The organism is Paenibacillus sp. MAHUQ-63 (genome assembly GCF_028765165.1).
GTDB lineage: Bacteria > Bacillota > Bacilli > Paenibacillales > NBRC-103111 > Paenibacillus_E.
The window spans coordinates 1-54,774 of sequence record NZ_JARADB010000015.1 but is presented as its reverse complement, the minus strand read 5'-3'; the positions used below and the strand labels follow the sequence as shown (position 1 = coordinate 54,774).

The 54,774-nt window shown below is 47.3% G+C and carries 72 protein-coding genes, 1 rRNA gene and 1 other annotated feature (1 of these 74 only partly in view); of the genes, 70 read left to right on the top strand and 3 right to left on the bottom strand.

Going from position 1 to position 54,774, the window contains the following annotated elements:
• The 3 genes from radA to pssA form a co-directional block, all read left to right on the top strand.
• Positions 1–1,169, top strand: the 3' portion of a protein-coding gene (gene radA, locus PUT07_RS34200) for a DNA repair protein RadA (RefSeq protein WP_274473309.1). 199 nt of this gene lie to the left of the window's left edge; 1,169 of the gene's 1,368 nt are visible here — the last part of the coding sequence; its start codon lies off the left edge, out of view; the stop codon is at positions 1,167–1,169.
• A 40-nt stretch (positions 1,170–1,209) separates the two neighbouring features.
• Positions 1,210–2,289: a DNA integrity scanning diadenylate cyclase DisA gene (gene disA / locus PUT07_RS34195; RefSeq protein ID WP_274473308.1), complete on the top strand. Its 1,080-nt coding sequence runs from the start codon at positions 1,210–1,212 to the stop codon at positions 2,287–2,289.
• Positions 2,290–2,374: 85 nt separating this feature from the next.
• Positions 2,375–3,124 carry a CDP-diacylglycerol--serine O-phosphatidyltransferase gene (pssA, locus tag PUT07_RS34190; RefSeq protein WP_274473307.1) on the top strand — a complete coding sequence of 250 codons (750 nt, stop codon included), beginning with the start codon at positions 2,375–2,377 and terminating at the stop codon, positions 3,122–3,124.
• 93 nt (positions 3,125–3,217) lie between these two features.
• On the opposite strand, the gene PUT07_RS34185 is transcribed toward pssA, so the two are convergent.
• Entirely contained in the window at positions 3,218–3,613 is a 396-nt protein-coding gene (locus tag PUT07_RS34185; protein ID WP_274473319.1) for a DUF1573 domain-containing protein, read from the bottom strand.
• A 157-nt stretch (positions 3,614–3,770) separates the two neighbouring features.
• Here PUT07_RS34185 and PUT07_RS34180 point away from each other — a divergent pair, with 157 nt between their 5' ends.
• The 63 genes from PUT07_RS34180 to PUT07_RS33870 all read left to right on the top strand — a co-directional run bounded on the left by PUT07_RS34180 (position 3,771) and on the right by PUT07_RS33870 (position 50,912).
• Positions 3,771–4,838 carry a PIN/TRAM domain-containing protein gene (locus PUT07_RS34180; protein ID WP_274473306.1) on the top strand — a complete coding sequence of 356 codons (1,068 nt, stop codon included), beginning with the start codon at positions 3,771–3,773 and terminating at the stop codon, positions 4,836–4,838.
• A gap of 182 nt (positions 4,839–5,020) precedes the next feature.
• Positions 5,021–5,725: a 2-C-methyl-D-erythritol 4-phosphate cytidylyltransferase gene (ispD, locus tag PUT07_RS34175; protein WP_274473305.1), complete on the top strand. Its 705-nt coding sequence runs from the start codon at positions 5,021–5,023 to the stop codon at positions 5,723–5,725.
• Positions 5,722–6,207 carry a 2-C-methyl-D-erythritol 2,4-cyclodiphosphate synthase gene (gene ispF, locus PUT07_RS34170; protein WP_274473304.1) on the top strand — a complete coding sequence of 162 codons (486 nt, stop codon included), beginning with the start codon at positions 5,722–5,724 and terminating at the stop codon, positions 6,205–6,207. The genes ispD and ispF overlap by 4 nt, the downstream gene beginning before the upstream one ends.
• A gap of 29 nt (positions 6,208–6,236) precedes the next feature.
• On the top strand, positions 6,237–7,691 hold the full coding sequence (gene gltX / locus PUT07_RS34165; RefSeq protein WP_274473303.1) for a glutamate--tRNA ligase: 1,455 nt from the start codon (positions 6,237–6,239) through the stop codon (positions 7,689–7,691).
• Positions 7,692–8,033: 342 nt separating this feature from the next.
• Positions 8,034–8,705 (top strand): serine O-acetyltransferase, encoded by a 672-nt coding sequence (cysE, locus tag PUT07_RS34160; RefSeq protein ID WP_274473301.1) that lies wholly within the window; start codon positions 8,034–8,036, stop codon positions 8,703–8,705.
• Positions 8,686–10,086: a cysteine--tRNA ligase gene (gene cysS, locus PUT07_RS34155; RefSeq protein ID WP_274473300.1), complete on the top strand. Its 1,401-nt coding sequence runs from the start codon at positions 8,686–8,688 to the stop codon at positions 10,084–10,086. The genes cysE and cysS overlap by 20 nt, the downstream gene beginning before the upstream one ends.
• Complete coding sequence (locus tag PUT07_RS34150; RefSeq protein WP_274473299.1) at positions 10,083–10,526, top strand: Mini-ribonuclease 3; 444 nt, start codon at positions 10,083–10,085, stop codon at positions 10,524–10,526. Before cysS ends, PUT07_RS34150 begins: the two co-directional genes overlap by 4 nt.
• A gap of 42 nt (positions 10,527–10,568) precedes the next feature.
• Entirely contained in the window at positions 10,569–11,309 is a 741-nt protein-coding gene (rlmB, locus tag PUT07_RS34145; RefSeq protein ID WP_274473298.1) for a 23S rRNA (guanosine(2251)-2'-O)-methyltransferase RlmB, read from the top strand.
• 5 nt (positions 11,310–11,314) lie between these two features.
• A complete protein-coding gene (locus PUT07_RS34140; protein WP_274473297.1) occupies positions 11,315–11,827 on the top strand; it encodes an NYN domain-containing protein in 513 nt (170 codons plus the stop codon).
• 120 nt (positions 11,828–11,947) lie between these two features.
• Entirely contained in the window at positions 11,948–12,592 is a 645-nt protein-coding gene (gene sigH, locus PUT07_RS34135; protein ID WP_028557511.1) for an RNA polymerase sporulation sigma factor SigH, read from the top strand.
• 231 nt (positions 12,593–12,823) lie between these two features.
• On the top strand, positions 12,824–12,973 hold the full coding sequence (gene rpmG, locus PUT07_RS34130) for a 50S ribosomal protein L33 (RefSeq protein ID WP_079418041.1): 150 nt from the start codon (positions 12,824–12,826) through the stop codon (positions 12,971–12,973).
• A gap of 19 nt (positions 12,974–12,992) precedes the next feature.
• Positions 12,993–13,205 carry a preprotein translocase subunit SecE gene (gene secE / locus PUT07_RS34125; RefSeq protein WP_274473295.1) on the top strand — a complete coding sequence of 71 codons (213 nt, stop codon included), beginning with the start codon at positions 12,993–12,995 and terminating at the stop codon, positions 13,203–13,205.
• Positions 13,206–13,231: 26 nt separating this feature from the next.
• Complete coding sequence (gene nusG, locus PUT07_RS34120; RefSeq protein WP_126144113.1) at positions 13,232–13,765, top strand: transcription termination/antitermination protein NusG; 534 nt, start codon at positions 13,232–13,234, stop codon at positions 13,763–13,765.
• A 90-nt stretch (positions 13,766–13,855) separates the two neighbouring features.
• A complete protein-coding gene (gene rplK, locus PUT07_RS34115) occupies positions 13,856–14,281 on the top strand; it encodes a 50S ribosomal protein L11 (RefSeq protein ID WP_167067725.1) in 426 nt (141 codons plus the stop codon).
• A 117-nt stretch (positions 14,282–14,398) separates the two neighbouring features.
• On the top strand, positions 14,399–15,091 hold the full coding sequence (gene rplA / locus PUT07_RS34110; RefSeq protein ID WP_274473294.1) for a 50S ribosomal protein L1: 693 nt from the start codon (positions 14,399–14,401) through the stop codon (positions 15,089–15,091).
• A gap of 54 nt (positions 15,092–15,145) precedes the next feature.
• Positions 15,146–15,300, top strand: a sequence feature (ribosomal protein L10 leader region).
• Between the two features lie 66 nt (positions 15,301–15,366).
• Positions 15,367–15,876: a 50S ribosomal protein L10 gene (rplJ, locus tag PUT07_RS34105; RefSeq protein ID WP_274473293.1), complete on the top strand. Its 510-nt coding sequence runs from the start codon at positions 15,367–15,369 to the stop codon at positions 15,874–15,876.
• A 51-nt stretch (positions 15,877–15,927) separates the two neighbouring features.
• Positions 15,928–16,293, top strand: a complete 366-nt coding sequence (gene rplL, locus PUT07_RS34100; RefSeq protein ID WP_274473292.1) for a 50S ribosomal protein L7/L12 — start codon at positions 15,928–15,930, stop codon at positions 16,291–16,293.
• Positions 16,294–16,430: 137 nt separating this feature from the next.
• Positions 16,431–17,027 (top strand): class I SAM-dependent methyltransferase, encoded by a 597-nt coding sequence (locus PUT07_RS34095; protein WP_274473291.1) that lies wholly within the window; start codon positions 16,431–16,433, stop codon positions 17,025–17,027.
• A 376-nt stretch (positions 17,028–17,403) separates the two neighbouring features.
• Positions 17,404–20,943: a DNA-directed RNA polymerase subunit beta gene (gene rpoB, locus PUT07_RS34090; RefSeq protein WP_274473289.1), complete on the top strand. Its 3,540-nt coding sequence runs from the start codon at positions 17,404–17,406 to the stop codon at positions 20,941–20,943.
• Between the two features lie 68 nt (positions 20,944–21,011).
• Entirely contained in the window at positions 21,012–24,632 is a 3,621-nt protein-coding gene (gene rpoC, locus PUT07_RS34085; protein WP_274473318.1) for a DNA-directed RNA polymerase subunit beta', read from the top strand.
• A 177-nt stretch (positions 24,633–24,809) separates the two neighbouring features.
• On the top strand, positions 24,810–25,061 hold the full coding sequence (locus PUT07_RS34080) for a ribosomal L7Ae/L30e/S12e/Gadd45 family protein (protein WP_274473288.1): 252 nt from the start codon (positions 24,810–24,812) through the stop codon (positions 25,059–25,061).
• A 161-nt stretch (positions 25,062–25,222) separates the two neighbouring features.
• Positions 25,223–25,642, top strand: coding sequence for a 30S ribosomal protein S12 (gene rpsL / locus PUT07_RS34075; RefSeq protein WP_126144104.1), 420 nt, complete (start codon positions 25,223–25,225; stop codon positions 25,640–25,642).
• A gap of 44 nt (positions 25,643–25,686) precedes the next feature.
• Complete coding sequence (rpsG, locus tag PUT07_RS34070; RefSeq protein ID WP_274473286.1) at positions 25,687–26,157, top strand: 30S ribosomal protein S7; 471 nt, start codon at positions 25,687–25,689, stop codon at positions 26,155–26,157.
• 38 nt (positions 26,158–26,195) lie between these two features.
• On the top strand, positions 26,196–28,271 hold the full coding sequence (gene fusA, locus PUT07_RS34065; protein WP_274473285.1) for an elongation factor G: 2,076 nt from the start codon (positions 26,196–26,198) through the stop codon (positions 28,269–28,271).
• Positions 28,272–28,310: 39 nt separating this feature from the next.
• A complete protein-coding gene (tuf, locus tag PUT07_RS34060) occupies positions 28,311–29,501 on the top strand; it encodes an elongation factor Tu (RefSeq protein ID WP_274473284.1) in 1,191 nt (396 codons plus the stop codon).
• Between the two features lie 239 nt (positions 29,502–29,740).
• The gene (gene rpsJ, locus PUT07_RS34055) at positions 29,741–30,049 is read left to right on the top strand and encodes a 30S ribosomal protein S10 (protein ID WP_028557496.1); all 309 of its coding nucleotides are present in this window, start codon (positions 29,741–29,743) and stop codon (positions 30,047–30,049) included.
• 46 nt (positions 30,050–30,095) lie between these two features.
• On the top strand, positions 30,096–30,719 hold the full coding sequence (rplC, locus tag PUT07_RS34050; RefSeq protein ID WP_274473283.1) for a 50S ribosomal protein L3: 624 nt from the start codon (positions 30,096–30,098) through the stop codon (positions 30,717–30,719).
• A 17-nt stretch (positions 30,720–30,736) separates the two neighbouring features.
• Entirely contained in the window at positions 30,737–31,363 is a 627-nt protein-coding gene (rplD, locus tag PUT07_RS34045) for a 50S ribosomal protein L4 (RefSeq protein ID WP_274473282.1), read from the top strand.
• Complete coding sequence (gene rplW / locus PUT07_RS34040) at positions 31,360–31,650, top strand: 50S ribosomal protein L23 (protein ID WP_274473281.1); 291 nt, start codon at positions 31,360–31,362, stop codon at positions 31,648–31,650. Before rplD ends, rplW begins: the two co-directional genes overlap by 4 nt.
• Before the next feature lie 29 nt (positions 31,651–31,679).
• Complete coding sequence (gene rplB, locus PUT07_RS34035; RefSeq protein WP_274473279.1) at positions 31,680–32,510, top strand: 50S ribosomal protein L2; 831 nt, start codon at positions 31,680–31,682, stop codon at positions 32,508–32,510.
• Between the two features lie 48 nt (positions 32,511–32,558).
• Positions 32,559–32,837: a 30S ribosomal protein S19 gene (gene rpsS, locus PUT07_RS34030; RefSeq protein ID WP_274473278.1), complete on the top strand. Its 279-nt coding sequence runs from the start codon at positions 32,559–32,561 to the stop codon at positions 32,835–32,837.
• Positions 32,838–32,868: 31 nt separating this feature from the next.
• Positions 32,869–33,201, top strand: a complete 333-nt coding sequence (rplV, locus tag PUT07_RS34025; protein WP_028557490.1) for a 50S ribosomal protein L22 — start codon at positions 32,869–32,871, stop codon at positions 33,199–33,201.
• Between the two features lie 13 nt (positions 33,202–33,214).
• Positions 33,215–33,877, top strand: a complete 663-nt coding sequence (rpsC, locus tag PUT07_RS34020) for a 30S ribosomal protein S3 (RefSeq protein WP_274473277.1) — start codon at positions 33,215–33,217, stop codon at positions 33,875–33,877.
• Between the two features lie 3 nt (positions 33,878–33,880).
• The gene (gene rplP / locus PUT07_RS34015) at positions 33,881–34,315 is read left to right on the top strand and encodes a 50S ribosomal protein L16 (protein WP_127457537.1); all 435 of its coding nucleotides are present in this window, start codon (positions 33,881–33,883) and stop codon (positions 34,313–34,315) included.
• Positions 34,305–34,502 carry a 50S ribosomal protein L29 gene (gene rpmC, locus PUT07_RS34010; protein WP_028557487.1) on the top strand — a complete coding sequence of 66 codons (198 nt, stop codon included), beginning with the start codon at positions 34,305–34,307 and terminating at the stop codon, positions 34,500–34,502. Before rplP ends, rpmC begins: the two co-directional genes overlap by 11 nt.
• Before the next feature lie 27 nt (positions 34,503–34,529).
• Positions 34,530–34,793: a 30S ribosomal protein S17 gene (gene rpsQ, locus PUT07_RS34005; RefSeq protein ID WP_274473275.1), complete on the top strand. Its 264-nt coding sequence runs from the start codon at positions 34,530–34,532 to the stop codon at positions 34,791–34,793.
• A 35-nt stretch (positions 34,794–34,828) separates the two neighbouring features.
• Positions 34,829–35,197: a 50S ribosomal protein L14 gene (gene rplN / locus PUT07_RS34000; RefSeq protein WP_028557485.1), complete on the top strand. Its 369-nt coding sequence runs from the start codon at positions 34,829–34,831 to the stop codon at positions 35,195–35,197.
• A 51-nt stretch (positions 35,198–35,248) separates the two neighbouring features.
• Entirely contained in the window at positions 35,249–35,602 is a 354-nt protein-coding gene (gene rplX / locus PUT07_RS33995; protein WP_274473273.1) for a 50S ribosomal protein L24, read from the top strand.
• Between the two features lie 32 nt (positions 35,603–35,634).
• Positions 35,635–36,177, top strand: a complete 543-nt coding sequence (rplE, locus tag PUT07_RS33990; protein WP_274473272.1) for a 50S ribosomal protein L5 — start codon at positions 35,635–35,637, stop codon at positions 36,175–36,177.
• Between the two features lie 36 nt (positions 36,178–36,213).
• A complete protein-coding gene (locus tag PUT07_RS33985) occupies positions 36,214–36,399 on the top strand; it encodes a type Z 30S ribosomal protein S14 (protein WP_029196455.1) in 186 nt (61 codons plus the stop codon).
• A 33-nt stretch (positions 36,400–36,432) separates the two neighbouring features.
• On the top strand, positions 36,433–36,831 hold the full coding sequence (rpsH, locus tag PUT07_RS33980) for a 30S ribosomal protein S8 (protein ID WP_029196454.1): 399 nt from the start codon (positions 36,433–36,435) through the stop codon (positions 36,829–36,831).
• A 29-nt stretch (positions 36,832–36,860) separates the two neighbouring features.
• Complete coding sequence (rplF, locus tag PUT07_RS33975; protein ID WP_274473269.1) at positions 36,861–37,403, top strand: 50S ribosomal protein L6; 543 nt, start codon at positions 36,861–36,863, stop codon at positions 37,401–37,403.
• Between the two features lie 74 nt (positions 37,404–37,477).
• A complete protein-coding gene (gene rplR / locus PUT07_RS33970; RefSeq protein ID WP_274473268.1) occupies positions 37,478–37,846 on the top strand; it encodes a 50S ribosomal protein L18 in 369 nt (122 codons plus the stop codon).
• A gap of 28 nt (positions 37,847–37,874) precedes the next feature.
• Positions 37,875–38,372, top strand: coding sequence for a 30S ribosomal protein S5 (rpsE, locus tag PUT07_RS33965; protein ID WP_029196451.1), 498 nt, complete (start codon positions 37,875–37,877; stop codon positions 38,370–38,372).
• A gap of 11 nt (positions 38,373–38,383) precedes the next feature.
• Complete coding sequence (gene rpmD / locus PUT07_RS33960; RefSeq protein ID WP_274473266.1) at positions 38,384–38,572, top strand: 50S ribosomal protein L30; 189 nt, start codon at positions 38,384–38,386, stop codon at positions 38,570–38,572.
• Between the two features lie 36 nt (positions 38,573–38,608).
• Positions 38,609–39,049: a 50S ribosomal protein L15 gene (rplO, locus tag PUT07_RS33955; RefSeq protein WP_274473264.1), complete on the top strand. Its 441-nt coding sequence runs from the start codon at positions 38,609–38,611 to the stop codon at positions 39,047–39,049.
• Entirely contained in the window at positions 39,049–40,353 is a 1,305-nt protein-coding gene (gene secY / locus PUT07_RS33950) for a preprotein translocase subunit SecY (RefSeq protein WP_274473263.1), read from the top strand. Before rplO ends, secY begins: the two co-directional genes overlap by 1 nt.
• 85 nt (positions 40,354–40,438) lie before the next feature.
• Positions 40,439–41,089, top strand: coding sequence for an adenylate kinase (locus tag PUT07_RS33945; RefSeq protein WP_274473262.1), 651 nt, complete (start codon positions 40,439–40,441; stop codon positions 41,087–41,089).
• Positions 41,089–41,841: a type I methionyl aminopeptidase gene (gene map / locus PUT07_RS33940; protein ID WP_274473260.1), complete on the top strand. Its 753-nt coding sequence runs from the start codon at positions 41,089–41,091 to the stop codon at positions 41,839–41,841. The genes PUT07_RS33945 and map overlap by 1 nt, the downstream gene beginning before the upstream one ends.
• Before the next feature lie 10 nt (positions 41,842–41,851).
• A complete protein-coding gene (locus PUT07_RS33935) occupies positions 41,852–42,157 on the top strand; it encodes a KOW domain-containing RNA-binding protein (RefSeq protein ID WP_274473258.1) in 306 nt (101 codons plus the stop codon).
• 2 nt (positions 42,158–42,159) lie between these two features.
• The gene (gene infA, locus PUT07_RS33930) at positions 42,160–42,378 is read left to right on the top strand and encodes a translation initiation factor IF-1 (RefSeq protein WP_009676800.1); all 219 of its coding nucleotides are present in this window, start codon (positions 42,160–42,162) and stop codon (positions 42,376–42,378) included.
• 107 nt (positions 42,379–42,485) lie between these two features.
• Entirely contained in the window at positions 42,486–42,599 is a 114-nt protein-coding gene (rpmJ, locus tag PUT07_RS33925) for a 50S ribosomal protein L36 (protein WP_029196444.1), read from the top strand.
• An 18-nt stretch (positions 42,600–42,617) separates the two neighbouring features.
• Positions 42,618–42,986, top strand: a complete 369-nt coding sequence (rpsM, locus tag PUT07_RS33920) for a 30S ribosomal protein S13 (protein ID WP_274473257.1) — start codon at positions 42,618–42,620, stop codon at positions 42,984–42,986.
• Positions 42,987–43,004: 18 nt separating this feature from the next.
• Positions 43,005–43,400 carry a 30S ribosomal protein S11 gene (gene rpsK / locus PUT07_RS33915; RefSeq protein WP_028557470.1) on the top strand — a complete coding sequence of 132 codons (396 nt, stop codon included), beginning with the start codon at positions 43,005–43,007 and terminating at the stop codon, positions 43,398–43,400.
• Between the two features lie 126 nt (positions 43,401–43,526).
• Positions 43,527–44,471 (top strand): DNA-directed RNA polymerase subunit alpha, encoded by a 945-nt coding sequence (locus PUT07_RS33910; protein WP_274473256.1) that lies wholly within the window; start codon positions 43,527–43,529, stop codon positions 44,469–44,471.
• A 23-nt stretch (positions 44,472–44,494) separates the two neighbouring features.
• Positions 44,495–44,860, top strand: a complete 366-nt coding sequence (gene rplQ / locus PUT07_RS33905) for a 50S ribosomal protein L17 (RefSeq protein ID WP_163953683.1) — start codon at positions 44,495–44,497, stop codon at positions 44,858–44,860.
• A gap of 89 nt (positions 44,861–44,949) precedes the next feature.
• Positions 44,950–45,732: a tRNA pseudouridine(38-40) synthase TruA gene (gene truA / locus PUT07_RS33900; protein WP_274473255.1), complete on the top strand. Its 783-nt coding sequence runs from the start codon at positions 44,950–44,952 to the stop codon at positions 45,730–45,732.
• A gap of 170 nt (positions 45,733–45,902) precedes the next feature.
• A complete protein-coding gene (gene rplM, locus PUT07_RS33895) occupies positions 45,903–46,340 on the top strand; it encodes a 50S ribosomal protein L13 (protein ID WP_274473253.1) in 438 nt (145 codons plus the stop codon).
• Between the two features lie 18 nt (positions 46,341–46,358).
• A complete protein-coding gene (gene rpsI / locus PUT07_RS33890) occupies positions 46,359–46,751 on the top strand; it encodes a 30S ribosomal protein S9 (RefSeq protein WP_090826682.1) in 393 nt (130 codons plus the stop codon).
• A gap of 273 nt (positions 46,752–47,024) precedes the next feature.
• Positions 47,025–47,717 carry a phosphoadenylyl-sulfate reductase gene (locus PUT07_RS33885; RefSeq protein WP_274473251.1) on the top strand — a complete coding sequence of 231 codons (693 nt, stop codon included), beginning with the start codon at positions 47,025–47,027 and terminating at the stop codon, positions 47,715–47,717.
• A gap of 24 nt (positions 47,718–47,741) precedes the next feature.
• A complete protein-coding gene (gene sat / locus PUT07_RS33880; protein ID WP_274473250.1) occupies positions 47,742–48,914 on the top strand; it encodes a sulfate adenylyltransferase in 1,173 nt (390 codons plus the stop codon).
• A gap of 81 nt (positions 48,915–48,995) precedes the next feature.
• Positions 48,996–49,757, top strand: coding sequence for an N-acetylmuramoyl-L-alanine amidase CwlD (gene cwlD / locus PUT07_RS33875; RefSeq protein WP_274473249.1), 762 nt, complete (start codon positions 48,996–48,998; stop codon positions 49,755–49,757).
• Positions 49,758–49,814: 57 nt separating this feature from the next.
• Positions 49,815–50,912 (top strand): Mrp/NBP35 family ATP-binding protein, encoded by a 1,098-nt coding sequence (locus PUT07_RS33870; protein WP_274473248.1) that lies wholly within the window; start codon positions 49,815–49,817, stop codon positions 50,910–50,912.
• 41 nt (positions 50,913–50,953) lie between these two features.
• On the opposite strand, the gene gerD is transcribed toward PUT07_RS33870, so the two are convergent.
• Complete coding sequence (gerD, locus tag PUT07_RS33865) at positions 50,954–51,721, bottom strand: spore germination lipoprotein GerD (RefSeq protein ID WP_274473247.1); 768 nt, start codon at positions 51,719–51,721, stop codon at positions 50,954–50,956.
• A 134-nt stretch (positions 51,722–51,855) separates the two neighbouring features.
• On the opposite strand from gerD, the gene PUT07_RS33860 reads away from it, so the two are divergent.
• Positions 51,856–52,452 (top strand): KinB-signaling pathway activation protein, encoded by a 597-nt coding sequence (locus PUT07_RS33860; RefSeq protein ID WP_274473245.1) that lies wholly within the window; start codon positions 51,856–51,858, stop codon positions 52,450–52,452.
• Between the two features lie 33 nt (positions 52,453–52,485).
• On the opposite strand, the gene pdaB is transcribed toward PUT07_RS33860, so the two are convergent.
• Positions 52,486–53,268: a polysaccharide deacetylase family sporulation protein PdaB gene (gene pdaB / locus PUT07_RS33855; protein WP_274473244.1), complete on the bottom strand. Its 783-nt coding sequence runs from the start codon at positions 53,266–53,268 to the stop codon at positions 52,486–52,488.
• 113 nt (positions 53,269–53,381) lie between these two features.
• Between pdaB and PUT07_RS33850 the strand changes: the two genes are divergently transcribed.
• The 3 genes from PUT07_RS33850 to PUT07_RS33840 form a co-directional block, all read left to right on the top strand.
• Positions 53,382–53,993 carry a stage II sporulation protein M gene (locus PUT07_RS33850; RefSeq protein WP_274473243.1) on the top strand — a complete coding sequence of 204 codons (612 nt, stop codon included), beginning with the start codon at positions 53,382–53,384 and terminating at the stop codon, positions 53,991–53,993.
• 154 nt (positions 53,994–54,147) lie between these two features.
• Positions 54,148–54,378, top strand: coding sequence for a hypothetical protein (locus PUT07_RS33845; protein WP_274473241.1), 231 nt, complete (start codon positions 54,148–54,150; stop codon positions 54,376–54,378).
• 268 nt (positions 54,379–54,646) lie between these two features.
• Positions 54,647–54,774: ribosomal RNA gene (locus PUT07_RS33840) — 16S ribosomal RNA — on the top strand; the annotation flags it as partial.

Below are 54,774 nucleotides of genomic sequence, written 5' to 3'. Positions count from 1 at the left end.
CGGAGCCCAGGGTTGTAACCCGCAATAAGGAATTAAACCGCGTCTTGGGCGGAGGCATCGTGCCCGGATCTTTGATCCTCGTGGGCGGAGATCCGGGAATCGGGAAGTCGACCTTGCTGCTTCAAACCTCACATGAACTTACGCAAGCAGAGCAGAAAGTGCTTTATATATCGGGGGAAGAATCTGTCAAACAGACGAAGCTGCGTGCGGATCGTTTGAACGCCGCTTCGCCGCTGCTGTACGTGCTCTGCGAAACGAATCTGGAGCTGATCGAAGAAGCCATTCAAGAGATTGAACCGGATTTTCTGGTGATCGACTCGATCCAGACGGTCTATCACCCTGCGATCACTTCAGCGCCGGGGACCGTTTCGCAAGTTCGGGAATGCACGGGTCATTTTATGAGAATAGCTAAGGGGAAAGGTATTGCAACGGTCCTTGTCGGCCATGTGACCAAGGAAGGTGCCATTGCGGGACCGCGAATGTTGGAGCACATGGTGGATTGCGTGCTTTATTTCGAGGGGGAGCGCCACCATTCGTACCGGGTGCTACGCGCCGTCAAGAATCGATTCGGTTCGACGAACGAAATCGGGATTTTCGAAATGCAGGAATCGGGCCTCGTGGAAGTTAGCAATCCCTCTGAATTATTCCTATCTGAGAGACCTCTCGGCGTTGCCGGTTCAACCGTCGTAGCTAGTATGGAGGGCACGCGTCCGGTTCTGGTAGAAATCCAGGCCCTCGTCTCTTCGACGAACTTTCCTTCGCCCAGAAGGATGGCGACCGGTGTCGATCATAACCGCCTTTCCCTGATTATTGCCGTTCTTGAGAAGCGTATGGGCATGTTTTTGCAAAATCAAGATGCCTATCTGAACGTGGCCGGCGGTGTCAAGCTTGACGAACCGGCTGTCGATTTGGCCATCGCGATCAGTATCGCTTCCAGCTTCCGGGATCAAGCGACCCAGCCGTTCGATGTGGTGTTCGGTGAAATCGGCTTGACCGGCGAAGTCCGCGGCGTGTCCCGGATCGACCAACGTGTGAAAGAAGCGGAGAAGCTGGGGTTCCGCAGAGTCATTATGCCGGAGAAAAGTTTGAAGGGGTGGACCCATCCGCCCGGTATGGAGATTATCGGAGTGAATACAGTGTCCGAAGCATTGAAAGCGGCATTGGGCTAGCTCGTGAATCATTCAACCTGCAAGCCTTCAGGAGGAAACTATGAGTAAAGATGAGATCAAGCGTGACGTGATGAGCCAATTGCTCCAGATGGTGGCACCTGGTACATCGTTCCGTGACGGATTGGAGAATGTCCTGCGCGCCAAAACGGGCGGACTGATCGTCGTAGGTTACAGTGCGGAAGTGAGGGAGATCGTCGATGGCGGGTTTTCGATCGATTGCGAATTTTCCCCCAACTATTTATATGAGCTTGCCAAAATGGACGGAGCGATTATTCTCAGCGAGGATATCAAGCGAATTCTATATGCGAACACGCAATTAATCCCGGACTCCTCCATCTCCTCCTCAGAGACCGGTATCCGTCATCGGACCGCTGAGCGGGTGGCGAAGCAGACGAATAAGCTCGTTGTATCCATTTCGCAGAGGCGCAACGTAATTACTCTGTACCAAGGCAATTTGCGCTATGCGCTCAAAGATATCGGCGTCATCTTGACCAAAGCGAATCAAGCCATCCAAACGCTGGAGCGTTACAAGGTGGTGTTGGATCAGTCGCTGACGAATTTGAGCGCATCGGAGTTCGAAGAGTTAGTCACGCTGCACGATGTGACCAACGTAATTGCCCGTTTCGAGATGGTGCTACGCATTAAGGCCGAAATCAACCGATATATTAATGAGCTTGGGAATGAAGGCCGGTTGATCAGCATGCAATTAGAAGAACTTGTCGGGAATGCGGAACTTGAAGCGCGTTTGCTCGTAAAAGATTATGTAAGAGAATTATCCGAGGATCGCGTCAAAGACATGCAAGCAGGCTTGAAGCGTCTTTCTTCGGATGAGCTGCTTGAACCGCACCAAATTATTCGATTGCTCGGCTACCCGCATTCCAATTCGATCGTGGAAGAGCCGGTTTCCCCTCGCGGGTTCCGGATTCTTGGGAAGATACCGCGGCTTCCCTCGATCATTATTGCGAATCTGGTGGAGAAATTCGGCTACCTGCCTCACATGATGATGGCGACGATTGAGGAATTGGATGAAGTTGACGGCATCGGAGAGGTAAGGGCCCGCGCCATTAAGGAAGGCCTCAAAAGAATTCAAGAACAAGTGTTCATTGACAGACATATTTAAAGTAGATACAATCATAAAGTATCATTGTTGAGGTTTTATAAAGTCAAGTTTAGGGCATAGTAAATCCAGAGGTGGACAAAAAAATATGTTAACGAAATCAATTCCCAGTCTTTTTACAGTAGGGAACTTATTCCTCGGTGTTCTGTCGATTATTCTCGCTTTCAGCGGTGAGCACGGCGTTGCAGCAGTGCTGGTCATTGTCGCTATGTTGCTCGATGGACTTGACGGTCGTGTAGCCCGCGCGTTGAATGCACAGAGTGAATTTGGTAAAGAGCTAGACTCGCTGTCCGATGTTATTTCTTTCGGTGTGGCGCCTGCCTTTATCATGTATGTTGTAGCGTTCAACGATCCGCATGTGATCAGTCCGGCATTCGCTTGGATCGTCACCGCAATCTTCCCAATCTGTGGAGCGCTTCGGTTGGCTCGCTTTAATGTCGTTGCCGGTACGCCTGGCTATTTCATCGGATTGCCGATTCCGGCTGCAGGCGGTGTGCTGTGTACATTGGCATTGTTTGTGAATGAAATTAACGTGTATGTTCTGTTGGTAAGTACAATTCTATTGTCTTATTTGATGGTAAGTACAGTGAAATATCCGAACTTCAAGAAAGCCGGCATTCCGAAAGCAGCGATCTGGATCACGCCTGTGATTGTGGCCGTTGCCGTACTCATCGCGATCAAGTGGCCGGAGTCGATCTCCAAAATGATCTTCGTACCGCTTCTGCTGTACGCGCTGTACGGCCTAAAAAAAAACGTTGATGGCTTCTTCATCCGAATCCGCAGAAAGAACAAAAGACGCGGCGTAGAGGATCCGAACTCCGTTAAATCCGACGTTTAATCTCCATACCGCAAAAATAAAAAGCATTTATTTTCTCTCTGGATGAGCAGAAGAAAATAAATGCTTTTTTGCTGTTCATGTGCATTGTCTTGATCATGACATGTTGAAAAGGCCCAAGGTTGAGCATTTCTTGGATTCGTTCTCTACGACTTGCTCCAAATTGACGCCGAGAATGTTGCTCAGTGCAGACATATAGAACAGATTCCTGCCCAATTCACTGCTCACGACCTCGATGCATTGCTCACATAAGTGACCGGTTACATGAGTGCCGAGTACGTTCTTCGCTTCGTTCAGAGTCATCTCTGGATGATACTCTTGCTTAGCTGCGTTAACCTGAATACATCCGCATTCTGTAATGGACTTCACCACGGAACGGTTGGCAGCTGCGCCTGACTGTTGGAACTTGGATAAGACGTCAAGCAGACTTCGGTGACGGAGCAACAATTCGGAAACCTGATCTTGAAACTGCTTTAAAGTCAAGGAGCTCATTCCATCCACCTCGGGTGTGTTGGTAACTTCCAATTTCATTATAATGGAAGGCCCTTAATATTTCAATTTTCCGAGAGCAGAAGTGATTAATAAGGGATAAATTGGAACATAATTGTAAGGAGGCTGTTATTAATAAGTTGATGTAGGAGGTGAATCTATGATGAGAAAATGGGTGCAATTCATTTTAGCCGTCATGGGTGGTAGTTTAGGATATGGATGGAGCGAGTCAATCGTACGAACGACAGGTTTCATGAGCGATTCAGGCAAGATCATAGTTTTGAATAGTATGTGCGCTGGGGTCATGTTCTTTCTTTCATTGTGGGTTGCCGGTAAGGGAATGAAGCTCCTGATCCAAGGAGAAAAGAATGTGGCGGACATTCCTGCGTCCGATTTGCTCTCAGGCACGTTAGGGCTCGTCATCGGACTTCTCGTATCCGTTATGGTGTTCCCTGTGCTGCAGCAGGCGACGTGGGCGGGTCCCTTTTTACCTTTCGTCGTATCGGCGGTTCTAGCCGTCATGGGATTCCGTATCGGTTACAGCAAGAGGGAGGAGCTAGTCCAGATTATGGCCAAGAGCCGGTCGGCTGCTCCGGAGAAAGGGACGCACAGGCCTTACGAGGAACATAAGATTCTCGATACCAGCGTCATTATTGACGGTCGTATTGCGGATATTTGCAAAACGGGATTTATCGAAGGAACGCTCGTGATACCGGAGTTCGTGTTGGAAGAGCTGCAGCATATTGCGGATTCGTCGGACTTGCTGAAGCGCAACCGGGGCCGGCGAGGGCTCGATATTTTGAATAAAATCCAGAAGGAACTTGAAGTGAAAGTGCTGATCTACGAAGGCGATTTCGAAGAAATATCGGAAGTCGACAGCAAGCTGGTACGATTGGCTAAGGTGCTTCAGGGCAAAGTCATCACGAATGATTTCAACTTGAATAAAGTATGCGAGCTGCAGGGTGTTTCGGTGCTCAACATTAATGACCTTGCGAATGCTGTGAAGCCTGTGGTCCTGCCTGGTGAAGAAATTATCGTTCAAGTCATTAAAGACGGCAAGGAGCATGGACAAGGCGTAGCCTACCTGGATGACGGGACGATGATCGTCGTGGAAGGCGGCCGTGAATTCATCGGGATGACGCTTGAAGTGATGGTGACCAGCGTTCTACAGACATCGGCGGGGCGGATGATTTTCGCGAAACCGAAACTATTGGAAAAAGCGCAGTAAAACCAGTATGATGGGAGATGTAACATAGCTCTTACCAGTTGCTTGGAAAGTATAAGTTTTATACTTTTGCTTTGCATCAACCATGACAAACCTTTCGTCCTATATGGACGACGGAGTCGTTCATCCATGGGTCTATGCTTACGTAGAAAGCTTTCGAACGAAAGCGCTTAGTCGGAGGGCTTATGGGGAAGCTGGGAGTCATCATCGTAGCTGCGGGCAAAGGCTCGCGCATGGGAACGGCGGAAAGCAAACAATATTTACAGCTGGGACAGAAGCCGATTCTGGTACATACGTTGCAATTATTTCAAAACATACATGAAGTGAATGAAATCATTTTGGTTGTGGGTGGAAATGACGTAGAGCGCTGTGCAGGTTATGTACAAGCCTACGGTCTTTCCAAGGTCACTCATGTGCTGGCAGGCGGCGCGGAGCGTCAAGACTCTGTTCGGCAAGGCCTAGCGGCTTTGGCCAAGGACACGGATTGGGTGCTCGTGCATGACGGAGTGCGGCCTTTCGTTAAGAGGGAACATGTGTTCGAATGTCTGGCGAAGGCGCAGGAACAGGATGCAGCTGTGCTGGCTGTCCCTGTGAAGGATACGATCAAAGTCGTAGATACCGACAAAAGAATTCAATCAACACCGGATAGACGAAGCTTGTGGGCCATCCAAACCCCGCAGGCTTTTCGGCTTTCCCTTCTGCGGGAGGCGCACGAACGGGCGCTTCAGGAGGGCTTCATGGGTACCGATGATGCGATGCTGGTGGAGCGGATAGGAACAACGGTGTATGTCGTCGAAGGAGACTATTACAATATCAAGATCACAACACCGGAAGATTTGCCATGGGCGGAATGGATTTTACAACACGTTAGGGGAGAGAGACAATCATGATTCGCGTAGGTCAAGGATTTGATGTGCATCAATTGGTGGAAGGACGCAAGTGTATTATCGGAGGCGTAACGATTCCTTATGAGAAAGGGCTGCTCGGGCATTCCGATGCCGATGTGCTCCTGCATGCGATCAGCGACGCGATCCTGGGCGCACTGGGCTTGGGAGATATCGGCAAGCATTTCCCGGACACGGCCGCCGAGTTCAAGGATGCGGACAGCCTGGTACTGCTCAAGCATGTATGGCAGCTGGCGAAGGACCGAGGCTACCGTCTGGGTAATGCGGATTCCACGATCATTGCCCAGAAGCCTAAGATGGCGCCGTATATTCCGCAAATGGCCGAGATTATCGCGGAGGCGCTCGATGCGCAGGTGGATCAAATCAATGTGAAAGCGACAACGACGGAGCAATTGGGCTTCACAGGCCGCGGCGAAGGTATTGCTGCTCAATCGGTTGTTTGTTTAATTCGAGATGTGCTAGAATAGCAGGTATTATTGGGAGAAGGGGTACAGTCATGAACCAACCATTACGTGTGCGTTATGCACCTAGTCCTACGGGACATTTGCATATTGGCGGTGCTCGTACGGCACTGTTCGATTACTTGCTGGCCCGCCGCCATGGCGGAGCTTTCGTTGTGCGTTTCGAGGATACCGATCAGACTCGTCATAAGGAATCGGGGATCGAGGACCAGTTGAATGGTCTGAGATGGCTTGGCTTGGAGTGGGATGAGAGTGTAGACATCGGGGGCCCATACGCACCATACCGTCAGATGGAGAGATTGGATATTTACAAGACCTATCTGGATCAATTGCTGCAGAGCGGGCATGCTTACCCGTGCTATTGTTCGGAAGCCGACCTGGAGCAGGAGCGGGCCGAACAGGAGGCGCGCGGCGAGATGGGCGGATATTCCGGGAAATGCCGCCATTTGACAGCGGAGCAGCGTGCTGCTTTTGAATCGGAAGGCCGCAAGCCTTCGACGCGCTTCCTTGTACCGGCAGACCGTGTAATTGCTTTTGAAGACAAGGTGCGCGAGCATGTGGAATTCGATTCCAATGGCATAGGCGATTTCATTATCGCTCGTCCGGACGGGATTCCGACGTATAACTTCGCTGTCATCGTGGACGATCATACCATGAAGATCAACCTGGTGATCCGCGGGGAGGAGCATCTGTCCAACACGCCTAGACAAATCCTTATGTATGAGGCTCTGGGCATGCCGGTTCCGGAATTTGCTCACTTGGCGTTGATTCTGAATCAAGACCGGAAGAAAATGAGCAAACGGGATGAGTCCATCATCCAGTTCATCGAACAGTACCGGGAGTTAGGTTACCTGCCGGAGGCCGTCGTCAATTTTATTGCGCTGCTCGGTTGGTCGCCGGGCGGTGAAGAAGAGATGTTCACCAAGGAAGAGTTAATCGCTCAGTTTGACCTCGATCGCGTGTCGAAGAGTCCGGCTGTGTTCGATATGGATAAATTGAATTGGATGAACAATGCCTATTTGAAAAAGGCTCCGCTCTCCCGCGTAGTCGACCTGTGTGTGCCGCATTTGCAGAAAGCCGGCTATATTCCGAACCAGCTGGATGAAGCGGGCCAAGAGTGGGTAACGGCGCTGGTCGGCCTGAATCAGGAAAGAATGCGTTTCGCCGCAGAAATTGTCGAATTGTCGAGCATCTTCTTCAAAGAAGAGCTGGTGATCGACGAGGAGGCTGCCGCCGTTCTGAAGGAAGAGCATGTGCCGGTAGTGTTGTCCAGCTTCTTGACGCAAGTGGAGGGGGCCGAGGCTTTCACGGTGGAAGCGATCCCTGCCTTGCTGAAGCAAGTGCAGAAGGATACGGGCTTCAAAGGGAAGCAGCTGTTCATGTCCATTCGTTCTGCGCTCACAGGACAGGTGCACGGACCGGATTTGAATGTATCTTTGTACCTGCTGGGCAAAGAAAAAGTCGCTTCGCGTCTAAGGAACTTATTGTAATAGACGGTGCTTTTCGTTATACTTAATCCAATAACGATTGCAATGATCAGGAGAGTACGCTTATTTAGGGTTTTTCAGAGAGGATAATCGGAGCCGCGAGGCTTCGGCTGTGAGTTATCCATTCCCTATAAACGGAAATGCACCTGGGAGCTGCTACGCCGAATACTCGGAAGACGAGTAAAGTAGGCGCAGCCGGATGACCCACGTTACGGGGACTTGAGTTGGGAGACTTCCGAGTCACCAAGCAGAGTGGAACCGCGATGAATAACGCCTCTGCAGCCATTGGGCTGCGGGGGCTTTTTTTATACACAGAATCTGATTTAAGGCGAAGAAGGTGAGAGCATGTGGCAAACGATCAAATCTGATATTTCTGCCGTATTCGATAACGACCCGGCTGCACGCAGCTGGTTTGAGGTTGTGTTTACGTACTCCGGTCTTCACGCCATCTGGGCGCATCGGATCGGGCATTGGTTCTACAAGCGGAAGATGTTTACCCTCGCCCGTATCGTCTCCCAATGGAGCCGTTTCATGACGGGCATTGAGATTCATCCCGGAGCCACAATCGGCAAGCGGTTGTTTATTGACCATGGGATGGGCGTAGTGATCGGGGAAACGTGCGAAATCGGCGATGACGTCATTTTGTATCAAGGGGTTACTCTCGGGGGAACAGGCAAGGAGAAAGGTAAGAGACATCCGACTATTGGCAATAATGTTGTTATCGGTTCAGGCGCCAAGATCTTAGGCTCCTTCCTTGTCGGCGAGAATTCGCGTATCGGTTCCAATGCCGTGGTCATTCACGAGGTTCCGTCCAACAGTACGGTCGTAACGATGCCTGCCAAGCTTGTGAAGCGGGACGGGGTGCGCGTCAATCGTTTGGATCACGGCAACTTGCCGGATCCCATTATTGATATATTCCAAGAAATGCAGCAGCAAATTAACGAGCTCAAAAAGCAGCTTGAACAAGAACGGGTCAGAAATGGAGGAGCGAGAGAACATGACGCTCAGAGTGTATAACACACTAACACGCAAGAAGGAAGAATTCGTCCCGATTGAAGCGGGCAAAGTGAAAATGTATGTATGCGGCCCGACTGTATATAACTATATTCATATCGGAAACGGGAGGCCTGTGATCTTCTTCGATGTCGTGCGGCGCTTCCTGGAATCGCAGAAGTATGAGGTTACTTATATTACGAACTTCACGGACGTTGACGATAAAATGATCCGCAAAGCCGAGGAGCTGGGCGTTACGGTGCCGGAGCTGGCGGAAACGTTCATCGCCGCTTTCTTGGAGGATATTAAGGCGCTGGGTGTGCATGAGGCTACTTTGAATCCGCGTGTTACGGAAAATATGCCGGAAATTATCGAGTTCATCGCCGCTCTTGTGGAGAAAGGCTACGCTTATGAGGCGCGCGGCGACGTGTATTACCGCACGACCAAGTTCGCCGAATACGGCAAGCTGTCGCATCAGAATCTGGAGGAGCTTCAATACGGCATTCGGATTGAGGTGGACGACCGGAAGGAGAACCCGCAGGACTTCGTACTGTGGAAAGCGGCGAAGCCCGGGGAAATTTATTGGGATAGCCCCTGGGGCCAGGGCCGTCCGGGCTGGCATATCGAGTGCTCCGCGATGGTGCGCAAATATTTGGGCGAAACGATCGATATTCATGGCGGCGGCCAAGATTTGACATTCCCGCACCATGAGTGCGAGATCGCTCAGACGGAAGCGGTAACGGGTCATCCGATGGCCAATTATTGGCTGCACAATGCGTTCTTGAACATTGACAATGAGAAGATGTCCAAGTCGCTGGGCAACGGCATATTAATTCGCGACCTCGTGCAGCAGTTGAAGCCGGAGGTATTCCGCTTCTTCATGCTGTCCGCTCATTACCGCAACCCGCTTAACTTCAGCGATGAAAGCTTGAAGCAAGCGGCGAACGCGCTGGAGCGCATCCAGAACGCGAATGACAACTTGAAGCATCGGCTGGCTACAGCATCCGCATCCGGCGATGCGGATGCAGCGCTGGTTGCGCGCGTTGCGGCCATTGCGAATCAATTCGTCGAGAAGATGAACGACGACTTCAACACGCCGGATGCGATTACGGCCGTATTTGATTTGGTGTCGGAAGCGAATCTATATCTCCAACAGGAGCGGGTTCATACCGCGGCGCTTCAGCTGCTGCTGGATCAGCTGCAGGCGTTCGACCAAACGTTGGGGATTTTGTCGAAACAAGCCGACGAATTGCTGGATGAAGAGATCGAGCAATTGATCGTGGAGCGCACGGAAGCGAGGAAGTCGAAGAACTGGGCGCGCGCGGACGAAATTCGTGATCTGCTCACGGAGAAAGGGATATTCCTTGAGGACACGCCGCAAGGAATTCGTTGGCGCCGCAAATGAGCGAAACCTTGAACGATGCAGCGAATTTGTTCGTTTACCCGCCTGCCGTAAGCCCGCATCTGCTGAATCCGATTGTGCTGGCCTATATCGGGGATGCGGTTTACGAGGTATACATTCGGCAGTATGTGATCTCCAGCGGGAATCATAAGCCGAACCATCTTCATAGGGCATCGACCGGTTATGTTTCGGCCAAGGCGCAAGCCAAGCTGCTTGATGCGTTGATGCCGATGCTGACGGAAGAAGAGACGGATATGGTGAAGCGCGGGCGCAACGCCAAATCAGGAACGACGGCGAAGAACGCGGATGTGCTGGAATACCGGCACAGCACCGCGTTTGAGTGCTTAATCGGATATTTGTACTATAAGCAATCTTATAGCCGCTTGAAGGAAATATTGGATTTTGCGCTTGCCTATAAGGCTGGTGCCAAGTCCGAAGCGTAGATGTAAGTTTTGTCAGCAGCGGAATTTTTAGGAGGAAAAAGGATGGAAGAAGAATATATTGGCGGGAAGCACTCCGTCATGGAGGCCATTCGCGCCGGCCGGACGATCAACAAAATCTGGATAGCTGAGAATGCGCAGAAGCAGTTTGCCGGCCCAATCGTGGCGGAAGCCAAAAATTTGGGTATTTTGGTGCAATTTACGGACAAGCGCAAGCTTGACCAAATGGTGGAAGGGCTGCAGCACCAAGGGGTTATCGCCCAAGTAGCGGCCTATGCTTATGTGGAAGTCGAAGAAATTATTGCTAAGGCGAAATCGCTGGGACAGGATCCGTTTATCCTGATTCTGGATGAGATCGAAGACCCTCATAATTTGGGTTCGATTCTGCGGACGGCGGATTGTACGGGAGTTCATGGGGTCATCATTCCGAAGAGGCGTTCGGTCGGTCTGACGGCAACGGTTTCCAAAACCTCCGCAGGCGCCGTGGAATACGTTCCTGTTGCCCGTGTAACGAATATTGCGCAAACGATCGAACAGCTGAAAGAGCAAGGGGTATGGGTTGCAGGAACGGATGTTACCGCAGCTCAAGATGTGTATAAAGCTAATTTCAACATGCCGATTGCGCTTGTAATCGGTAATGAGGGCAAAGGCGTGGGCAGGCTGATCAAAGAGAAGTGCGACTTCCTGGTGAAGCTGCCTATGGCGGGACACGTGAATTCCTTGAACGCTTCCGTCGCCGCGGGGGTTCTCATGTATGAAGTGGTTCGGCAACGTCATCAGAGCTAAGGCCGATGGAAGAATTCCTGATCGTAGACGGCTATAATATCATTGGCGCATGGCCGGAGCTGAATAAGCTGAAGGATACGGATTTGGAAGGTGCTCGAGACAAGCTCATTCATATGCTGGCCGAATATCAGTCTTACTCCGGGATGAAGGTCTATCTCGTATTTGATGCTTATATGGTTCCTGGACTCGGGAAAAAATATGTTCAAAGCAAGCTGAACGTGCTTTACACCAAGGAGAAGGAAACCGCAGACGAACGGATCGAGCGGCTGGTAACGAATCTGATGGGAAGGCGCAGACAAATCTATGTCGCTACTTCCGATATGATCGAACAGCATGTCATCTTCGGCAAGGGGGCTCTCCGGCTGCCGGCCGGCGAATTGCTCGTTAAGATCAAGCAAAATCGCAAAGAGGTTAGAGAACGCATTAAACCCGAGGTTTCTACGAAGCGCAATCCGTTCGAGGGGAAGCTGAGCGGAGAGCTCAAGGCGCAGTTCGAACGATGGCGAAGAGGGGAGTAAGTCCATCCAAATGCTAGAAATGGTGGGCTTCCCCGTTGACGGTGTGAGATTTCATCATGTATACTTAACCTAAACTTTTAATGTGAATCTGGGTAGTCCTGCAGGCCGGAGGGATTGTTGGTGAGTGTCGACCTCAAAGAACTGAGAATGTACGATTATGACCTCAAGCCAGATGAAGACATTGTCGAGGCAGTCCGAGAAGGCAGTAGCGAAGCTTTGGAATACCTTATCAATAAATATAAGAATTTTGTGCGTGCCAAAGCACGTTCTTATTTTTTGATAGGTGCAGACCGAGAAGATATTGTGCAGGAAGGCATGATAGGTTTATATAAATCTATCCGCGACTTCCGAGGAGACAAGCTTGCTTCATTCAAAGCCTTTGCTGAGCTGTGCATTACTCGACAGATCATCACGGCTATTAAGACGGCAACGCGTCAGAAGCACATACCTCTTAATTCCTACGTATCATTGGACAAGCCTATCTATGATGAAGATTCTGATCGAACGCTGCTTGACGTCATTAGCGGTTCCAGGGTCACTGATCCTGAGGAGCTTGTGATCAATCAAGAGGAATTTACAGGTCTTGAAGATAAAATGGGAGAAATATTGAGCGACTTGGAACGTAGGGTTCTTATGCTCTATTTGGATGGCAGATCCTACCAAGAGATTGCGGTGGATTTGGATCGCCATGTTAAGTCGATTGATAATGCTCTTCAACGTGTCAAACGCAAGCTGGAACGCTATTTGGAAGTTAGAGATTTGTAGAATGTCCCGCGGTTTCTGGGTTCCTACCAGGCGCCGCGGGTGTTTTGTTTGTAAGAGGTTTAACAACGCAGCGAGCCGTCAATACTGGTGATACTCTCGCAATTGTGAGACAGCGCCTTGACACTCCGTTGCGGGTTGTGATAAAGTATTTCAGGTAGCCCTAAAAGTCGCTTTCTTTTTGACGCGCTTCGAAGGGCTTTAATTAGAACGTGTCTGTAGGAGGTGTACATCATGCGGGTCATCATCACATTAGCGTGCACAAATTGCAAACAAAGAAACTATGCATCCACTAAAAATAAGCGCAACAATCCCGACCGTATTGAGTTGAAGAAATATTGCAAATTTTGCAATGAACATACTGCTCATCGCGAGACTAGGTAGTTCTTTGGAGGTGTAGTTTGTGGGGTTCTTGGCTAGAATGAGACAAAGCTTCGGATCCACTTTTTCCTTCTTCACCGACAGCTGGTCAGAACTCAAAAAGGTCAAGTGGCCAAGCCGCAAAGAGATGATCACCTATACGCTTGTCGTATTGGGAACGGTAGCTTTTGTCGCTGTTTATTTTTTTGTGTTGGATCTTGGAATTTCTGAGTTGCTGCGCCTTGTTTTTAAATAAAAACAGGACTATAGGTGAATTTATTCATGGAAAAAAGATGGTACGTCGTACATACCTATTCAGGGTATGAAAACAAAGTGAAAGCCAACCTGGAGAAACGTGTTGAATCCATGGAGATGACGGATAAGATCTTCCGCGTGCTCGTGCCGATGGAAGAGGAACTGGTGAACAAGGATGGCAAGAAGAAAGTTGTCATGCGCAAAGTTTACCCGGGCTACGTTCTCGTCGAAATGATTCAAACGGATGACTCTTGGTATGTCGTTCGAAACACGCCAGGAGTTACCGGATTCGTAGGATCTACGGGATCCGGCTCTAAACCGACTGCATTGTTACCTGAGGAAGTTGAATCTATTTTGAAGCATATGGGGATGGAAGAGCCGAAGGCGAAGATCGACTTCGAACTCAAAGAAACCGTACGCGTCAAGGTGGGACCTTTCGCAAACTTTGTCGGCTCTGTTGAAGAAATTGTGGCGGACAAGGGTAAACTTAAGGTGCATGTCAACATGTTTGGTAGGGAAACCCCGCTTGAGCTCGATTTCGACCAAGTGGAAAAGCTATAGAACTAAGACAACCAAGGGTTTCTACCAGGTCTATTCCTCGGGATAGACCTTCGTTAGTGGGATCTATATTATACACAGGAGGTGTCTATCATGGCAAAAAAGGTAATTAAAGTGGTTAAGCTTCAAGTTCAAGCTGCGAAAGCAAATCCAGCACCACCGATCGGTCCAGCTCTGGGTCAAGCAGGTGTGAACATTATGGCTTTCTGTAAAGAGTTCAATGCTCGTACTGCTGATCAAGTAGGCCTGATTATTCCGGTTGAAATCACAGTTTTCGAGGATCGCTCCTTTACATTCATCACCAAAACGCCTCCGGCTGCAGTTCTTCTTCGCGTCGTTGCTGGTATCGAAAAAGGATCCGGCGAACCTAACAAAAAGAAAGTTGCAACTGTGAAACGTGCAAAAGTTCGTGAAATCGCTGAGCAAAAAATGCCTGACCTGAATGCTGCATCCGTTGAGGCTGCAATGCGTATGGTTGAAGGTACTGCTCGCAGCATGGGAATCGTCATCGAAGATTAATTCCGCAAGGAATGCGACTGTTTAAGCCACGGGCTTATGAAGAGGTTTTCCGCGAAAACTTCAAGGTCGCTCGGTGGGAGGATTATCCGCTAATACCACTAAGGAGGATTATAGATTATGCCTAAACACGGTAAAAAATACCGCGAGGTAGCTCAGCTTGTTAACGCTGAAACCTTGTACGATCCGTCAGAAGCAATCGAGCTTGTTAAGAAGACAGCTCCTGCTAAATTCGATGAAACTGTAGATGTTGCAGTTCGTCTGGGTGTAGACCCAAGAAAACAAGACCAGGCTGTTCGTGGTGTCGTTGTACTTCCACACGGTACTGGTAAAACAAAACGCGTGCTTGTATTTGCCAAAGGCGAGAAAGCGAAAGAAGCTGAAGCGGCTGGTGCAGATTTTGTTGGTGATGCAGACATGATCAACAAAATTCAACAAGGTTGGTTCGAATTCGACGTTTGCGTAGCTACTCCAGACATGATGAGCGAAGTTGGTAAACTGGGTCGTATCCTCGGGGGTAAAGGTTTGATGCCAAACCCTAAAGCAGGAACAGTTACTTTCGACGTTACCAAAGCTGTTCAGGAGATCAAAGCTGGTAAAATCGAGTACCGTCTTGATAAAGCAGGTCAAATCCATGCTCCGCTTGGTAAAGTATCTTTCGATGCTGACAAGTTGAACGAGAACTTCAAAGCATTGGTTGATGCGCTTGTTAGAGCGAAACCGGCAGCTGCTAAAGGTGTATACCTGAAAAACATTGCTGTATCCTCGACAATGGGACCAAGTGTTCGCGTGAACGTAAACTCCTTCAGATAAGTAATAGCTTCCAGTTGACTTCGGTTACTGGTCGTGATACTCTATCAAAGGTCCTAAAAATGAATATGCAAACCGTAGACAGTAGGTGCCACGAGCTTAATTTCCTACCGAGGTGTTATGATATATATAGCGATTTCTTTGAAACGTCAGGGAAAAAGTGAACAAATCATGCCTTCGTAGCGTCTACGAAGGCATTTCTTATTGTATATAAGGAATGCTGATGCTCCTACTGTTTGCGAACTTGAAACATAAATGCATAAGAAGTGAGGTGTACTATGGCAAACGCGAAAATCCTTGCAGAGAAACAACAAGCGGTAGCTGAAGTAACTGAGAAGTTTAAAGCTAGCACTTGTACAATCGTAGCAGATTACCGTGGTTTGAACGTAGCTCAAGTAACTCAGCTGCGTAAGAGCTTACGTGAAGCTGGCATCGAATTTACAGTTCTTAAGAACTCCTTGGCAAGACGCGCTACTGCTCAAGCTGAGCTGACTGAATTGGATGAGTACTTAACTGGTCCTACAGCTATTGCTTTCAGCAAAGACGACTTGATCTCTCCTGCGAAAATCTTGACTGAATTTGCTAAAAAGAATGATCAGTTGAGCGTGAAAGCTGGCGTGGTCGAAGGCCGCGTAGTTGGATACGATCAAATCAAGGCACTTGCTGAGCTTCCATCCAGAGATGGTCTTCTCTCCATGTTGCTTAGCGTTCTTCAAGCTCCTGTTCGTAACTTTGCACTTGCTGTTAAAGCAGTTGCTGAGAAAAAAGAAGCTGAAGGTCAAGCTTAATTTTGTTTTACAAAAACAACTAAATTTATTAATGATAACGGAGGTTTAACCATGAGCACAAATGCAACGATCCTAGAAGCAATCAAAGGCATGACAATCTTGGAATTGAACGACCTGGTTAAAGCAATTGAAGAAGAGTTTGGCGTAACAGCAGCTGCTCCAGTAGCAGTTGGCGGTGGCGCAGCAGCAGCAGTTGAAGAAGCTCAAACTGAGTTTGATGTTATCTTGACTAACGCTGGTGCTTCCAAAATCAACGTAATCAAAGTAGTTCGCGAAATCACAGGTCTTGGCCTGAAAGAAGCGAAAGACTTGGTTGACGGCGCTCCAAAACCAATCAAAGAAAAAGTTAGCTCCGAAGAAGCAGAAGCTGTTAAAGCTAAGCTTACTGAAGCTGGCGCAACTGTTGAAGTTAAGTAATTTCTTCTGTAGGAAACCTCTTGAAGCTTGCCTTCAAGAGGTTTTTTTAACCTAAGTTTTTGCCCTTAGGAAAGCCTTAGGAACGCTCTTGAGTTATAGATTTTCCTATAGGTAAAAAAAGAGGAGGGAATCTTAGCGTGTCAGAGCATTATTATACGCAGCGTCCAACGGCGAAGCGCGATATTCAGGCAGCCCAAGAAGTACTGCGTGGCAAGACGTATACATTCCTGACGGATGCCGGCGTTTTCTCCAAAAAAGGCGTGGATTATGGCAGCAAGCTTCTGATCGAAACGATGCAGCTGAAGGAAGATGCCCGGGTGCTGGATGTCGGGTGCGGGTACGGGCCGATTGGTTTAAGTGCTGCGGCGATATGTCCGAAGGGGCATGTGACAATGGTCGACATTAATGAACGGGCTGTTGAGCTCAGCGCGGAAAACGCGCGGCGCAACGGCATCTCCAATGTGTCGATTCTGCAGAGCGATCTCCTGGAGCAGGTGAAGGACCAGCGCTTCGACGCTGTGTTGACGAATCCGCCGATCCGTGCCGGTAAGGAAGTCGTACATCGTATATTCACGGATGCTTACGATTGTCTAGTGGAAGGCGGCTCGATCTGGGTCGTCATTCAGAAGAAGCAGGGAGCGCCTTCGGCGATGAAGAAGCTGGAGTCGATCTATAGCGAGGTCCTCGAAGTTTCCAAGGATAAAGGTTACAAGATTCTTAAAGCTACGAAGTGAAGTTTTGTCTCCTGAAGGCGAGCCATGTAACGGACAGTCGTGGAAATTTATTTGACTTGACTTTTCACATGTGGTATTATTAAAAAATGTCAGTATTAAGATGGGACACATGTCTTTAGTTAACAAAAATGTCAAGTCTTTTTTTCCTCCAGAATGAATAAAATTTGAACTTGTAACGTATAATGTTTGAATTTTAGGAAATTCTAACAGGATGGGAAGAAATATTTGGAAGTATTACTGATTACAGGGAAAAATCTTCATCCATATAGTCACTCGATTCGGACGGGCTCCAATACGGAGGCGTCCTGAGTGTACGTCGGTCGAGGTTTTTCTTCTTCTTTTTATTTATTGAGTAGAGTTGAGGGGTGAATGAAAGTTGGCGGGACATCTTGTTCAATTTGGACGACGTAAACGCAGGACTTATGCACGAATTAATGAGGTGCTGGGCATTCCAAACCTGATTGAAATCCAGCAAAAATCGTATGAGTGGTTTTTGGAAGAGGGATTACGCGAGATGTTTCAAGATATCTCCCCGATTCAGGATTTTACAGGTAACCTGGTACTGGAGTTTATTGACTATAGCTTAGGCGATCCTAAGTATTCGGTTGATGAATCCAAGGAACGCGACGTAACTTACGCGGCTCCGTTAAGAGTCAAAGTCCGTTTGATTAATAAGGAAACCGGTGAGGTCAAGGAACAAGAAGTGTTCATGGGGGATTTCCCTATCATGACCGACACGGGGACGTTCATTATTAACGGTGCGGAGCGTGTAATCGTCTCCCAGCTCGTTCGTTCCCCTAGCGTTTATTATAGCACGAAAGTGGATAAAAACGGCAAAAAAACTTACACCGCAACGGTCATTCCGAACCGCGGTGCGTGGTTGGAGCTTGAGACGGACGCGAAGGATATTATTTACGTTCGTATCGATCGCACACGTAAAATCCCGGTAACGGTATTGCTGCGTTCCCTAGGTTTTGGGACGGATGCAGAGATTCTGGATTTGCTCGGCGATAACGAATATATTCGCAATACGCTCGACAAAGATAACACGGACTCTACGGAGAAAGCGTTGATCGAGATTTACGAACGTCTTCGTCCGGGTGAGCCGCCTACGCTGGATAATGCGCGAAGCTTGATCGTCGCTCGTTTCTTTGATCCGAAGCGTTATGATTTGGCTAACGTAGGCCGTTACAAAATCAACAAGAAATTACACATCAAAAATAGATTGTTCAATCAGCGTTTGGCTGAAACTTTGGTCGATACCGAGACGGGCGAGATCATCGCGGAAGCTGGACAGCTGCTTGATCGCCGTGTGCTGGATGAGATTCTACCTTTCATCGAGAAAGGCGCAGGCTACAAAGAGTTCTCTATTCCAAAAGGTGTAACTGGCGCGGATACGATCCCTGTTCAGTGCATTAACGTGTATTCGCCGACGGAAGAGGGCAAGGTCGTGAAAGTCATCTCCAACGGCACGATTGACAAGAGCGTTAAGAACATCACGCCGGCCGATATCATTTCGTCCATCAACTATTTCATTAACTTGCTGCACGGCATCGGGAATACGGATGATATCGACCACTTGGGTAACCGTAGACTTCGTTCTGTAGGCGAGCTGCTGCAAAACCAATTCCGTATAGGTTTGTCCCGTATGGAACGCGTCGTACGTGAGCGTATGTCCATTCAAGATGCGAACGTTATTACGCCGCAAGCTTTGATCAACATTCGTCCGGTTATCGCATCTATCAAAGAGTTCTTCGGAAGCTCCCAGCTTTCTCAGTTCATGGACCAAACGAATCCGCTTGCCGAGCTGACGCATAAGAGACGTCTCTCCGCACTTGGACCGGGCGGTTTGACGAGAGAGCGCGCGGGGATGGAAGTTCGTGACGTGCATCACTCTCACTATGGCCGTATGTGTCCTATTGAGACTCCGGAGGGTCCGAACATTGGTTTGATTAACTCCTTGTCTACGTTTGCCCGTATCAATGAGTATGGCTTCATCGAGGCTCCATACCGTTGGGTAGACCCTAAGACAGGTGTCGTTACAGACCAAATCGCGTACCTGACAGCGGACGAAGAGGATAACTACGTTATCGCGCAAGCGAACGCGCAGTTGACCGAGGACAACAAGTTCGTCGATTCAGCGATTATCGTTCGTTACAAGGACGATAACTTAACGCTGCCGGTTGAGCGTGTCGACTACATGGACGTTTCCCCGAAACAGGTTGTTTCCGTTGCGACGGCATTGATTCCGTTCCTTGAGAACGATGACTCCAACCGCGCGTTGATGGGATCGAACATGCAGCGTCAAGCGGTTCCGCTTCTTATCCCTAAAGCCCCTCTCGTTGGTACAGGGATGGAGCATAAGGTCGCTAAAGACTCGGGAGTATGTATTGTCTCCAAATTCGATGGAATTATTGAGAAAGCTGCTGCTAACGAAATTTGGCTGCGCCGCCAGGAAATGGTGGACGGTAAGCTGGTCAGCGGCAATATCGTCAAATATAAGCTTCACAAGTTTATGCGTTCCAACCAAGGTACTTGCATCAACCAACGTCCGATCGTGAAGAAGGGGCAGCTTATTAAAGCCGGCGACATTCTGGCGGACGGACCATCGACCGAACAAGGCGAATTGGCGCTTGGGCGCAACGTTGTCGTAGCCTTCATGACTTGGGAAGGGTACAACTACGAGGATGCGATCCTGCTCAGCCAAAAGCTGGTCAAAGAAGATGTGTACACATCGATTCACATTGAGGAATACGAGTCCGAAGCGCGTGATACGAAGCTTGGACCTGAAGAAATTACGCGCGACATCCCGAACGTCGGGGAAGATGCGCTGAAAAATCTTGACGAGCGCGGCATTATCCGTGTCGGTGCCGAAATCGGCGCAGGCGACATTCTCGTAGGTAAAGTAACGCCAAAAGGTGTGACTGAGCTTACGGCGGAAGAAAGATTGCTGCACGCGATCTTCGGTGAGAAGGCTCGTGAAGTGCGCGATACATCGCTTCGCGTGCCGCATGGTACGGACGGTATCGTCGTAGATGTGAAAGTATTTACGCGTGAGAACGGCGATGAGCTGCCTCCTGGCGTGAATCAACTGGTTCGTGTTTATATCGCACAGAAACGGAAAATTTCCGAAGGCGATAAAATGGCGGGACGTCACGGAAACAAAGGGGTTGTCGCGCGTATTCTTCCTGAAGAAGATATGCCTTTCCTTCCGGACGGTACGCCGGTTGAAGTCGTGTTGAACCCTCTAGGGGTTCCATCGCGGATGAACATCGGGCAGGTGCTTGAGGTTCACTTGGGTATGGCATCCAAATACTTGGGTATTCATGCAGCTACGCCGGTATTCGACGGAGCGCGCGAGTATGACGTATTCGATGCGATGGAAGAAGCCGGCATGCAGCGTAACGGCAAAACGATTCTGTACGATGGCCGTACAGGCGAACCGTTTGAGCGTGAAGTAACGGTCGGCGTGATGTACATGATCAAATTGGCGCACATGGTTGACGACAAAATCCATGCCCGTTCCACAGGTCCTTACTCACTTGTTACTCAGCAGCCGCTGGGTGGTAAGGCGCAGTTCGGCGGACAGCGTTTCGGGGAGATGGAGGTATGGGCGCTTGAAGCATACGGTGCTGCCTATACGCTGCAAGAGATCCTCACTGTCAAATCCGATGATGTCGTGGGCCGTGTGAAAACGTATGAGTCCATCGTCAAAGGCGAGAATGTTCCAGAACCGGGCGTTCCGGAATCGTTCAAAGTTTTGATCAAAGAGCTTCAAAGTTTGGGTATGGATGTCAAAATCCTGTCCGGCGACGAAGAGGAGATCGAAATGAAAGAGGCTGACGATGACGACGAAGTCACCAGCGACAAACTTAACCTTAATCTCGAGGGCTCTGAGCTTGGAGTCAACGAATAATAGATCGCCACAATAGATCGAGAACGATTCACTGCACTGTGGTATAAATTCTAAAAGGAGGGTTGCTCCTGATGGACGTTAACAACTTCGAGTTTATGAAAATCGGTCTGGCGTCACCCGATAAAATTCGCTCTTGGTCCCGTGGGGAAGTAAAAAAGCCGGAAACCATTAACTACAGAACTTTAAAGCCTGAGAAAGAAGGTCTTTTCTGTGAAAAGATCTTCGGACCTACCAAAGATTGGGAATGTCATTGCGGTAAATACAAACGCGTCCGTTACAAGGGCGTCGTTTGTGACCGCTGTGGCGTGGAAGTAACCCGCCAGAAAGTACGCCGTGAGCGTATGGGGCACATTGAGCTTGCTGCTCCTGTATCGCACATCTGGTACTTCAAAGGGATTCCAAGCCGCATGGGGCTTGCGTTGGATATGTCTCCAAGATCCTTGGAAGAGATCATCTACTTCGCTTCCTATGTTGTAACGGATCCAGGGGATACGCCTCTTGAGAAGAAACAACTGCTTTCGGAGAAAGAATACCGCAGCTACCGCGAGAAGTACGGCTATGCGTTCCAAGCCGGTATGGGTGCGGAAGCTGTTAAGAAGCTTCTCATCGATATCGATATCGAGCGTGAAGTCGATACGCTGAAGGAAGAACTCAAAACGGCGCAAGGTCAGCGCCGTAACCGTGCGATCAAGCGTTTGGAAGTTATGGAAGCATTCCGTAACTCCAAGAACTTGCCGGGTTGGATGATTCTCGACGTGCTTCCGGTTATCCCGCCGGAGCTTCGTCCGATGGTACAGCTTGACGGGGGCCGCTTCGCGACTTCCGACTTGAACGATTTGTACCGCCGCGTGATCAACCGTAACAACCGTCTCAAAAGATTGCTCGACCTCGGTGCGCCGGACATCATCGTTCAGAACGAGAAGCGTATGCTGCAGGAAGCCGTCGACGCATTGATCGATAACGGCCGCCGCGGCCGTCCGGTAACGGGTCCTGGTAACCGTCCGCTGAAATCCCTCAGCCATATGCTGAAAGGGAAGCAGGGACGTTTCCGTCAAAACTTGCTCGGTAAACGTGTTGACTACTCCGGTCGTTCCGTTATCGTAGTAGGACCGAACCTGAAGATGTACCAATGTGGTCTTCCGAAGGAAATGGCACTTGAACTGTTCAAGCCTTTCGTTATGAAAGAGCTTGTGAATAAAGGATTGGCTCATAACATCAAGAGTGCGAAGCGTAAAGTTGAACGCGTAAGTCCGGATGTATGGGATGTACTGGAAGAAGTCATTAAGGAGCATCCGGTTCTGCTGAACCGTGCCCCCACATTGCACAGACTCGGGATTCAGGCGTTCGAGCCGATTCTCGTGGAAGGCCGCGCCATCAAGCTGCATCCGCTCGTATGTACAGCGTACAACGCTGACTTCGACGGTGACCAAATGGCCGTGCACGTACCGTTGTCTTCCGAAGCTCAAGCTGAAGCTCGTTTGCTGATGCTGGCGGCAGGTAACATTCTGAATCCGAAGGACGGCAAGCCGGTTGTTACACCTTCACAGGATATGGTTCTGGGAAGCTTCTATTTGACAACCGACAACAAATACGCCAAAGGTGCAGGCGCAATTCTAAGAACTGTCAATGAGGCTGTTTCCTCCTATCAATCCGGCAAATTGGCGCTGCATGCGCGTGTTGCGATTCCGGCCAGAGCTCTGAACAAAACGAGCTTCACGGAGAAACAACAAAATGCAATACTGATTACGACAGTTGGTAAAATCATTATGAATGAGATCTATCCAGCGGATTTCCCATTCATCAATGAGCCTACCAAAACGAACTTGCTGAACGGTATTCCGGACTCACACTTTGTATTCGACAAAGGTGCGGACCTGAGATCCATTATGGCAGAACGTCCTGAGAACAAAGCGGTAGGTAAGGAGTACCTGGGTTCGATTATCGCCGAGTGCTTCCGCAAATACCACACGACTCAGACGTCGATGATCCTTGATAAAATCAAAGAGCTCGGCTTCACGTATTCCACTAGAGCGGGTATTACCGTTGCTGTCTCCGACGTTGTGGTTCCTAGTGAAAAAGAAGGAATCCTCAAAGAGTGCGAAGAGAAAGTTCGCGTAGTCACGAATCAATACCGCCGCGGTTTGATTACGGATGAAGAGCGTTATGACCGCGTCATTGCGATCTGGAGTAAAGCGAAGGATGAAATCACGGATATCCTGATGAAATCCCTTGATAAATACAACTCCATCTCCATGATGGTGGAATCCAAAGCACGGGGTAACAAATCGCAGATTACTCAGCTTGGCGGTATGCGTGGTTTGATGGCGAATCCATCCGGTAAAATTATGGAGTTGCCGATTAAATCCAACTTCCGTGAAGGCTTAACAATCTTGGAGTACTTTATTTCTACACACGGTGCGCGTAAAGGTCTTGCCGATACGGCGCTTCGTACAGCCGACTCCGGTTACTTGACTCGTCGTCTCGTTGACGTTGCCCAAGACGTTATCGTTCGTGAGGACGATTGCGGTACGGACAAAGGCTTCATGGTCAGCAAAATTCAAGACGGTAAAGAGGTTATTGAAGACCTGTATGACCGTATTGAAGGACGTTATGCGTTCGAAACGGTACGTCATCCGCAAACCGGCGAAGTTATCGTTCAGCGCAACGAATTGATCGAATCCGATATCGCGGACGCGATTATTGATTCCGGCATCGAAAGATTGCAAATTCGATCCGTTCTTAGCTGCCGTACGAACCACGGCGTATGTAAGAAATGTTACGGTCGTAACTTGGCGACTGGCCAATTCGTTGAGATCGGTGAGGCTGTAGGTATTATTGCCGCCCAATCCATCGGTGAGCCGGGAACTCAGTTGACGATGCGTACGTTCCATACCGGTGGTGTTGCCGGAGACGATATTACGCAAGGTTTGCCGCGTATTCAAGAGCTTTTCGAAGCGCGTAATCCGAAAGGTCAAGCGATCATTTCCGAAATTGACGGTATCGTCAAAGAAATCCGTGAAGCGAAGGACCGTCGTGAAATCGAAGTCCAAGGTGAAGCGGAGTCCAAGGTCTATGCGGTTCCATTCGGATCCCGTGTACGTGTATCCTTGAACCAGCAGGTAGAGGCCGGAGATGAGCTGACGGACGGATCCATCGATCCGAAAGAAATGCTGCGCATCAAAGGTATCCGCGGCGTGCAGAACTACATTCTGCAAGAAGTTCAACGCGTTTACCGTAACCAAGGGGTAGAAATTAACGATAAGCATATCGAAGTTATGGTTCGTCAAATGTTGCGGAAAATCCGCATCGTAGACGCCGGAGATACAACGCTGTTGCCAGGCTCTTTCGTAGATATTCACGAATACGAAGCAGCCAACAAAGTTGCGTTGTTCGCCGGTAATGAGCCGGCCGTAGCAAGACCGATCTTGCTCGGTATTACGAAGGCGTCTCTGGAGACGGATTCCTTCTTGTCCGCGGCGTCTTTCCAAGAGACAACGCGTGTCTTGACGGATGCAGCGATCAAAGGCAAGGTTGACCAGCTGTTAGGTCTGAAGGAGAACGTTATTATCGGTAAACTCATCCCTGCAGGTACGGGAATGCCGCGTTACCGGAACATCCGCATTACGGATCCGAACGAAGTGCTCGTGCAAGATGAGGATTTGGAGAAAGAAACCGTTGCGGTTGAATAATAGCTGTATAATCCGGGAGGGACGGCCATATGGCTGTCTCTTTCGGTTTAACATGCAGCATTACAATTTTTTAATAAAGTGATTCGAAGATCGTCCTTGACATGGCAATACCAAAATGCTAATATATCGTAGTGTGCCTAAGTTGATATTCTTTCCTTTCAATAGAGGGGGTGCCTTATGTCTTATGATAAAGTCAAACAGGCGAAGAATATAAGTGTAGGGACGAAGAAAGTAACTAAGATAGTCGAGCAAGATAAGGCTGTTGAAGTGTTTGTTTCCAAAGATGCAGATCCGCGATTGACGATAAAGCTGGTTGCTCTCTGCGAGCAGAAGAGTATACCTGTAACCTACGTAGATTCTATGAAGATGCTGGGTAAAGCGTGTGGTATTGAAGTTGGAGCTGCGGTAGCAGCTGTTGTAAATGAATAAACGCTTAAGATGTTTTTGTTAGTGGGATGGTGTACATAAAGTTGTTGAAACTTTTGCAGCGCCCTAGGCAAAGACTTTCTCTTTGCTCATTTATGACTCGCCTGGATCTGTGGGCTTGCAAGAAGCACAATATGTTATGACTGTAGGGAGGAGGTAACGAAATGCCAACTATTAACCAACTAGTACGTAAAGGTCGCCAAGCTAAGGTGGATAAATCCAAATCACCTGCTTTGCAAAAAGGGTTCAACGCTTTGAAAAGAGAGGCAACGGATTTGAGCGCTCCTCAAAAACGTGGTGTTTGCACGCGTGTAGGCACAATGACTCCTAAGAAGCCGAACTCTGCACTTCGTAAATATGCTCGTGTTCGCTTGACGAACCGTATTGAGGTGACTGCCTATATTCCGGGTATCGGTCACAACCTGCAAGAGCATAGCGTTGTTATGATCCGTGGCGGACGGGTAAAAGACCTTCCAGGGGTGCGTTATCACATCGTTCGCGGCGCGCTTGATACTTCCGGTGTTAACAACCGTAAGCAAGCTCGTTCCAAATACGGTACTAAACGTCCGAAAGTTAAAAAGTAAGCAACAACAATCAGGGATGATTCTTAGAAGAAAGGGGGATAACTATGCCTCGTAAAGGTCCAGTTACTCGCAGAGACGTATTGCCAGATCCGATTTATAATAGCAAACTTGTTACTCGTCTTATCAATCGTATTATGATCGATGGAAAAAGAGGGGTGGCACAGTCCATTCTATATAACGCTTTTAACCTAGTGCAAGATCGCACAGGTAAAGAGCCGATGGAAGTGTTCGAGCAAGCTATCAAAAACATCATGCCAGTTCTTGAGGTTAAAGCTCGCCGTGTTGGTGGTGCTAACTATCAAGTGCCGATCGAAGTTAAACCAGAGCGTCGTACTACTCTTGGTTTGCGTTGGTTGGTCAACTACTCCCGTCTTCGCGGTGAGAAGACGATGGAAGAAAGATTGGCAAACGAAATTATCGATGCTAGCAATAGCACAGGTGCTTCCGTTAAGAAACGTGAAGATACACACAAGATGGCTGAAGCAAACAAAGCGTTCGCTCACTATCGTTGGTAGAATTTTGATTCACATACTGAAAGGAGAAAAAACGACCTATGGCTAGAGAGTTCTCCTTAGCAAACACGCGTAATATCGGGATCATGGCTCATATCGATGCTGGTAAGACGACAACTACAGAGCGTATCTTGTACTACACTGGTAAAGTTCACAAAATCGGAGAAGTGCACGAAGGTGCGGCTACGATGGACTGGATGGAGCAGGAGCAAGAGCGCGGAATCACGATTACTTCCGCCGCTACAACTGCGCAATGGAACGGTCACCGCATCAATATTATCGATACCCCGGGGCACGTTGACTTTACCGTTGAGGTAGAGCGTTCCCTACGCGTGTTGGACGGAGCAGTAGGTGTATTTAGCGCGAAAGAGGGCGTTGAACCTCAATCCGAAACAGTTTGGAGACAAGCTGATAAATACCACGTCCCACGTATCGCTTATGTTAACAAAATGGATATCATCGGTGCAGACTTCCTGCAAGTTGTTCAATCCATGCGTGATAAGCTTGGTGCAAATGCAGTCGCTATTCAACTTCCAATTGGTGCTGAGAGTGATTTCAAAGGTATCATTGACCTAGTTGAAGAAGTTGCATACATGTACAAAGACGATCTTGGCAAGGACATCGAGAAAGTCGAAATTCCTGCTGAGTTCAAAGATAAAGTAGCAGAACTTCGTTTGGAGCTTGTCGAGAAAGTTGCTGAGCTTGATGAAGAGCTTACAATGAAATATCTCGAAGGCGAAGAACTGACAGTGGCAGAAATCAAAGCAGCGCTTCGTAAGGGTGTTGTAGAGGTTAAAATCTTCCCTGTTATCGCAGGTTCCTCCTACCGTAACAAAGGTGTTCAATTGATGTTGGATGCGGTTATCGATTACCTGCCGGCTCCAATTGACGTTCCTGATATCAAAGGTGTACTTGAAGATGGTACCGAAGTGACTCGTAAGTCCGCTGACGATCAGCCGTTCTCGGCGCTTGCGTTCAAAATCATGACGGATCCTTTCGTTGGTCGCCTAACATTCTTCCGCGTATACTCTGGTGTTCTGAACTCCGGTTCCTATGTCGTTAATGCGACAAAAGGTAAGCGTGAGCGCGTTGGTCGTATTCTGCAAATGCATGCGAACAGCCGTCAAGAAATCAGCATCGTATACTCCGGTGATATCGCGGCTGCCGTTGGTCTGAAAGATACAACGACAGGAGATACACTTTGTGACGAGAAGAACCCAGTAATCCTTGAGTCCATGAACTTCCCTGAACCGGTTATCCAGCTTGCTGTTGAGCCGAAAACGAAAGCGGACCAAGACAAAATGGGTATCGCGTTGCAAAAACTATCTGAAGAAGATCCTACTTTCCGTGCTTCTACGGATGAAGAAACTGGACAAACGATCATCGCAGGTATGGGTGAGCTTCACCTTGAGATCCTCGTTGACCGTATGCTACGTGAATTCAAAGTAGAAACCAACGTAGGTAAACCGCAAGTTGCTTACCGTGAAACATTCCGTGCTGCTGCTAAAGTTGAAGGTAAATTCGTTCGCCAATCCGGTGGCCGTGGTCAATACGGACATTGTTGGGTTGAGTTCGAGCCTCAAGAAGCAGGCGCTGGATTTGTATTCGAAAGCAAAATCGTGGGTGGTTCGATTCCTCGTGAATACATCGCTCCGATCCAAGCGGGTATTGAAGAGTCTATGAAGAACGGGGTTCTTGCCGGATTCCCTCTAGTAGACATCAAAGCTACAGTTGTCGATGGTTCCTACCACGATGTTGACTCCAACGAAATGGCGTTCAAAATCGCAGGTTCCATGGCGCTTAAAGCTGCCAAAGACAAATGTAAGCCGGTTCTTCTTGAGCCAATCATGAAGGTTGAAGTTACTGTACCAGAAGAGTACATGGGCGATGTTATGGGTGACCTTAACTCCCGTCGTGGACGTATCGAAGGTATGGATAACCGTCATGGTGCGCAAATCATCCGTGCTAAGGTGCCTTTGTCCGAAATGTTTGGATACTCCACAACACTTCGTTCGAGAACTCAAGGCCGTGGTGTGTACTCCATGGAACTTTCCCATTATGAAGAAGTACCTAAGTCCATTGCAGAAGAAATTATTGCAAAAGGCAAAGGCGCTTAATATAAAACTAATAGTCACTCTAAGGAGGAATCGTTTAAAATGGCAAAGGCTAAATTTGAACGTAATAAACCGCATGTTAACATCGGTACTATCGGTCACGTTGACCATGGTAAAACAACTCTAACAGCTGCTATCACAACTGTATTGTCCAAAAGATACGGTGGAGCTGCAGTAGCATTCGACCAAATCGATAAAGCACCAGAAGAGCGCGAGCGCGGTATCACAATCTCCACAGCTCACGTTGAGTACGAAACACCTAACCGTCACTACGCACACGTTGACTGCCCAGGTCACGCCGACTATGTTAAAAACATGATCACTGGTGCTGCTCAAATGGACGGAGCGATCCTGGTTGTTTCCGCAGCTGACGGTCCTATGCCACAAACTCGTGAGCACATCCTTCTGTCCCGCCAAGTAGGCGTACCTTACATCGTTGTATTCTTGAACAAATGCGACATGGTTGAAGACGAAGAGTTGCTTGAACTGGTTGAGATGGAAGTTCGCGACCTTCTTAACGAGTATGAGTTCCCAGGCGATGACACTCCAATCATCCGCGGCGCAGCTCGTGAAGCTCTTCAAAACCCAGACGGTCCTTGGGCTGACAAAATCGTTGAGTTGTTCGAGCAAGTTGACACTTACATCCCAACTCCTGAGCGTCAAACTGACAAGCCTTTCCTTATGCCTGTCGAGGACGTATTCTCCATCACAGGTCGTGGTACAGTTGCTACAGGCCGTGTAGAGCGTGGTACTGTTAAAGTACAAGACGAGGTTGAAATCGTTGGTATCGCGGAAGAAACTCGTAAATGCGTTGTAACAGGCGTAGAGATGTTCCGTAAATTGCTTGACTCCGCTCAAGCTGGTGACAACATCGGTGCCCTTCTTCGTGGTGTAGACCGCAAAGACATCGAGCGTGGACAAGTTCTTGCAAAAGTAGGTTCCGTGAAACCTCACACTGAGTTTTCCGCACAAATCTACGTTTTGACAAAAGAAGAGGGTGGCCGTCACAAGCCTTTCTTCACTGGCTACCGTCCACAATTCTATTTCCGTACAACTGACGTAACTGGTATCATCAACCTGCCAGAAGGTACTGAAATGGTTATGCCAGGCGACAACATCACAGTTTCCGTTCAACTGATCTCCCCAATCGCGATCGAAGAAGGAACACGCTTCGCGATTCGTGAAGGCGGACGTACTGTTGGTGCGGGCGCGGTTGCTACAATCTCCAAGTAATTCCTTTATAATAGAAGAAACACTCATCGCCAACGCGGTGAGTGTTTTTTTATGCAAATGCCTAAAATTTCGCTTGCATTTCACTTTTATTTTTTATATAATATTAAACGTTGGTCTGTGACGTTGCGATGATGTGAAAGGTTGCCGACACACCCGGACCCTTTGCCATGGGGAAGGCGTTGGAGAATTTTCGCGGAGTATGTCCGATACTAAATTGGGCGATAGAAGGAGGGACTTATATGGCAAAGCAAAAAATTCGTATCCGTTTGAAAGCTTATGATCACAGAATCATTGATCAATCAGCTGAGAAAATCGTGGAAACTGCCAAGCGTTCCGGTGCAGGTGTATCCGGTCCGATTCCGCTTCCGACAGAGAAGCAAATCATCACGATTCTTCGTGCGGTACACAAGTACAAGGATTCGCGTGAGCAATTCGAAATGCGTACGCATAAGCGTCTTATCGATATTGTGAATCCAACACCACAAACAGTTGATGCTTTGATGCGTCTAGACTTGCCGTCTGGCGTTGACATCGAGATCAAACTGTAAAACAATTATAGAATCGAACGTTTAGGAAGGAAAAGAGGTGTCAACGATGAAAGGTATCTTAGGGAAAAAACTAGGAATGACACAGTTGTTTACTCCGGATGGTAACGTAGTTCCGGTAACTGTCATTCAAGCGGGACCATGTGTGGTTCTTCAGAAGAAAGATGTGGATAACGACGGATATGAGTCGATCCAAATCGGTTTTGATGATGTGAAAGCAAGCAGAATCATTAAACCAGAGCTTGGCCATGCCAAAAAAGCAGGGGCAACGCCTAAGCGCTACGTTAAAGAAATTCGCGGTGTTCAGTTGGGTGACTACGAAGTTGGCCAAGAGCTGAAAGCAGATCTGTTCGCAGAGGGCGAATTCGTTGATGTAACGGGTACTTCCAAAGGTAAAGGGTTCCAAGGTAACATCAAAAGACATAACCAATCCCGCGGACCAATGGCTCACGGCTCCCGTTATCACAGAGGACCAGGTTCCATGGGTTCCATTCAAGCAAACCGTGTTCCTAAAGGTAAAAACCTGCCAGGACAAATGGGTAATGAAACAGTAACTTTGCAAAACCTGCAAATCATTAAAGTAGATGCTGAGCGTAACGTATTGCTAGTAAAAGGTTCCATTCCTGGTCCTACAAACAGCTATGTTAGCGTTAAGTCTGCTGTTAAAAAGTAAGAAAGGAGGAAGACAGAATGCCAAAAGTAGCTTTATATAATGTAACAGGTGCTCAGGTAGGAGAAGTTGAACTGTCTGACGTTGTTTTCGGAATTGAGCCTCACGTTCACGCGATTCACGAAGCTGTTCTATTGCAACAAGCAGCTGTGCGTCAAGGAACTCACAAGACCAAAGGTCGTTCGGAAGTTCGCGGCGGTGGTCGTAAACCTTGGAAACAAAAAGGAACTGGCCGCGCTCGTCAAGGTAGTATCCGCGCTCCACAATGGAAAGGCGGCGGTACGGTTTTCGGACCAACTCCTCGCAGCTATGGTTTCAAATTACCTAGAAAAGTTCGTCGCTTAGCGATCAAATCCGCTTTGTCTTCGAAAGTTCTGGATAATAACTTGATCGTTTTGGATCAGCTTCAATTGAACGCTCCAAAAACGAAAGAATTCGTAGCCATCTTGAACAACCTGAAAGTTGATCGCAAAGTATTGGTTGTAGGCGTAGAGAACGACTCCAACGTTGCTTTGTCCGCTCGTAACATCCCAGGTGTGAAATTTGTTGCTGCTAATGGCGTGAATGTTCGTGATGTCATGCTGTATGACAAACTGATCATTACGCAAGATGCTGTACAGAAAGTTGAGGAGGTGCTTGCACAATGAAAAATCCACGCGACATTATCAAGCGCCCGATCATCACTGAGCGTACAAGCGACCTAATGGCTAACAAAAAGTATGTTTTCGAAGTGGATCTTCGCGCTAACAAAACAGAAATCAAACAAGCCATCGAAGCTATTTTCAAAGTGAAAGTTACAAATGTAAACACACTTAGAATGCCAGCTAAGCCAAAACGTTACGGCCGTCACCAAGGCTACACTTCCATCTGGAAGAAAGCTATCGTGTCCCTGAGCGCAGACAGCAAAGAATTGGAATTCTTTGAAACGGTATAAATCATTCTTGAAGTAAGGAGGGAATCCGAGTGCCAATTAAAAAATATAAACCAACCTCTCCAGCAAGACGTGCGATGTCGGTTTCTACATTCGAAGAAATCACAACATCGACGCCGGAGAAATCTTTGCTTGCACCTTTGAGCAAAACAGCTGGACGTAACAACCAAGGTAAAATTACGGTTCGTCACCACGGCGGTGGCCACAAGCGTAAGTACCGGATTATCGATTTCAAACGTACTAAAGATGGAATACCAGGACGCGTTGCTACAATCGAGTACGATCCTAACCGTTCCGCTAACATTGCGTTGATTCACTATGCTGACGGTGAGAAAAGATACATCATCGCTCCAAAAGGTCTTAAAGTGGACGATCGTATCGTTTCCGGTCCGGATGCAGACATCAAAATTGGTAATGCTCTTCCACTAGAGAACATTCCAGTTGGTACAGTTATCCACAACATCGAGTTGAAACCAGGTAAAGGTGCGCAGCTAGTGCGTGCTGCCGGTACGGAAGCTCAACTTCTTGGTAAAGAAGAAACTTATGTAACAATTCGCCTTTCCTCTGGTGAAGTTCGTAAAGTTCTTAAAGTTTGCCGCGCAACAGTAGGTTCTGTTGGTAACGAAGATCACGAACTCGTGAAAATCGGTAAAGCAGGACGTAATCGTTGGAAAGGCAATCGTCCTCAAGTTCGTGGGGTTGTTATGAACCCGAATGATCACCCACACGGTGGTGGTGAAGGACGCGCACCAATCGGACGTAAATCACCTATGTCTCCATGGGGTAAACCGACGCTTGGTTTCAAAACTCGTAAAAAAGGTAAAGCTTCCGATAAATACATTGTACGCCGTCGTACGAAGTAATCACGGATATATGAATTCTCTTGAGGTTCAAGGAAGGGAGGAACACCCATGGGTCGCAGCTTAAAGAAAGGTCCATTTATCGATGGATACTTACTGAAAAAAGTAGAAGACTTGAACGCATCCAGCAAAAAGCTGGTGATCAAAACTTGGTCCCGTCGTTCTACGATTTACCCGCAATTCGTTGGTCACACTTTCGGAGTGTACGATGGAAGAAAACACGTGCCTGTATACGTAACAGAAGATATGGTTGGACATAAGCTTGGTGAATTTGCTCCAACACGTACTTACAAAGGTCACGATGACGATAAGAAAACCGGTAAACGTTAATTTCATTTTTTAACCGAGAGGAGGTACTACCATGCAAGCTAAAGCAATATTGAACCACGCTCGGATTGCTCCTCGTAAAGCAAAGCTAGTTGTTGACTTGATTCGGGGAAAAGCGGTAGGTGAAGCGATCGCGATTCTGCGTCATACGCCTAAAGCAGCTTCTCCAATCCTGGAGAAACTTCTGAACTCCGCAATTGCCAATGCAGAGCATAACTATTCATTAGATCCTAACAAGCTAGTGGTTTCTGAGACGTTCGTTAACCAAGGACCTACTATGAAACGGTTCCAACAACGTGCAATGGGCCGCGCTAGCGCGATCAAAAAACGTACCAGCCACATTACAATCGTGGTATCTGAGAAATAAGGAGGGATAACGTGTGGGTCAGAAAGTCAACCCGGTAGGCCTAAGAATTGGTATTATTCGTGATTGGGAGTCCAAATGGTTCGCAGAGAAAGATTTCGGAACTCTGCTGCTTGAAGACGTCAAAATCCGCGAATACTTAAAAAATAAACTTAAAGATTCTGCAGTTTCCCACATCGACATCGAGCGCGCGGCTAACCGTGTGAACGTAACGATTCATACTGCAAAACCAGGAATGGTTATTGGTAAAGGCGGAGCGGAAGTTGAAGTTATTCGCAACTACATCGCTGGCATGTCCAATAAAAAGGTTCACATCAACATTTCTGAAATCAAAACACCAGACCTCGATGCTATCCTGGTAGCTGAGTCCATCGCTCTTCAATTGGAACGTCGTGTTTCCTTCCGTCGTGCGATGAAACAAGCTATGCAAAGAACAATGAGATCCGGAGCAAAAGGTATTAAAGTAGCAACTAGCGGACGTCTTGGCGGCGCTGAGATCGCTCGTACGGAAGGATATAGCGAAGGTACTGTTCCACTTCATACGCTTCGTGCGGATATCGACTACGGTACTGCTGAGGCACACACTACTTACGGACGTATTGGTGTAAAAGTATGGATTTATCGTGGAGAAGTACTTCCGACAGCTAAGAAAAAGGCTCAGCCGGAAGGAGGAAATTAAATCATGTTAGTACCTAAACGTGTAAAACACCGCAAAGAACACCGCGGTAGCATGAAAGGTCGCGCTAAAGGTGGAACGGAAGTAACTTTTGGCGAATATGGTCTGCAAGCAGTTGAACCGGCTTGGGTAACCAACCGTCAAATCGAAGCAGCACGTATTGCCATGACACGTTACATCAAACGTGGCGGTAAAGTGTGGATTAAAATTTTCCCAGCTAAACCAATTACGCAAAAGCCGCTTGAAGTTCGTATGGGTAGCGGTAAAGGTAACGTGGAGAAATGGGTTTCCGTAGTAAAACCGGGCAAAGTATTGTTTGAATTGGCTGGTGTAAGCGAAGAAGTCGCTCGCGAAGCGATGCGTCTTGCTGCTCACAAGCTTCCAATCAAAACGAAGTTCGTGAAAAGAGAAGAAGTAGGCGGTGAAGCAAATGAAGGGTAGTGAATTCCGGAACTTAACCACTGCTGAAATCGAGCAAAAAGTGAATGGGTTCAAAGAAGAACTCTTTAACCTCCGTTTTCAACTAGCTACTGGTCAATTGGACAATCCGACTCAAATTCGTGATTTGCGTAAAGAGATCGCTCGTGCCAAGACTATTTTGCGTGAAAGAGAATTGGGGATTGGCTAACCAAATCTAGAAGGGAGGATTCCTTACATGGCTGAACGCAACGATCGTAAAACTCAGATCGGTAAGGTTGTCAGCGATAAAATGGATAAAACCATTGTTGTTGCTGTTGAAACTTACAAAAAACATGATCTCTACCACAAGAGAATCAAATATACGAAGAAATTCAAAGCTCACGATGAGAACAACCAAGCAAAAATTGGTGACACTGTGAAAATCGCTGAGACTAGACCATTGTCCAAAGATAAATCTTGGAGACTGGTTGAAATTCTTGAAGTAGCAGTTGTTATCTAACAATCTAGACACGAATCCCGAAAGGAGGGAATACGATGATTCAACCATTTACTCGTTTGGCTGTCGCTGACAACTCCGGTGCAAAGCAATTGATGTGTATCCGCGTTTTGGGTGGTACTGGTCGTCGCGTTGGTCACATTGGTGATCTTATCGTATGTTCAGTAAAAGAAGCAACACCAGGTGGCGTTGTCAAAAAAGGTGACGTTGTAAAAGCTGTTATCGTCCGTACGAAGAGCGGTGCTCGCCGTAAAGACGGTTCATATATCTCATTCGATGAGAACGCGGCTGTTATCGTGAAAGAAGATAAAAGCCCACGCGGTACACGTATCTTTGGACCAGTAGCGCGCGAACTTCGTGACAGAGACTTCATGAAGATCGTTTCCTTGGCTCCAGAAGTTATCTAAGAACAGTTACGATGTGTTTCCTAACGGAAGCATCAGGAGGTGTAGAAGCTAATGCCAAGAACAAAAAAGAGATTAGAATCTCATAACAATAAACTGCACGTAAAAAAAGACGATACGGTTTTTGTAATCACTGGTAAAGACAAAGGTAAGAAGGGCCGTGTAATCGCTGCTTACCCTCGTGAGAACCGTGTATTGGTTGAAGGTGTAAACATGGTGAAGAAACATGCGAAGCCATCCCAACAAAACCCACAAGGCGGTATCTTGACTCAAGAAGCTGCAATCCACGTTTCCAACGTGATGCTGATTGATCCTAAGAGCGGCAAACCTACTCGCGTAGGATACAAAGTATTGGATAATGGAACGAAAGTTCGCGTCGCGAAAAAATCCGGAGAAGTTATCGACTAATACAACAAGCATGGAAAGGAGGCAACTGACTCATGGCAGTAAGAATGAAAGATCGTTATTTGAACGAAATTACTCCAGCGTTGATTCAAAAGTTTAACTACTCAACAGTTATGCAGGTTCCTAAAATCGAGAAAGTCGTTATCAACATGGGTGTTGGTGAGGCTGTATCGAACTCCAAGGTACTTGACACTGCAGTAGAAGATCTTCAAAAGATCGCTGGTCAAAAACCGGTAGTAACAAAATCCAAAAAATCCATCGCGGGCTTCAAACTTCGTGAGAACATGCCGATCGGTGTGAAAGTAACACTTCGCGGCGAGCGCATGTATCATTTCTTGGATAAGCTCTTCAACGTTGCACTTCCACGTGTACGTGACTTCCGTGGTATTTCCAACAAGGCTTTCGATGGCCGTGGAAACTACACGCTAGGTCTGAAAGAACAACTCATTTTCCCAGAAATTGAGTATGATAAAGTAGATAAAGTTCGTGGTATGGATATTGTTATCGTAACAACGGCTAAGTCCGACGAAGAAGCTCGCGAGCTTTTAACACAACTCGGAGCGCCTTTCGTAAAATAGGTTCCAGGTCGTACCTATCAGGAGGTGTTATATTAAGTGGCAAAAACTTCGATGAAAGTTAAACAACAACGTACCCCGAAGTTTAAAGTGCAAGCATACACGCGTTGTGAGCGCTGCGGACGTCCGCATTCAGTGCTTCGCAAGTTCAAAATTTGTCGGATTTGTTTCCGCGAATTAGCACACAAAGGTCAGATTCCAGGTGTGAAAAAAGCTAGCTGGTAATCACCCTATTTTCGGGAAGGAGGTTTACACAAAATGGTCATGTCAGATCCAATTGCAGATATGCTAACTCGCATTCGTAATGCGAATATCGTACGTCATGAAACAGTTGAAATCCCTGCATCCAAAGTGAAGAGGGAAATCGCTGAAATCCTTAAAAAAGAAGGATTTATCCGTGATGCTGAGTACGTTGAAGATAGCAAACAAGGTATCATCCGTTTGTTCCTGAAATACGGTTCAAACAATGAACGTGTTATCTCCGGTTTGAAGAGAATCTCCAAACCAGGATTGCGCGTTTACACAAAATCTCAAGAGATCCCTCGTGTTTTGGGCGGACTAGGGATTGCCATCATCTCCACATCCAAGGGAGTTATGACGGATAAAGATGCTCGTCAATCCAAAGCTGGCGGAGAAGTTATCTGCTACGTTTGGTAATACAATTGTAATTGAATGGAGGTGCAAACATGTCTCGTATTGGTCGCAAACCAATCACCATCCCAAGTGGTGTAAATGTAACACTAGATAATACTCTGATCACGGTTAAAGGCCCTAAAGGTACTTTGTCCCGTGAACTTCATAAAGATATCAAAGTAAGTGTTCTGGAGAACGAGATTTCTGTTGAGCGTCCTTCCGATAACAAGCTCCACCGTGCTTTGCATGGTACAACACGCAGTGTTGTTGCCAACATGGTAAGTGGTGTAACGGAAGGCTTCGCGAAATCTTTGGATCTAGTAGGCGTAGGTTACCGTGCTAACAAAAGCGGTGACAAACTGGTTCTCAACGTTGGGTACTCCCATCCGGTTGAAATCACACCTGAGAGCGGTATTGAGTTCGAAGTTCCTTCGAACACAAAAATCATCGTTAAAGGTATCGATAAAGAGCGAGTTGGCGCTATGGCAGCTAAAGTTCGTTCCGTACGTGAGCCTGAGCCGTATAAAGGTAAAGGTATTAAGTACGAAGGCGAGCGCATCCTTCGTAAAGAAGGTAAAGCTGGTAAGAAGAAATAAGAGCTTTCGTGAGATAGCTTGCTATCAAAGCATAAGCCTCGCATCATAAGATGATGAAAGGAGTGTAAGTATAGATGATTACTAAAGGCGATAAAAACAAAGCACGTCTGAAAAGACATCTTCGCGTTCGTAAGAAAATCGAAGGTACAACTGCTCGCCCACGTTTGAACATTTTCCGTTCTTCCAAACACATGTATGCTCAACTGATCGATGACACTACTGGTGTTACTATTGTTGCAGCATCCACTCAAGATAAAGATCTGAAAAGCGAAATCGGCAACGGCGGTAACGTTGAAGCCGCTCGTAAAGTTGGCGCATTGATCGCTGCTCGCGCGAAAGAGAAAGGTGTAAGCCAAGTGGTATTTGACCGCGGTGGATACCTGTATCATGGACGCGTTCAAGCATTGGCTGACGCAGCTCGTGAAGCTGGATTAGAATTCTAGGAAATAGATATATAAGGAGGTAAAAGACTTGCGTGTAGATCCTAATACTTTAGAGCTAACAGAAAAAGTTGTTAACATTAACCGCGTAGCTAAAGTAGTAAAAGGCGGACGTCGTTTCAGCTTCAGCGCACTTGTTGTCGTAGGCGACGGCAATGGCTGGGTTGGCGCAGGAATCGGTAAAGCATCCGAGGTTCCTGATGCAATCCGCAAAGGTATTGAAGATGCGAAAAAGAACTTGATTCATGTTCCAATCGTAGGCACTTCGATTCCTCACCTTGTAACTGGTAAGTTCGGCGCAGGACGCGTCCTCTTGAAACCAGCTTCTCAAGGTACTGGAGTTATCGCAGGCGGACCAGTTCGTGCAGTACTTGAACTTGCTGGTATCGGCGATATCTTGACAAAATCCCTGGGTTCATCGAACTCTATGAACATGGTTAACGCAACGCTTGAAGGCCTAAGCCGCCTGAAAAAAGCGGAAGAAGTTGCAAAACTTCGTGGCAAAACCGTTCAAGAGCTATTAGGTTAGGAGGGGTAAACATGGCGAAACAATTAGCAATTACCCTAAAACGCAGCCTGATCGGCCGTCCTGAAACGCAACGCATTACTGTGAAAACTCTTGGTCTGCGCAAGCTGCACCAAACGGTTCTTCACCAAGATAACGCGGCTATCAGAGGTATGGTTAATCAAGTGAGTCACTTGGTAGAAGTTAAAGAAGTAGAAGCATAAGAGTACAATATTAAGATCTAGAGGAGGTGTGCAACGATGAAGTTACATGAGCTAAGTTCTGCTACTGGCGCTCGTAAAACCGCAAAGCGTGTTGGACGTGGTACAAGTAGCGGTATGGGTAAAACATCGACTCGCGGACACAAAGGTCAAAACGCACGTTCCGGTGGAGGCGTTCGTCCTGGATTCGAGGGTGGACAAAACCCGTTATACCGTCGTTTACCTAAACGTGGATTCACGAACCGTTTCCGTACGGAGTACGCGATCGTGAACCTTGAGGATTTGAACAACTTCGCAGCTGGTACTGAGGTTACTCCAGAAGCTTTGATGGAGGCTGGTATTGTAAAAGCTCCTAAAGATGGTATCAAAATTTTAGGAAACGGTGAAATCACAGTAAAATTAACCGTTAAAGCGAACAAGTTCTCTCAATCTGCGATTGAGAAAATACAAGCTGCCGGCGGTCAAACCGAGGTGATTTAATGTTCAGTACCATAGCCAACATCTTCAAGGTAGAGGATTTGCGCAGAAGGATTGTTTTTACACTCCTCTTGTTGATCGTCTACCGCTTAGGTGCGTTCATTCCAGTACCTAACATTAATACGGATGTTCTTAAGCTTCAAGACCAAGCGAATCAGAGCGATGTCTTTGGTTTGCTTAACACGTTTTCCGGCGGTGCGCTCTTCCAGTTCTCCATCTTCGCGATGGGGATTATGCCTTACATCACGGCTTCGATCATCGTACAGCTTTTGTCCATGGACGTAGTGCCGCGCTTTGCGCAATGGGCTAAAGAGGGAGACGTTGGTCGTAAGAAGATGACGCAAGTTACTCGCTACGGCACGATCGTTCTCGGCATTATCCAAGCTTTCGGATTATCGATCGGGTTTAACCGCCTATACAGCGGACTCGTTATTGATCCAGGGTTTACGACTTTTGCTTTGATTGCTATCGTATTGACAGCTGGTACTGCGTTCTTGATGTGGCTAGGTGAGCAAATCACGGAATTTGGAATCGGCAACGGTATTTCCATTATCATCTTTGCAGGTATCGTCGCGGCGATTCCTACAAGCATACAGCAAATCTACAAATCACTGTTTGCGACCGAAGGAGCATTGTTCCTGAATATCGTAAAACTGATCATTATTGCTATCGTTGTTGTGCTGATTATTGCGGGCGTCATTTTCGTACAGCAAGGGGTTCGTAAGATCCCTGTACAATATGCCAAACGAGTAGTTGGTCGTAAAATGTACGGTGGCCAAACGACGCACATTCCGCTTAAAGTGAATGCTGCCGGTGTAATCCCAGTTATCTTTGCACTATCGTTATTGATGTTTCCTCCTACCATTGCATCTTATTGGAGAGGAAATGTCGTGGCAGAATGGATCATCAACAATTTAAGCATTAACCAATCTGCACCGCTAGCGATCGTCCTATATGTACTGTTGATTATTGGTTTCACATACTTCTACACCTTCGTACAGATTAATCCAGTTCAAATGGCAGATCAGATGAAGAAAAACGGTGGCTACATACCGGGGATTCGTCCTGGTAAAACAACTTCTGTTTATCTGACTCGCGTAATGACTAGAATTACTCTTTCTGGAGCTCTGTTTCTCTCAGCAATCTCGATTCTCCCAATGCTTTTTGGAGGTCTTGCAGGCTTGCCAAGTTCGGTTCGGATTGGTGGTACATCTTTACTTATCGTAGTAGGCGTTGGTCTTGAAACGATGAAGCAAATCGAGAGCCAATTGATTAAACGGCATTACAAAGGGTTTATCAATAAATAGCATATAGGTTCTGATGGGGCTAGTTAGGCGACATCGGCACCTATTGTGCTGCTCGTAACGCCGAGTGCGATGGGAGGTTATAAAGTTGAACGTAATTTTTATGGGGCCTCCTGGTGCAGGCAAAGGTACGCAAGCTGAGAAGATCGTAAGTGAATTTCAAATTCCTCATATTTCGACTGGAGATGCTTTCCGCTTGGCGATGAGCCAAGGTACACCGCTTGGTGTGGAAGCCAAAGGTTATGTTGATAAGGGGCTTCTGGTTCCTGATGAAATCACGAACGGTATTGTAAGAGAGCGACTTGCTCAACCGGACTGCGATAAAGGTTTTCTGCTTGACGGGTTCCCGAGAACCGTTGCTCAAGCGGATGCTTTAGCTGAAATTGTAGATTCCTTAGGCAAAAAGATTGAGTTGGTTATCAATCTTTCCGTTGATCGTAGTTTCTTGCTTGCACGACTGACCGGCCGAAGAATTTGTAAATCCTGTGGCGCTACGTATCATGTAATCTTCAACCCACCTCAGCAAGAAGGCGTATGCGATAAATGTTCCGGTGAGTTGTACCAACGATCTGATGATACGGAAGAGAAAGTCGGAACGCGTTTGGATGAATACATCAACAAAACCGCTCCGCTGCTGGATTACTACCAAAAGAGGGAATTATTGCGTGAGGTTAACGGAGAACAAGACATTCATGCGGTAACCGAACAAATTAGCTCACTGCTACGAGGTCTAGCGTAATGATCATTTGTAAGTCCGAGGTTGAACTAGACCTAATGCGAGAAGCTGGTCGGATCGTAGCCGAAACGCACCGCTTGCTGGCAAGGGCCATTCGTCCGAACATTACAACGAAAGAACTTGATCAGATCGCGGAGGAATACATTCGCAGTCAGGGAGCGATTCCATCTTTTAAAGGCTATAACGGTTTTCCTGGAAGCATATGTGCTTCAGTCAACGAAGAATTAGTTCATGGTATTCCTGGTCCAAGAAAGCTGGTTGAGGGCGATATTATCTCGATCGATATCGGCGCTCAGTATAAAGGTTATCATGGAGATTCTGCATGGACTTATCCTGTCGGTGAAATTTCAGAGACGGCCAAACGTTTGTTAGCCGTAACTGAACAATCACTGTATCGAGGCATAGCAGAAGCTAAACCGGATGCTAGACTCTACACGTTGTCGCATGCAATCCAAACTTGTATTGAAGACGCAGGCTTCTCCGTCGTGATAGAGTATGTCGGTCACGGTATCGGTAAGGATCTTCACGAAGAACCGCAAATTCCGAATTACGGTGTACCTGATAAAGGCCCTCGTCTCAAACCAGGCATGGTCCTAGCCATTGAACCCATGGTGGTCGTTGGCGAAAGATTCGTCCAAACGCTCGAAGACGATTGGACTGTCGTTACCGCGGATAAGTCGATATGCGCTCATTTTGAACATACGGTTGCCATTACGGCAGCAGGTTACGAAATATTAACTCTGCCTAGATCGTAGGTGATGTAGAGTGAATAAGCTGACGCCGCAGGTCGGTCAAATCGTAAAGGTGCTTCGCGGCAGAGACCCCGGTGAATATGCGGTAGTGGTCGGCATTGCCGATCATCGCTTCGTCTGGCTTGCAGACGGCGTTCACCGCAAATTCGATCAGCCGAAGAAGAAGAACCTGAATCATCTTCAAATACAAGACACGATTAGTAGTGAAGTGGAGTCAAGCATTAGGGAAACAGGTCGTGTAACTAACGGTAAGCTGCGTCATGCAATTGCCAAATTCGTTGAACTTATGCAAGATGAAGCACAAGAGAAAGGAGAATGACTGTGGCCAAAGAAGATGTAATTGAAGTAGAAGGTACAGTGATTGAACCTCTTCCGAATGCAATGTTTAAGGTTGAATTGGAAAATGGTCATAAAATCCTAGCCCATGTATCAGGTAAAATCAGAATGCACTTTATCCGCATTTTGCCTGGAGACAAGGTTACCGTAGAATTATCGCCTTACGATTTAACGAGAGGCCGTATAACCTACCGTTTTAAATAAATGATCGGCTTACATGTAAGTTACTCTCTCAAGGCGTATGCTTACGAAGCAAGTTTTCTATTAGAAAACGCAACATGGTTGCTTACGATGATAAGGAGGGCTTAGAAATGAAAGTTAGACCATCGGTAAAACCGATTTGCGAGAAATGCAAAGTTATTCGTCGTAAAGGTAACATTATGGTTATCTGCGAAAATCCAAAGCACAAACAAAAACAAGGTTAAAAGGAGGTGCATCTGTAGATGGCACGTTTAGCTGGGGTTGACTTACCTCGTGACAAACGAGTTGTAATCGCGTTGACTTACATCTTCGGTATCGGCACGACTACTGCTCAGAAAATCATCGCTACAACAGGTATTGACGGTAACACTCGCGTTCGCGATCTGACTGAAGACGAAGTGAGCAAAATCCGTGATGTAATCGACAAAACTCTTAAAGTAGAAGGCGATCTTCGCCGTGAGATTTCCCTGAACATCAAACGTCTGATCGAAATCGGATCCTACCGTGGTCTTCGTCACCGCCGTGGTCTTCCTGTTCGTGGACAACGTACTAAAACGAATGCTCGTACACGTAAAGGTCCTCGTCGTACAGTAGCTAATAAGAAGAAATAATAAAGGGGGTTAGAGCTAATGGCAAAACCTAAAAAAGTAGTCCGTACGAAACGTCGTGACCGTAAAAATATTGAGTCCGGAGTTGCACACATCCGTTCAACATTTAACAATACGATCGTAACGATCACGGATCCGCATGGCAACGCAATTTCCTGGGCATCTTCAGGAAACCTTGGATTCAAAGGTTCCCGTAAAAGTACTCCTTTTGCGGCACAAATGGCAGCTGAAAAAGCAGCAAAAGCAGCTATGGAGCATGGCTTGAAAACTGTTGAAGTTATGGTTAAAGGCCCAGGAGCTGGCCGCGAAGCAGCAATCCGCTCTTTGCAAGCAGCAGGTCTTGAAGTAAACCTGATTAAAGACGTGACTCCGGTTCCTCACAATGGCTGCCGTCCTCCAAAACGTCGTCGCGTATAATTCAGGATTACTTTGTAGTATAATTATCCTAAAATCGTGAATAATGGTTTGAAGGATAGGCATACTATTGAATTTTGAAGCGAAGTATCCAGAGGGAAACGACGTATTGAATGGAGGGTACATTTCATGATCGAAATCGAAAAGCCAAAAATAGAAACCGTAGCATTAAGTGAAGACGGCTCTTATGGTAGATTCATTATTGAGCCGTTGGAGCGTGGCTATGGTACAACCTTAGGTAACTCACTACGTCGTATCTTACTGTCCTCTTTACCCGGGGCTGCAGTAACCTCTGTCCAAATCGATGGCGTTTTGCATGAGTTTTCAACGATTCCTGGCGTGCTTGAGGATGTAACGGAAATTATCCTTAATCTCAAAGGACTTTCGTTGAAAATTCACTCCGATGAGGAGAAAGTGCTTGAAATTGATGCTGAAGGAGAAGGTATGATTACTGCGGCTGATATCCGCGGTGATAGCGATGTGGAGATTCTTAACCCGGATCTGCATATTGCGACCTTGTCTCCGGACGCACGTCTTCACATGAGGATTCATGCGGGCAGAGGACGCGGTTATGTCCAATCGGACAAAAATAAGCATGAAGAGCAACCAATTGGTGTGATTCCAATTGATTCGATCTACACGCCTATTACCCGAGTGAACTACAGTATCGAGAATACTCGCGTCGGCCAAGTGACGAACTATGATAAGTTGACCCTCGAAGTGTGGACCGATGGAAGTATTCGACCAGAAGAAGCCGTAAGCTTGGGAGCCAAAATCTTAACAGAGCACCTGAACTTGTTCGTCGGACTGACGGATGAAGCGAAAGATGCTGAGATTATGGTGGAGAAAGAAGAAGATAAGAAAGAGAAAGTTCTGGAGATGACAATCGAAGAGCTGGATCTATCCGTTCGTTCTTACAACTGCCTCAAGCGTGCAGGGATTAACACCGTACAAGAGCTTATTACCAAAACAGAAGAAGACATGATGAAAGTTCGGAACTTAGGTCGCAAATCGCTTGAAGAAGTTCAAGAGAAGCTCGAAGAGCTTGGTTTGGGTCTTCGTACCGAGGAATAATCTGTCAGAAGGAGGTTAATTCAATGAACTACAGGAAGTTGAACCGCGATTCCAGTAATCGTAAAGCGTTATTCCGTGATCTGGTTACAGATTTGTTCATACATGAACGCATTCAAACTACAGAAGCAAAAGCAAAAGAAATTCGTTCCATCGCTGAGAAGTTAATCACTCTTGCGAAACGCGGAGACCTTCATGCACGCCGTCAGGTTGCTGCTTTTGTTCGTAGAGAAGCTGCAAACGAGAACCAAGATGCGATTCAAAAGCTGTTCTCCGAATTGGCTACTCGTTACTCCGAGCGTCCAGGTGGATACACACGTATCCTTAAACTGGGACCACGCCGCGGTGACGCAGCACCAATGGTTTACCTAGAGCTAGTAGATCGCGCATAAAGACGGATGGGAAAGGGTGGACGGAATCACTGATTCTGCTGAAGCCCTTTTTTTGCAGTCTTTTGCTTGACCCTAGAAAGGGATGACTCATGGAAGCGGAAGATCAACCATGGAGAAATCTGCGTTTTACCATAAGCTATGATGGAACGGCTTATTCCGGATTTCAGATACAACCGACTTCCGATACGATTCAACAACGATTGGAAGAGGCGGTTTATCTGTTGACCGGCGAGCGCGTGAAGGTTGCCTCCTCGGGCCGTACGGACGCAGGCGTACATGCGAAAGCGCAAGTGATCAATTTTACCACGCAATCCAAGATCCCAGTGGAACGGTGGTGTTTAGCTCTCAATGCTAGACTACCCAAGGACATCGTCGCCCATACGGCCGAGGAAGTCCATCCATCCTTTCATTCCCGCAAAGCCGCGAAACGTAAGACATACTGCTACACGATTCGCTCGGCGCGCTTCCCTGATGTCTTTCACCGGAATTATGAATACCATCACCCTACGCATTTGGATGTGGAAGCCATGAGAGAGGCGCTCCCTTGCTTGCTAGGAGAGCATGATTTTACTTCGTTTTGCACGGTGAGAACGGATAAGGAAGTGAAGGTAAGGACACTCTACGAGGCTCGTATGGTGCTGGAGACGGATGAACTTGGCGGAGAGGGTAAAGTGGAACGGATTCGCCTCATTTTTACCGGGAATGGGTTCCTGTATAACATGGTCAGGATCATCGTAGGCACGTTGATTCAGATTGGTGAAGGCAAACGTCCTAGCAGCGATATGCAGCGCATTCTGGAGGCTCTAGACCGGTCGCAGGCCGGCCCTACGGCGGAAGCAATGGGCTTAATGCTTTGGAGAGTCGAGTACTAACAAAGCGTAAAACATCGCTTGCTTCTTTACCTGGTTTCGTGTAAAATATAACTTGGCGTTTCGTGATCGGCTATCCCACAGCCCCTGATCCGTAACAGCCACAACCATCCATCGCAAATGTAAATTAACAATTATAATCAACGTATTGAGATATATTAGGAGGATTAAGCATGCGCACCACATATATGGCTAAGCCTAATGAAGTTGAGCGTAAATGGTACATCGTTGACGCTGCTGGCCAAACTCTTGGCCGTCTTGCAAGTGAAGTTGCAAGCATTATCCGCGGTAAGCACAAACCAGCATTTACTCCACATGTAGACACTGGTGATTTCGTTATCGTAATCAACGCTTCCCAAATTCACCTTACTGGTAAGAAAATGCAAAACAAAAAATACTACAGCCACTCCTTGTATCAAGGTGGTCTGAAAGTAACTTCCGCTCAGGACTTGCTGAACAGCAAACCTGATCGTATGATCGAATTCGCCGTACATGGCATGCTTCCTAAGAACCGTCTTGGCGACAGCTTGAAAACTAAGCTGAAAGTCTACGGTGGAGCAGAGCACCCGCACCAAGCACAACAACCTGAAGTATGGAATCTTCGCGGTTAATATAAGGAGGAACGTTTCGTGGCACAAGTTCAATATTATGGAACGGGTCGTCGTAAGCATTCGGTAGCGCGCGTGCGCCTAGTACCGGGTGAAGGACGCATCATCATCAATAAACGTGATCTGGATGAGTATTTCGGTCTTGAGACTTTGAAACTCATCGTTAAACAACCTTTGGCATTGACTGAAACTGTTGGCAAATACGATGTTCTTGTACTTGCTAACGGCGGCGGAATCAGCGGACAAGCTGGAGCAATCCGTCACGGGATCTCCCGTGCATTGCTGAAAGCTGATCCTGAGTACCGTGGATCCCTGAAAAAAGCAGGCTTCCTGACTCGTGATTCCCGTATGAAAGAGCGTAAAAAGTACGGCTTGAAAGCTGCTCGTCGCGCTCCACAATTCTCCAAACGTTAAGATCTTGCGCTTCTTGCGCATGTACAGGAAACCTTTCCGGCTCGTGCTGGGAAGGTTTTTCTTTTTTATTACGGGAATCCGTTAATTTCTTTTCATTTGTTGAAAAGTATTCTCATATAGTTAATATCGAGTGCTATTTGAGTGCCAAAATCCTCTTTCTTCGAAGAAGTTAATACCAAAATGGCAAAAAGTCATTGACAGAAAGAGGAACTCCGTTATAATAAAATATAAATCATACAATAACACTCGGAATTATAGATGGAGGGCACTGACATGAATCTTTTTGAAAAAGAAGCATTTGTTTCAAAAGCTGCTGAAGAGTTCGAAAACCAATCCCCTGAAGCGGTCTTGAAACTAGCCGTCGAGACATTTCCTAATCTGACGCTAGCCTGCAGCTTCGGTGCAGAAGATGTTGTGCTTGTCGATATGCTGCAGAAAATCAACCCCAACGTCGATATCTTCTACCTGGATACGAATGTTCACTTCCCTGAGACGTATGAAACTAGAGACCGTCTAGAACAGCATTACGGCACCAAATTCGTGCAAGTGCTGCCCAAATTGACGCTGGAAGAGCAGGCGGCGCAATTCGGTGACGAGCTTTGGAAAACGGATGCGAACCAGTGCTGCAACATTCGGAAAGTGGATCCTTTGACAGATATCCTCAGAAATTATGACGCATGGATTACGGGAATTCGCCGCGATCAAGCGCCAACTCGCGCTAATGCCAAAAAAGTGGAGTATGACGTCAAATTCGGTCTGATCAAGTTCAATCCGTTGGCTGGCTGGACATCCGAAGATGTCTGGAATTACATCCGTGAGAACGATGTAATCTATAATTCGCTGCATGACCGTAACTACCCAAGTATCGGCTGCTCTCACTGCACACGCCAAGTTGCTGAGGGTGAAGACCCGCGCGCAGGACGTTGGGCAAATTCGGAGAAAACAGAATGCGGACTTCATAAATAAGACCAATCATGGAGGTCGACGTAAATGACAACGATCAAACCTCATGGCGGCGAATTAGTAAATCGCCAGGTTCCGGCTGAGCAAAGAGAAGTGCTGCTTCAACACGCAGCATCCCTGAAGCAAATTCGTGTGAACTCTTGGACAATTTCCGACTTGGTTTTGATTGGTGTGGGCGCGTTCTCGCCTTTGACAGGCTTTATGGATGAAGCTGACTATAACTCCGTTGTAGAAACAATGCGCCTAGCGGATGGTACGGTATGGAGCATACCGATTACACTTTCCATTGCGCCTGAAGTGGCTGCAACGATCACAGTTGGTGAAGAAGTCGCTCTTGTTGGCGAAGAAGATGGCGTCCTATACGCTCTTCTGAACACGACAAGCATTTACGAAGTAGACCTAATGAATGAAGCTGTGAAAGTTTTCAAAACGGGCGATGCCGCTCATCCGGGCGTTGAGAAATTGTTCTCACGCTCTTCTACGAATATCGGAGGACCGATTCGGCTGTTGAATCGTCCGAAACGGAAGAAGTTTGAGGAGTTTTACTATGACCCGGCAGAGACACGCCGTATTTTTGCCGACAAAGGCTGGAAAACCGTCGTAGGATTCCAGACCCGTAACCCGGTTCATCGCGCGCACGAATATATTCAGAAATCAGCCATGGAGATCGTCGATGCCCTGTTCCTTAATCCGCTTGTAGGAGAAACGAAATCCGACGATATCTCGGCTGACGTACGCATGAGAAGTTACCTGGTGCTCCTGGATAACTACTATCCGAAGGATCGCACGTTCTTAGGGGTATATCCGGCTGCGATGCGTTATGCAGGCCCCCGAGAAGCGATACTGCACGCGATCGTACGCAGAAACTATGGCTGTACCCACTTCATCGTTGGACGCGACCACGCGGGCGTAGGCGATTATTACGGGACGTATGAAGCGCAGCAAATTTTCAGCCATTTTACACCGGAAGAGATGGGCATTACGCCCTTGTTCTTCGAACACAGCTTCTTCTGCACGACATGCGGCAACATGGCATCGAGCAAAACGTGCCCGCACGACAAGTCCGCACATTTGCACCTATCCGGTACGAAGGTTCGTGGTCTGCTCAGGGCCGGCCAATGCCCGCCGCCGGAGTTTACCCGTCCGGAAGTGGCGCAAGTGCTGATAGAAGGGCTTAGAGAGCCGGGATATCAAGCATAAGCCTTGTAAGTCAGGTATATTTGTCCACCTTGTCCCATATAGATGTTACAGAGTCTATGGGGAACAGAGGTGGATTTTTTTATGCGCAAAAGGAAGAAAAGATTGGTCGTTTGGCTGACTTTTCACAGCAGTCTTAAGCTCGCCCTTTCCGTTATGCTGGTCGCCCTTGTGGTCTTCATCTACGCTTATGAGCTGCCGGCAACGAAAACATGGTCGGATTGGCAGCTGCCGCTCTCTGGTAAGACGATTGCGCTTGATGCCGGTCATGGCGGTCCTGACGGCGGTGCCTCCAGTCGGGAAGGCGTGATTGAGAAAGATATTAACTTGGCGATCACTCTGCAGCTGAGGGATTATTTGCAGCAGGCAGGTGCGATTGTTGTCATGACGAGAGAAACGGACACAGATCTGGCGGAGCCGGGGACGAAAGGGTATAGCAAACGGAAGACGGAAGACCTGCACAATCGAGCCGATCTCATTGATGAGAAGAATGCGGATATGTTCCTAAGCGTCCATTTGAATAGTATCCCTTCTCCGAGATGGAAAGGCGCACAAACGTTCTACTACCTGAATAATCCGAACAATTCCAATTTAGCTACGCTGATTCAAGAGGAATTAAAGAAAAACCTGGAGAACACCGACCGCGTCGCGAAACCGGCAGACAGAACGGTCTATCTGCTCAAAACGCTAAAGATGCCAAGCGCGCTGATCGAGGTGGGCTTCTTATCGAATCCGGAAGAAGCTAGACTATTGGCCGATGAGAAATATCAGAGGAAGGTCGCGGCGTCCATTTATCAGGGTGTGCTGCGATTTTATAGCGGGGAGAAAGTGGGTTCTGAATCATAATGTGATATAATAAAGGCCACTAATGGTTTTACAATGACTGAATAAAGGTGAGTGGCTATGATAAATAAAGATCAGTTGATAGAAGCTCTGAAGCCTCTGTTAGAGCCGCGGTACAACAAAAGCGTCGTTGAGCTTAATTTGGTGCGCGATATTCTCATCAAAGAGGAAAGCGTCTCGTTAAGCCTGATTGTTGCGGCGGAAGACCAAGCTTATAAAGAGTCATCCGGTTCCTTCATTCGGCAAGCTCTGGAGAAGCTGGGGGTCCCACAGGTTCATATCCGCTATCGGTTAATGACGGATTATGAACGTAACCAGATCGAAGAGGCTTTTCAGCCTGAAGGAAATGCGTCCAAGCAATCCAAGCCTGTACAACCGCCAATTGATCAACCGATTCTGAGCGAAGGCTCCAAGGTTCAATTCATCGCTGTCGCCAGCGGTAAGGGCGGCGTCGGCAAATCGACGGTAACGGTCAATTTGGCGGTAGCTCTTGCTCGTCAAGGGAAGAAGGTAGGCATCATCGATGCCGACATCTATGGTTTCAGTATTCCCGATATGATGGGAATTGAAGAGCAGCCGAAGCTGGTCGATAATGTTATTTATCCAGTCGAAAGGTTTGGCGTCAAAGTCATCTCGATGGGCTTCTTCGTTCAAGATAATGCGCCGGTCATTTGGCGTGGTCCGATGCTGGGCAAAATGCTGCGCAATTTCTTCAACGAAGTCAATTGGGGCGATGTTGAATACATCCTCCTCGATCTTCCGCCAGGGACGGGCGATGTGGCATTGGACGTGCATCAGCTCATTCCGCAAAGCAAAGAGATTATCGTGACGACTCCGCATGCTACCGCAGCGTTCGTAGCTGCTAGAGCGGGAGCGATGGCTGTCCAAACGAATCATGAGATCCTGGGTGTCGTCGAGAATATGGCTTACTACGAGTGCAAAGACTGCGGAAGTAAGGATTACATCTTCGGTAAAGGCGGGGGCGCCAGACTGGCCGATGACTTGCACAGCGAGCTGCTTGCGCAAATTCCGCTTGGAGCTCCAGATAACCACGTATCGGAAATGGATTACTCGCCGTCCGTTTATAAACAAGATTCCCAAACAGGTCAAATCTACCTGGAAGTAGCTGCAAACCTAATCGCCAAATTGGAGAAATAAAACAAAGGCTGGCGGAATAAATCTCCGTCAGCCTTTGTTTGTTATTGGGAATCGGATGAACCCGATTCTTTTTTCTTTTTCTCCGAATCCTCGGAATCGCTCTCCTCTTCCTTCTTCTTCTCATCTCCGCCTTGTTGGCCTTTATCTTCGCCGCCGCTTTTCTTCTCGGCGCTTTTTGCCGTAGGCATTTGTTCAGGCTTGCTTTGCTGAGCGATGGCCGCTTTCAGCAGATCGACCATGTGAGCGCGGAACAATGGGCTTTGGATCGATTCTTCCATAACCGTCATCATCTGTTGACGATATGCCGCAGTTTTCATCACATCGAGCATCATCTTCTCGTAGTCAGGATTTTTCATCACATCGACGAGCGATTTTTGATACTCGGGGTCTTTCAGAAGCTCTTTGAACATCTGTTTGGTTTCTTTCTGAATCGCCTTGGCGAAATCGCCGGCGAACTTAGGATCCTTCATCATATCCGTCAAGAACATATTATTTTCTTTGGCAGTGAGGACATCCTTGACCGCCATCTGCAGCTGGAGGGACTCATTGGCTGAGAGCAGCTTGATTTGTGACTGGCCGGCAACGCCATTGGCTCCGACATCACCGTTCATGATGCTGCGGTTCGCGGCACTGATCGCTTTCTTCCCATCCTCGGATTTCAAAATATCCAGTATCATCGTCTTCTGCTCTTTATACGTCATGCCTTGCGACTGGCCTTGCGATGAGTTGTCGGTTCCACACGATGAAAGAAGTAAAGCAATAGCAATTAGCGGCAGAACCATCATTGGGCTTAACTTTCTTATTATCATGAAAGAATGCTCCCTTCCTAGCTTAGTACTGTTAGTATGTGTGGTTAAGGATAGATTATAAGGGCAATTCATTGGCTTTTTATCTCAATCGTTGGTACAATTAACAATTAGAGTTGATGTAGGGGGTAATAAGCTTGACGCTGCGCAAATGGTTCCATTTATTTTGGACAACACTCGTATTAGGTATGGTTGTATCGCTAGGAATTGGACTTATTCTGCAATTTTCCGACAAAGAATTTTCCGTAATGGGCTTATCGGCCGTAGGATTTAATGTCGTCAATATGCTGCTTGGGGGAGCGACGATCAGCGTTCTGAGTCAAATGGGCTTCTTCGCTTATCTGATTGTTAGATTCATAGCGGCTGGAATTATCAGATCCAAAACCGTTTGGGATTTACTTCAATTGACAATTGTTATCGTCGTTCTCATCGATTTGGTCTATCTCCGAATGACGAATTTTGAAGGAAACGGCTCTATGCTGAGCTATTCGGTTCTGCCGCTAATCATATTAGTCATTTCTTTGGCGGTAGCCTATTGGAAAGTACGGATGACGAACCGGAATGCGTTCATTCCGACACTGTTTTTCATGTGCGCCGTATCTACTTTGGAAGCTGTACCTGCATTGAAGTTGGATAACGCGGCATCCAGTCTTTTTATGCTGGCTCCGCTGCTCGTTTGCAATGCATGGCAAATTCTGATTTTACATAAAATATTGGATAACAAAAAGAGCTAATTCGCATTAGCTCTTTCTTTTTTTATAAGCCTATTAATTGATTTGTTTCATTGCGCGATCTTCAACGGGGGTAGTCTGCACTTCCGTTTGTTTAATCAACTCGCTGACGCTAACGAATTCATATCCTTTGGCTCTCAGCTGATCGATGATGACCGGCAGCGCTTCATGTGTTTGTTGGGAAGAATCACTGGCGTGAAGCAGCACGATATCCCCGGGATGAGCCTTCGAGACGACCCGATTAATAATCGTATCTACACCTTTATTGAGCCAATCCTGAGAATCCGTATCCCATTGAATAACGGAATATCCCAAGTCGTTGGCGATTCGCAGCACGCGTTTGTCGAAATCGCCGTTAGGAAGGCGAATGAGGTTCGGCTCTTTTCCGACCAATTCAGTCAAAATACCGTGCGCCGTCGTAATTTGTTTGCGAATCTCCTCATCGCTGAGAGTGCTGTAGTTATCGTGCTTATTGCCATGGCTGCCGATTTCATAACCGCTCTTCTTGATATGCTCCACGATCTCTGGATGGCTCTTGCTCCAAGGAGAGGATAAGAAGAAAGTGGCTTGCTGAACGCCTTTTTCCTTCAAAATATTCAGGATCGGTTCGGCCCTCTTCTCTCCCCAGGAAATATCGAAGGTTAGGGCAATGACCTTTCTTTCTGTCTGTACGCTATAGATAGCCGACGGCTCAGCGTTCGAGAAGACCGAAACATTGCTTTGCTCCGAATAGACGATGGCTGCTGCGAATACGATGGCAAGAGCGATAAAGACGTATTGTTTGAATTTCTTGGCATTTAGTACAAAAAAGTAATTCATGTAGGGCTTGTACCTCCTTCTGCTCATAAATGGGCAAGGCTTGTATACTCTTTATGAAATAATGTATGCTCGTACACACAGCACTTATGCTTCCGAAAATGGAGGAAATCACAATGACATTAAAGCCGCTTTTTCAACATTTTAAAGAAATGAAGCATTACTTTATCGTAGTCGTTCTCGTTTTTGGTTTTAGCTTTTACCTCGGGTGGGCGAATTCCGCTCAGTTTTCCAACTTTCTTGAAGGGCAAATGCAAGGGCTCAAATCCATTAGCCAGTCTTTAAGCAATAAGGAGAATCCGCAGCTATGGTTTTTCATCGTCATTTTTTTGAACAATGCAGTAAAATCAGTAGCCATTATATTCGTCGGTCTCCTTCTGGGTCTACCGCCGCTGTTCATGCTGATCGCCAACGGAATGATACTGGGGTATGTCTTATCGCTGCAGACGCACGAAAGCACTTTATCGATTGTACTTAAGGGCATCTTGCCTCATGGGATCATTGAGATTCCTGTCATTCTATTAGCCTGTGCCTATGGACTTAAACTAGGGATGCTCGTATGGAAGAGCTTTGTTCAGGTATTCATGCCTGCCGAGTTAAGAACGGCGCGTGCAGAGCTGACGAGAACGTTGCGTCTCACTAAGCCGCTAATTGTTGCCATTGTGGTACTTTTGTTGTGTGCGGCAATCATCGAAAGTACGCTTACCTACTGGTTGGTTCATCTGTAAAAATTTTTCAGTCGTCTTGTCATAAAATTGGCAAAAACTGAGCATAACAGTAAAGCAGTCAGGAGCGCAGGGTGCAAGGCGGTGCTGAGCGCTGCAAGCAATCCAACTGTAAGTGCCATAAATCTCTACAGTCGAGAGGGGTTTGGATGGATGTATGCTCGGATTTTTGTTCAATGATCGGGAATGTAGAGAATTAGATTATGTATTGCGTAAAGAATTGGATGAAATGCTGTTTGATTTGAATGACAAAAGGATCGACCAAGAAATCAAAGGGGCTATAGAATCCAGATATAAAGTTATCTTCAGGATGTACGCTCGATTAGCGAGTCCCAAGGAAATATCCAAGTATGCGAGAAATCGCAATTACCAAGCGCAAAAAAAATAGGGGGTATGTTCTTGACTTACCCTCTATGTATGTGTTACTTTATAACTCGCCCCAACGAAAGGGACAAGCTGCTTGGAAAAGCGGAAAAAGTTTTTGAAAAAAACTTGCAATGTCCCGGGCGAATGTGGTATATTAAAAAAGTCGCCGCTAAACAGCGGTGGAAATAATGAAGAGTCATTGATCTTTGAAAACTGAACAACGAGTGAGTAATGCATAAATGAGATTAACAATCTCGCTAGCAAGTCAATTGAGCTTTTCAGATTTTCCCTTTATGGAGAGTTTGATCCTGGCTCAGGACGAACGCTGGCGGCGTGCCTAATACATGCAAGTCGAGCGGAGCACTTCGGTGCTTAGCGGCGGACGGGTGAGTAACACGTAGGTAACCTGCCTGTAAGA

Excerpts from the sequence above, each read along its gene's own strand:
- disA (WP_274473308.1), top strand. The coding sequence starts at position 1,210 with ATGAGTAAAGATGAGATCAAGCGTGACGTGATGAGCCAATTGCTCCAG.
- pssA (WP_274473307.1), top strand. The coding sequence starts at position 2,375 with ATGTTAACGAAATCAATTCCCAGTCTTTTTACAGTAGGGAACTTATTC.
- PUT07_RS34185 (WP_274473319.1), bottom strand. The coding sequence starts at position 3,613 with ATGAGCTCCTTGACTTTAAAGCAGTTTCAAGATCAGGTTTCCGAATTG.
- PUT07_RS34180 (WP_274473306.1), top strand. The coding sequence starts at position 3,771 with ATGATGAGAAAATGGGTGCAATTCATTTTAGCCGTCATGGGTGGTAGT.
- ispD (WP_274473305.1), top strand. The coding sequence starts at position 5,021 with ATGGGGAAGCTGGGAGTCATCATCGTAGCTGCGGGCAAAGGCTCGCGC.
- ispF (WP_274473304.1), top strand. The coding sequence starts at position 5,722 with ATGATTCGCGTAGGTCAAGGATTTGATGTGCATCAATTGGTGGAAGGA.
- gltX (WP_274473303.1), top strand. The coding sequence starts at position 6,237 with ATGAACCAACCATTACGTGTGCGTTATGCACCTAGTCCTACGGGACAT.
- cysE (WP_274473301.1), top strand. The coding sequence starts at position 8,034 with ATGTGGCAAACGATCAAATCTGATATTTCTGCCGTATTCGATAACGAC.
- cysS (WP_274473300.1), top strand. The coding sequence starts at position 8,686 with ATGACGCTCAGAGTGTATAACACACTAACACGCAAGAAGGAAGAATTC.
- PUT07_RS34150 (WP_274473299.1), top strand. The coding sequence starts at position 10,083 with ATGAGCGAAACCTTGAACGATGCAGCGAATTTGTTCGTTTACCCGCCT.
- rlmB (WP_274473298.1), top strand. The coding sequence starts at position 10,569 with ATGGAAGAAGAATATATTGGCGGGAAGCACTCCGTCATGGAGGCCATT.
- PUT07_RS34140 (WP_274473297.1), top strand. The coding sequence starts at position 11,315 with ATGGAAGAATTCCTGATCGTAGACGGCTATAATATCATTGGCGCATGG.
- rpmG (WP_079418041.1), top strand. The coding sequence starts at position 12,824 with ATGCGGGTCATCATCACATTAGCGTGCACAAATTGCAAACAAAGAAAC.
- nusG (WP_126144113.1), top strand. The coding sequence starts at position 13,232 with ATGGAAAAAAGATGGTACGTCGTACATACCTATTCAGGGTATGAAAAC.
- rplK (WP_167067725.1), top strand. The coding sequence starts at position 13,856 with ATGGCAAAAAAGGTAATTAAAGTGGTTAAGCTTCAAGTTCAAGCTGCG.
- rplA (WP_274473294.1), top strand. The coding sequence starts at position 14,399 with ATGCCTAAACACGGTAAAAAATACCGCGAGGTAGCTCAGCTTGTTAAC.
- rplJ (WP_274473293.1), top strand. The coding sequence starts at position 15,367 with ATGGCAAACGCGAAAATCCTTGCAGAGAAACAACAAGCGGTAGCTGAA.
- rplL (WP_274473292.1), top strand. The coding sequence starts at position 15,928 with ATGAGCACAAATGCAACGATCCTAGAAGCAATCAAAGGCATGACAATC.
- PUT07_RS34080 (WP_274473288.1), top strand. The coding sequence starts at position 24,810 with ATGTCTTATGATAAAGTCAAACAGGCGAAGAATATAAGTGTAGGGACG.
- rpsL (WP_126144104.1), top strand. The coding sequence starts at position 25,223 with ATGCCAACTATTAACCAACTAGTACGTAAAGGTCGCCAAGCTAAGGTG.
- rpsG (WP_274473286.1), top strand. The coding sequence starts at position 25,687 with ATGCCTCGTAAAGGTCCAGTTACTCGCAGAGACGTATTGCCAGATCCG.
- fusA (WP_274473285.1), top strand. The coding sequence starts at position 26,196 with ATGGCTAGAGAGTTCTCCTTAGCAAACACGCGTAATATCGGGATCATG.
- tuf (WP_274473284.1), top strand. The coding sequence starts at position 28,311 with ATGGCAAAGGCTAAATTTGAACGTAATAAACCGCATGTTAACATCGGT.
- rpsJ (WP_028557496.1), top strand. The coding sequence starts at position 29,741 with ATGGCAAAGCAAAAAATTCGTATCCGTTTGAAAGCTTATGATCACAGA.
- rplC (WP_274473283.1), top strand. The coding sequence starts at position 30,096 with ATGAAAGGTATCTTAGGGAAAAAACTAGGAATGACACAGTTGTTTACT.
- rplD (WP_274473282.1), top strand. The coding sequence starts at position 30,737 with ATGCCAAAAGTAGCTTTATATAATGTAACAGGTGCTCAGGTAGGAGAA.
- rplW (WP_274473281.1), top strand. The coding sequence starts at position 31,360 with ATGAAAAATCCACGCGACATTATCAAGCGCCCGATCATCACTGAGCGT.
- rpsS (WP_274473278.1), top strand. The coding sequence starts at position 32,559 with ATGGGTCGCAGCTTAAAGAAAGGTCCATTTATCGATGGATACTTACTG.
- rplV (WP_028557490.1), top strand. The coding sequence starts at position 32,869 with ATGCAAGCTAAAGCAATATTGAACCACGCTCGGATTGCTCCTCGTAAA.
- rplP (WP_127457537.1), top strand. The coding sequence starts at position 33,881 with ATGTTAGTACCTAAACGTGTAAAACACCGCAAAGAACACCGCGGTAGC.
- rpmC (WP_028557487.1), top strand. The coding sequence starts at position 34,305 with ATGAAGGGTAGTGAATTCCGGAACTTAACCACTGCTGAAATCGAGCAA.
- rpsQ (WP_274473275.1), top strand. The coding sequence starts at position 34,530 with ATGGCTGAACGCAACGATCGTAAAACTCAGATCGGTAAGGTTGTCAGC.
- rplN (WP_028557485.1), top strand. The coding sequence starts at position 34,829 with ATGATTCAACCATTTACTCGTTTGGCTGTCGCTGACAACTCCGGTGCA.
- rplX (WP_274473273.1), top strand. The coding sequence starts at position 35,249 with ATGCCAAGAACAAAAAAGAGATTAGAATCTCATAACAATAAACTGCAC.
- rplE (WP_274473272.1), top strand. The coding sequence starts at position 35,635 with ATGGCAGTAAGAATGAAAGATCGTTATTTGAACGAAATTACTCCAGCG.
- rpsH (WP_029196454.1), top strand. The coding sequence starts at position 36,433 with ATGGTCATGTCAGATCCAATTGCAGATATGCTAACTCGCATTCGTAAT.
- rplF (WP_274473269.1), top strand. The coding sequence starts at position 36,861 with ATGTCTCGTATTGGTCGCAAACCAATCACCATCCCAAGTGGTGTAAAT.
- rplR (WP_274473268.1), top strand. The coding sequence starts at position 37,478 with ATGATTACTAAAGGCGATAAAAACAAAGCACGTCTGAAAAGACATCTT.
- rpmD (WP_274473266.1), top strand. The coding sequence starts at position 38,384 with ATGGCGAAACAATTAGCAATTACCCTAAAACGCAGCCTGATCGGCCGT.
- rplO (WP_274473264.1), top strand. The coding sequence starts at position 38,609 with ATGAAGTTACATGAGCTAAGTTCTGCTACTGGCGCTCGTAAAACCGCA.
- secY (WP_274473263.1), top strand. The coding sequence starts at position 39,049 with ATGTTCAGTACCATAGCCAACATCTTCAAGGTAGAGGATTTGCGCAGA.
- map (WP_274473260.1), top strand. The coding sequence starts at position 41,089 with ATGATCATTTGTAAGTCCGAGGTTGAACTAGACCTAATGCGAGAAGCT.
- rpmJ (WP_029196444.1), top strand. The coding sequence starts at position 42,486 with ATGAAAGTTAGACCATCGGTAAAACCGATTTGCGAGAAATGCAAAGTT.
- rpsM (WP_274473257.1), top strand. The coding sequence starts at position 42,618 with ATGGCACGTTTAGCTGGGGTTGACTTACCTCGTGACAAACGAGTTGTA.
- rpsK (WP_028557470.1), top strand. The coding sequence starts at position 43,005 with ATGGCAAAACCTAAAAAAGTAGTCCGTACGAAACGTCGTGACCGTAAA.
- PUT07_RS33910 (WP_274473256.1), top strand. The coding sequence starts at position 43,527 with ATGATCGAAATCGAAAAGCCAAAAATAGAAACCGTAGCATTAAGTGAA.
- rplQ (WP_163953683.1), top strand. The coding sequence starts at position 44,495 with ATGAACTACAGGAAGTTGAACCGCGATTCCAGTAATCGTAAAGCGTTA.
- truA (WP_274473255.1), top strand. The coding sequence starts at position 44,950 with ATGGAAGCGGAAGATCAACCATGGAGAAATCTGCGTTTTACCATAAGC.
- rplM (WP_274473253.1), top strand. The coding sequence starts at position 45,903 with ATGCGCACCACATATATGGCTAAGCCTAATGAAGTTGAGCGTAAATGG.
- PUT07_RS33885 (WP_274473251.1), top strand. The coding sequence starts at position 47,025 with ATGAATCTTTTTGAAAAAGAAGCATTTGTTTCAAAAGCTGCTGAAGAG.
- sat (WP_274473250.1), top strand. The coding sequence starts at position 47,742 with ATGACAACGATCAAACCTCATGGCGGCGAATTAGTAAATCGCCAGGTT.
- cwlD (WP_274473249.1), top strand. The coding sequence starts at position 48,996 with ATGCGCAAAAGGAAGAAAAGATTGGTCGTTTGGCTGACTTTTCACAGC.
- PUT07_RS33870 (WP_274473248.1), top strand. The coding sequence starts at position 49,815 with ATGATAAATAAAGATCAGTTGATAGAAGCTCTGAAGCCTCTGTTAGAG.
- gerD (WP_274473247.1), bottom strand. The coding sequence starts at position 51,721 with ATGATAATAAGAAAGTTAAGCCCAATGATGGTTCTGCCGCTAATTGCT.
- pdaB (WP_274473244.1), bottom strand. The coding sequence starts at position 53,268 with ATGAATTACTTTTTTGTACTAAATGCCAAGAAATTCAAACAATACGTC.
- PUT07_RS33850 (WP_274473243.1), top strand. The coding sequence starts at position 53,382 with ATGACATTAAAGCCGCTTTTTCAACATTTTAAAGAAATGAAGCATTAC.
- PUT07_RS33845 (WP_274473241.1), top strand. The coding sequence starts at position 54,148 with ATGCTCGGATTTTTGTTCAATGATCGGGAATGTAGAGAATTAGATTAT.